This is a genomic window from Arthrobacter sp. Y3225209 (assembly GCF_059090685.1).
Window position 1 is genome coordinate 1 of sequence record NZ_JBNHFW010000019.1, and the last position, 57,671, is coordinate 57,671.

At 63.9% G+C, this 57,671-nt stretch carries 48 protein-coding genes and 2 tRNA genes (1 of these 50 running past the window's edge); 38 read left to right on the forward strand and 12 right to left on the reverse strand.

Annotated elements, in window-relative coordinates; all coding sequences use genetic code 11:
* Positions 1-216 precede the first annotated feature (216 nt).
* From AC5RVB_RS11315 to thiL, 7 genes are all read left to right on the forward strand, one after another.
* Positions 217-990 carry a fumarylacetoacetate hydrolase family protein gene (locus tag AC5RVB_RS11315; protein WP_227927595.1) on the forward strand — a complete coding sequence of 258 codons (774 nt, stop codon included), beginning with the start codon at positions 217-219 and terminating at the stop codon, positions 988-990.
* Positions 990-1,601, forward strand: coding sequence for a hypothetical protein (locus tag AC5RVB_RS11320; RefSeq protein WP_494142721.1), 612 nt, complete (start codon positions 990-992; stop codon positions 1,599-1,601). Before AC5RVB_RS11315 ends, AC5RVB_RS11320 begins: the two co-directional genes overlap by 1 nt.
* Before the next feature lie 40 nt (positions 1,602-1,641).
* A complete protein-coding gene (gltX, locus tag AC5RVB_RS11325; protein WP_494142722.1) occupies positions 1,642-3,159 on the forward strand; it encodes a glutamate--tRNA ligase in 1,518 nt (505 codons plus the stop codon).
* A 10-nt stretch (positions 3,160-3,169) separates the two neighbouring features.
* Positions 3,170-3,895 carry an HAD family hydrolase gene (locus AC5RVB_RS11330; RefSeq protein WP_494142723.1) on the forward strand — a complete coding sequence of 242 codons (726 nt, stop codon included), beginning with the start codon at positions 3,170-3,172 and terminating at the stop codon, positions 3,893-3,895.
* A 135-nt stretch (positions 3,896-4,030) separates the two neighbouring features.
* Positions 4,031-4,102: transfer RNA gene (locus AC5RVB_RS11335), tRNA-Gln, on the forward strand.
* 158 nt (positions 4,103-4,260) lie between these two features.
* Positions 4,261-4,336: transfer RNA gene (locus tag AC5RVB_RS11340), tRNA-Glu, on the forward strand.
* 98 nt (positions 4,337-4,434) lie between these two features.
* Entirely contained in the window at positions 4,435-5,448 is a 1,014-nt protein-coding gene (gene thiL / locus AC5RVB_RS11345; protein ID WP_227927599.1) for a thiamine-phosphate kinase, read from the forward strand.
* A 28-nt stretch (positions 5,449-5,476) separates the two neighbouring features.
* Here the strand turns inward: thiL and AC5RVB_RS11350 are convergent, their stop codons facing one another.
* Entirely contained in the window at positions 5,477-5,899 is a 423-nt protein-coding gene (locus AC5RVB_RS11350) for a potassium channel family protein (RefSeq protein WP_227927600.1), read from the reverse strand.
* A 36-nt stretch (positions 5,900-5,935) separates the two neighbouring features.
* Complete coding sequence (locus tag AC5RVB_RS11355; protein ID WP_227901426.1) at positions 5,936-6,655, reverse strand: IclR family transcriptional regulator; 720 nt, start codon at positions 6,653-6,655, stop codon at positions 5,936-5,938.
* 114 nt (positions 6,656-6,769) lie between these two features.
* Here AC5RVB_RS11355 and leuC point away from each other — a divergent pair, with 114 nt between their 5' ends.
* The 7 genes from leuC (at position 6,770) to AC5RVB_RS11390 (ending at position 14,628) form a co-directional block, all read left to right on the forward strand.
* Positions 6,770-8,227 (forward strand): 3-isopropylmalate dehydratase large subunit, encoded by a 1,458-nt coding sequence (gene leuC / locus AC5RVB_RS11360; protein ID WP_290244855.1) that lies wholly within the window; start codon positions 6,770-6,772, stop codon positions 8,225-8,227.
* An 11-nt stretch (positions 8,228-8,238) separates the two neighbouring features.
* A complete protein-coding gene (gene leuD / locus AC5RVB_RS11365) occupies positions 8,239-8,856 on the forward strand; it encodes a 3-isopropylmalate dehydratase small subunit (RefSeq protein WP_227927602.1) in 618 nt (205 codons plus the stop codon).
* A gap of 249 nt (positions 8,857-9,105) precedes the next feature.
* A complete protein-coding gene (gene murA, locus AC5RVB_RS11370) occupies positions 9,106-10,446 on the forward strand; it encodes a UDP-N-acetylglucosamine 1-carboxyvinyltransferase (RefSeq protein WP_227901429.1) in 1,341 nt (446 codons plus the stop codon).
* Positions 10,447-10,455: 9 nt separating this feature from the next.
* Positions 10,456-11,250, forward strand: coding sequence for a lysophospholipid acyltransferase family protein (locus AC5RVB_RS11375; RefSeq protein ID WP_227927603.1), 795 nt, complete (start codon positions 10,456-10,458; stop codon positions 11,248-11,250).
* Positions 11,247-12,290 carry an NAD(P)H-dependent glycerol-3-phosphate dehydrogenase gene (locus AC5RVB_RS11380; protein ID WP_227901431.1) on the forward strand — a complete coding sequence of 348 codons (1,044 nt, stop codon included), beginning with the start codon at positions 11,247-11,249 and terminating at the stop codon, positions 12,288-12,290. Before AC5RVB_RS11375 ends, AC5RVB_RS11380 begins: the two co-directional genes overlap by 4 nt.
* A complete protein-coding gene (locus AC5RVB_RS11385; protein ID WP_494142724.1) occupies positions 12,287-13,438 on the forward strand; it encodes a D-alanine--D-alanine ligase family protein in 1,152 nt (383 codons plus the stop codon). Before AC5RVB_RS11380 ends, AC5RVB_RS11385 begins: the two co-directional genes overlap by 4 nt.
* A gap of 134 nt (positions 13,439-13,572) precedes the next feature.
* The gene (locus AC5RVB_RS11390) at positions 13,573-14,628 is read left to right on the forward strand and encodes an LCP family protein (RefSeq protein ID WP_494142725.1); all 1,056 of its coding nucleotides are present in this window, start codon (positions 13,573-13,575) and stop codon (positions 14,626-14,628) included.
* A 15-nt stretch (positions 14,629-14,643) separates the two neighbouring features.
* On the opposite strand, the gene AC5RVB_RS11395 is transcribed toward AC5RVB_RS11390, so the two are convergent.
* On the reverse strand, positions 14,644-15,117 hold the full coding sequence (locus AC5RVB_RS11395; protein WP_494142726.1) for a DUF3515 domain-containing protein: 474 nt from the start codon (positions 15,115-15,117) through the stop codon (positions 14,644-14,646).
* 168 nt (positions 15,118-15,285) lie between these two features.
* Here AC5RVB_RS11395 and AC5RVB_RS11400 point away from each other — a divergent pair, with 168 nt between their 5' ends.
* From AC5RVB_RS11400 to AC5RVB_RS11465, 14 genes are all read left to right on the forward strand, one after another.
* Entirely contained in the window at positions 15,286-16,218 is a 933-nt protein-coding gene (locus AC5RVB_RS11400) for an LCP family protein (protein ID WP_494142727.1), read from the forward strand.
* A 431-nt stretch (positions 16,219-16,649) separates the two neighbouring features.
* The gene (locus tag AC5RVB_RS11405; RefSeq protein WP_494142728.1) at positions 16,650-16,826 is read left to right on the forward strand and encodes a hypothetical protein; all 177 of its coding nucleotides are present in this window, start codon (positions 16,650-16,652) and stop codon (positions 16,824-16,826) included.
* 29 nt (positions 16,827-16,855) lie between these two features.
* Complete coding sequence (locus AC5RVB_RS11410; protein ID WP_494142729.1) at positions 16,856-18,562, forward strand: glycosyltransferase family 4 protein; 1,707 nt, start codon at positions 16,856-16,858, stop codon at positions 18,560-18,562.
* 363 nt (positions 18,563-18,925) lie between these two features.
* A complete protein-coding gene (locus AC5RVB_RS11415) occupies positions 18,926-21,187 on the forward strand; it encodes a glycosyltransferase family protein (protein WP_494142730.1) in 2,262 nt (753 codons plus the stop codon).
* Between the two features lie 10 nt (positions 21,188-21,197).
* Complete coding sequence (gene wecC, locus AC5RVB_RS11420) at positions 21,198-22,445, forward strand: UDP-N-acetyl-D-mannosamine dehydrogenase (RefSeq protein ID WP_494142731.1); 1,248 nt, start codon at positions 21,198-21,200, stop codon at positions 22,443-22,445.
* Positions 22,446-22,599: 154 nt separating this feature from the next.
* Complete coding sequence (locus AC5RVB_RS11425; protein ID WP_494142732.1) at positions 22,600-22,728, forward strand: hypothetical protein; 129 nt, start codon at positions 22,600-22,602, stop codon at positions 22,726-22,728.
* 266 nt (positions 22,729-22,994) lie between these two features.
* Positions 22,995-24,182 (forward strand): glycosyltransferase family 4 protein, encoded by a 1,188-nt coding sequence (locus AC5RVB_RS11430; protein WP_494142733.1) that lies wholly within the window; start codon positions 22,995-22,997, stop codon positions 24,180-24,182.
* Positions 24,179-25,096 carry an ABC transporter permease gene (locus AC5RVB_RS11435; protein WP_494142734.1) on the forward strand — a complete coding sequence of 306 codons (918 nt, stop codon included), beginning with the start codon at positions 24,179-24,181 and terminating at the stop codon, positions 25,094-25,096. The genes AC5RVB_RS11430 and AC5RVB_RS11435 overlap by 4 nt, the downstream gene beginning before the upstream one ends.
* Positions 25,089-25,970, forward strand: coding sequence for an ABC transporter ATP-binding protein (locus AC5RVB_RS11440; RefSeq protein ID WP_494142735.1), 882 nt, complete (start codon positions 25,089-25,091; stop codon positions 25,968-25,970). Before AC5RVB_RS11435 ends, AC5RVB_RS11440 begins: the two co-directional genes overlap by 8 nt.
* Positions 25,971-29,153, forward strand: coding sequence for a bifunctional glycosyltransferase/CDP-glycerol:glycerophosphate glycerophosphotransferase (locus AC5RVB_RS11445; RefSeq protein WP_494142736.1), 3,183 nt, complete (start codon positions 25,971-25,973; stop codon positions 29,151-29,153).
* Positions 29,131-31,863 carry a bifunctional glycosyltransferase/CDP-glycerol:glycerophosphate glycerophosphotransferase gene (locus tag AC5RVB_RS11450; protein ID WP_227901452.1) on the forward strand — a complete coding sequence of 911 codons (2,733 nt, stop codon included), beginning with the start codon at positions 29,131-29,133 and terminating at the stop codon, positions 31,861-31,863. Before AC5RVB_RS11445 ends, AC5RVB_RS11450 begins: the two co-directional genes overlap by 23 nt.
* A gap of 194 nt (positions 31,864-32,057) precedes the next feature.
* Positions 32,058-35,342 (forward strand): bifunctional glycosyltransferase/CDP-glycerol:glycerophosphate glycerophosphotransferase, encoded by a 3,285-nt coding sequence (locus AC5RVB_RS11455; RefSeq protein ID WP_494142737.1) that lies wholly within the window; start codon positions 32,058-32,060, stop codon positions 35,340-35,342.
* Positions 35,343-35,511: 169 nt separating this feature from the next.
* Positions 35,512-36,231, forward strand: a complete 720-nt coding sequence (locus tag AC5RVB_RS11460) for a phosphocholine cytidylyltransferase family protein (protein ID WP_290244878.1) — start codon at positions 35,512-35,514, stop codon at positions 36,229-36,231.
* Positions 36,232-36,282: 51 nt separating this feature from the next.
* Positions 36,283-40,029 carry a CDP-glycerol glycerophosphotransferase family protein gene (locus tag AC5RVB_RS11465; protein WP_494142738.1) on the forward strand — a complete coding sequence of 1,249 codons (3,747 nt, stop codon included), beginning with the start codon at positions 36,283-36,285 and terminating at the stop codon, positions 40,027-40,029.
* Here the strand turns inward: AC5RVB_RS11465 and AC5RVB_RS11470 are convergent.
* Together AC5RVB_RS11470 and AC5RVB_RS11475 are read right to left on the reverse strand one after the other, a co-directional pair.
* Positions 40,026-40,892 (reverse strand): acyltransferase, encoded by an 867-nt coding sequence (locus AC5RVB_RS11470; protein WP_227901456.1) that lies wholly within the window; start codon positions 40,890-40,892, stop codon positions 40,026-40,028. The genes AC5RVB_RS11465 and AC5RVB_RS11470 overlap by 4 nt on opposite strands.
* A 129-nt stretch (positions 40,893-41,021) precedes the next feature.
* Entirely contained in the window at positions 41,022-41,453 is a 432-nt protein-coding gene (locus AC5RVB_RS11475) for a hypothetical protein (protein ID WP_494142739.1), read from the reverse strand.
* A gap of 69 nt (positions 41,454-41,522) precedes the next feature.
* Here AC5RVB_RS11475 and AC5RVB_RS11480 point away from each other — a divergent pair, with 69 nt between their 5' ends.
* Positions 41,523-42,566, forward strand: coding sequence for a glycosyltransferase (locus AC5RVB_RS11480; protein WP_494142740.1), 1,044 nt, complete (start codon positions 41,523-41,525; stop codon positions 42,564-42,566).
* A gap of 3 nt (positions 42,567-42,569) precedes the next feature.
* Here AC5RVB_RS11480 and wecB read toward each other — a convergent pair whose 3' ends face one another.
* On the reverse strand, positions 42,570-43,697 hold the full coding sequence (gene wecB / locus AC5RVB_RS11485) for a non-hydrolyzing UDP-N-acetylglucosamine 2-epimerase (RefSeq protein WP_494142741.1): 1,128 nt from the start codon (positions 43,695-43,697) through the stop codon (positions 42,570-42,572).
* A 426-nt stretch (positions 43,698-44,123) separates the two neighbouring features.
* Between wecB and AC5RVB_RS11490 the strand changes: the two genes are divergently transcribed.
* Genes AC5RVB_RS11490 through rsmD form a run of 3 tightly spaced genes read left to right on the forward strand, consistent with a single transcriptional unit; the run spans position 44,124 to position 48,033 of the window.
* Positions 44,124-45,137, forward strand: a complete 1,014-nt coding sequence (locus AC5RVB_RS11490; RefSeq protein WP_290245281.1) for a DAK2 domain-containing protein — start codon at positions 44,124-44,126, stop codon at positions 45,135-45,137.
* Positions 45,127-47,346 (forward strand): ATP-dependent DNA helicase RecG, encoded by a 2,220-nt coding sequence (locus AC5RVB_RS11495; RefSeq protein ID WP_494142742.1) that lies wholly within the window; start codon positions 45,127-45,129, stop codon positions 47,344-47,346. The genes AC5RVB_RS11490 and AC5RVB_RS11495 overlap by 11 nt, the downstream gene beginning before the upstream one ends.
* 60 nt (positions 47,347-47,406) lie before the next feature.
* Entirely contained in the window at positions 47,407-48,033 is a 627-nt protein-coding gene (gene rsmD / locus AC5RVB_RS11500) for a 16S rRNA (guanine(966)-N(2))-methyltransferase RsmD (protein ID WP_227901460.1), read from the forward strand.
* On the opposite strand, the gene AC5RVB_RS11505 is transcribed toward rsmD, so the two are convergent.
* Both AC5RVB_RS11505 and AC5RVB_RS11510 read right to left on the reverse strand, forming a co-directional pair.
* Positions 48,030-48,824: a spermidine synthase gene (locus tag AC5RVB_RS11505; RefSeq protein WP_494142743.1), complete on the reverse strand. Its 795-nt coding sequence runs from the start codon at positions 48,822-48,824 to the stop codon at positions 48,030-48,032. The genes rsmD and AC5RVB_RS11505 overlap by 4 nt on opposite strands.
* A 35-nt stretch (positions 48,825-48,859) precedes the next feature.
* Positions 48,860-50,107: an aminotransferase class I/II-fold pyridoxal phosphate-dependent enzyme gene (locus AC5RVB_RS11510; protein ID WP_494142744.1), complete on the reverse strand. Its 1,248-nt coding sequence runs from the start codon at positions 50,105-50,107 to the stop codon at positions 48,860-48,862.
* A gap of 40 nt (positions 50,108-50,147) precedes the next feature.
* Between AC5RVB_RS11510 and coaD the strand changes: the two genes are divergently transcribed.
* Positions 50,148-50,621, forward strand: coding sequence for a pantetheine-phosphate adenylyltransferase (coaD, locus tag AC5RVB_RS11515; RefSeq protein ID WP_227901462.1), 474 nt, complete (start codon positions 50,148-50,150; stop codon positions 50,619-50,621).
* Here coaD and AC5RVB_RS11520 read toward each other — a convergent pair.
* Positions 50,618-51,199 carry a YdcF family protein gene (locus AC5RVB_RS11520; protein WP_494142745.1) on the reverse strand — a complete coding sequence of 194 codons (582 nt, stop codon included), beginning with the start codon at positions 51,197-51,199 and terminating at the stop codon, positions 50,618-50,620. The two genes, coaD and AC5RVB_RS11520, sit on opposite strands and share 4 nt — an antisense overlap.
* Before the next feature lie 228 nt (positions 51,200-51,427).
* Between AC5RVB_RS11520 and AC5RVB_RS11525 the strand changes: the two genes are divergently transcribed.
* From AC5RVB_RS11525 to AC5RVB_RS11545, 5 genes are all read left to right on the forward strand, one after another.
* Positions 51,428-51,994 carry a YceD family protein gene (locus AC5RVB_RS11525; RefSeq protein WP_227901578.1) on the forward strand — a complete coding sequence of 189 codons (567 nt, stop codon included), beginning with the start codon at positions 51,428-51,430 and terminating at the stop codon, positions 51,992-51,994.
* Between the two features lie 2 nt (positions 51,995-51,996).
* Entirely contained in the window at positions 51,997-52,200 is a 204-nt protein-coding gene (rpmF, locus tag AC5RVB_RS11530) for a 50S ribosomal protein L32 (protein ID WP_146364453.1), read from the forward strand.
* 88 nt (positions 52,201-52,288) lie between these two features.
* On the forward strand, positions 52,289-52,996 hold the full coding sequence (gene rnc / locus AC5RVB_RS11535; RefSeq protein ID WP_227901464.1) for a ribonuclease III: 708 nt from the start codon (positions 52,289-52,291) through the stop codon (positions 52,994-52,996).
* A gap of 11 nt (positions 52,997-53,007) precedes the next feature.
* The gene (gene mutM, locus AC5RVB_RS11540; protein WP_494142746.1) at positions 53,008-53,988 is read left to right on the forward strand and encodes a bifunctional DNA-formamidopyrimidine glycosylase/DNA-(apurinic or apyrimidinic site) lyase; all 981 of its coding nucleotides are present in this window, start codon (positions 53,008-53,010) and stop codon (positions 53,986-53,988) included.
* 263 nt (positions 53,989-54,251) lie between these two features.
* Entirely contained in the window at positions 54,252-55,718 is a 1,467-nt protein-coding gene (locus AC5RVB_RS11545) for an HNH endonuclease (RefSeq protein ID WP_494142747.1), read from the forward strand.
* 47 nt (positions 55,719-55,765) lie between these two features.
* Here the strand turns inward: AC5RVB_RS11545 and AC5RVB_RS11550 are convergent, their stop codons facing one another.
* The 3 genes in view from AC5RVB_RS11550 to AC5RVB_RS11560 are tightly spaced (at most 10 nt apart) and all read right to left on the reverse strand, a layout consistent with a single transcriptional unit that may run on beyond the window.
* On the reverse strand, positions 55,766-56,584 hold the full coding sequence (locus AC5RVB_RS11550) for a serine hydrolase domain-containing protein (protein ID WP_494142748.1): 819 nt from the start codon (positions 56,582-56,584) through the stop codon (positions 55,766-55,768).
* A 10-nt stretch (positions 56,585-56,594) separates the two neighbouring features.
* The gene (locus tag AC5RVB_RS11555; protein ID WP_494142749.1) at positions 56,595-57,668 is read right to left on the reverse strand and encodes an NAD-dependent epimerase/dehydratase family protein; all 1,074 of its coding nucleotides are present in this window, start codon (positions 57,666-57,668) and stop codon (positions 56,595-56,597) included.
* Positions 57,665-57,671, reverse strand: partial view of an alpha/beta fold hydrolase gene (locus AC5RVB_RS11560; RefSeq protein WP_494142750.1) — the end only. Its footprint extends 2,693 nt past the window's final position; only the last 7 of its 2,700 coding nucleotides appear in the window; its start codon lies beyond the right edge, outside the window — the gene reads right to left on this strand; its stop codon occupies positions 57,665-57,667. The genes AC5RVB_RS11555 and AC5RVB_RS11560 overlap by 4 nt, the downstream gene beginning before the upstream one ends.

A 57,671-nucleotide genomic window follows, 5' to 3' on the forward strand; every position in this document is an offset into this window, starting at 1 on the left:
TGCATCCGGGAGGATGTGGGAGAGTAGGTCACCGCCGGACAAATTGTGAAGGGTGAGGCCCGTACCAGTGTTGGTACGGGCCTCACCTGTTTAACCCACACCAGGGATGCCGGCGGCCCTGGTGCGCAAAATCACGAATGCCTTCTCTGCTGGAGGGGTCCTGTGTGCGTGGCCGTACCTGCATGCGGGCGCAGTTTCTCCACTAGGCTTAGAAGCATGCGTATTGCTCGATTTGTACAGGACAGTGACCCCGCCTACGGCGTGGTTGGCGGAGAAGAAGGCAACGAAGAAATTGCCGTGATCAAGGGAGACCCGTTCTTTTCGGGTGTCCAGCTAACGGGGGAGCGGCACAAGCTCGAGGACGTACGTCTGCTGGCGCCGATTATTCCGCGCAGCAAGGTGGTGGGTATCGGCCGCAACTATGCCGACCACGCTGCGGAGATGGGCAACGACGTCCCTCCCGCGCCGCTGATGTTCCTCAAGCCCAACACCTCGGTCATCGGACCCAACGATCCCGTGGTGCTGCCCTCGTTCTCGGATGAGGTGTCCTATGAAGCCGAGCTCGCCGTCGTCATCGGCCGTATCTGCAAGGACGTCCCGGTCGAACGCGTGAACGAAGTGATTTTCGGCTACACGTGCGCCAATGATCTGACGGCACGCGACGCCCAGCGGACCGACGACCAGTGGGCACGCGCCAAGGGCTTTGATACCTCCTGCCCGCTGGGTCCGTGGATTGAAACCGAACTGGACCCGGAGAACACCGAGGTCCGCGGTTACCTGGACGGCGAGCTGGTGCAGGACGGCAATACGAGTTCGATGATCTGGGGCGTCAAGGAGCTGGTCTCCTACGTCTCCCAGGCCTTCACCCTGCTGCCCGGCGACGTTATTCTCACGGGCACGCCGGCCGGTGTCGGAATCATCAGCGACGGACAGCGCTTTGAGGTCGACATTGAAGGAATCGGCCGGCTGGTAAACACCGTCCGCAGCTGATGCGTCGCGGAGCGGGCAGGGACCGGCATCGGCTTGATGCCGGAGCAACGCCGGCTGCCCTGATATGGTCGGCCGCGCTCCTGGCCGCTCCGTTCCTCAGCTTTGCGCCGGCGCAGGCGCTGCCCTGGGGGCTCGGGGCTGCCCTGATGTTGGGAGTCTTTCCACCGGTCCTGGTGGCATACCTACAAAAGCGCAATGACCTGCGCCGGTTCGGTCCGTCGTCGCTGCCTCCGGTAGTGCTGGGCGCGGCCGCGCTGGGCTTTATGCTCCAGCGGCTCATTCTGTGGCTGGACGGGCCGCTGGCGCTTTCCGCAGCCGTGTTTGCGCTGCTGGCGGCCGCTATGGTGCTGCTGGTGGCCAACGCATTCACCACCTGGTCATGGCTGGATGTCACGCTCGGTGCCGGCATCGTCATGTTCGGGTCGCTGGCCGCGCTGCTCTTCACAGGGCCGGTGGGGACAGCGCTGGCTGCTGCCGTGGTCCTTATACTGCTCGTCGTGATCCTGCGGCGCGCGCGGGCAGGATCTCCGCTGCAGCACCTTGCCGGGGCAGCCGCCGGCACCGCGGCGGGCGGCGGTATCTTCCTTTGGCTCCTCGCCTACGCACGTTAGGCCATGCGTAGAGGCAGAAGAGACTAAACTGGGAAGCATCATGACTAATGCGCCCACACCCTTAGCTGACCTGCCCACCGTTACCGATGCCACGCCCGTGCGCGTGCGTTTCTGCCCGTCCCCCACGGGCACCCCGCACGTCGGCCTGATCCGGACTGCCCTGTTCAATTGGGCCTACGCCAAGCACACCAAGGGCACCATGGTGTTCCGCATCGAAGACACGGATACCGCCCGTGACAGCGAGGAAAGCTACCTCCAGCTCCTCGACGCGCTGAAGTGGCTCGGCATCACCTGGGATGAAGGCGTGGAAGTGGGCGGCCCGCACGAGCCGTACCGCCAGTCCCAGCGGGGTGAGATCTACCAGGACGTTATTGCCAAGCTGCGCGACGCCGGCTACGTCTACGAGTCCTACTCCACGCCGGAGGAGATCGAGGCGCGCCACCGTGCAGCGGGCCGCGATATCAAGCTCGGCTATGACAACTATGACCGCGATCTGACGCCCGAGCAGATCGAAGCCTTCAAAGCCGAAGGCCGTTCCCCGGTGCTGCGCGTGCGGATGCCGGACGAGGACATTACCTTCACTGACTTGGTGCGCGGCGACATCACGTTCAAGGCCGGCACGGTTCCCGACTTTGTGGTGGTCCGCGCCAACGGTGCCCCGCTCTACACCCTCGTGAACCCGGTGGACGATGCCCTGATGGGGATCACCCACGTGCTGCGCGGCGAGGACCTGCTGTCCTCCACGCCCCGCCAGATTGCCCTCTACCGGGCACTGATCGACGTCGGCGTTGCCGAATACATGCCGCTGTTCGGGCACCTGCCCTACGTGATGGGCGCCGGCAATAAGAAGCTGTCCAAGCGCGATCCGGAGTCCAGCCTCTTCCTGCACCGCGAACGCGGTTTTATCCCCGAAGGCCTGCTGAACTACCTGTCCCTGCTGGGCTGGTCGCTGTCCGCGGATGAGGATATCTTCACCGTGCAGCAGCTGGTGGAAAACTTCGACATCCACGACGTGCTGGCCAACCCGGCGCGGTTCGATTTGAAGAAGGCCGAAGCCATCAACGGCACACACGTGCGGATGCTCGAGGCCGAAGACTTCCGCAACCGGCTGGTCCCGTACCTGCAGCACGCCGGCCTGGTGGGGGAGACGCTGACCGCCCGGGAAGAGGAAATCCTCACCGAAGCCGCCCCGCTGGTCCAGGAAAGGATCACGCTGCTCGGCGAGGCTCCGGACATGCTCGGGTTCCTCTTCAAGGCCGACGACGCCGTTGACGTTGCCGACGACGCGCGCAAGGGACTTCCGGCTAACCTGGCCGAGGTGCTAGATGCGGCACTGACCGCTCTGGACGCAGTGGAGGAGTGGACCGCGGAAAACATCCAGGCGGCACTGCGCCAGGCTCTGGTGGAAGAGATGGGCATCAAGCCGCGGCTGGCCTTCGGACCTGTGCGTACTGCCATTTCCGGACGCCGCATTTCACCGCCGCTGTTCGAGTCCATGGTCATCCTTGGCCGGGACTCCTCCTTGGCCCGGATTCGTTCCTTCCGCGCCGCCGCGTAGGGACATGAGGATGGCCAGGTCTGTCGACGCGGTGCTGTTCGACATTGATGAAACACTGGTGGACCTGCAGGCTGCCATGGGCACCACGCTCCAGGCAGTCAGTGCGGAAGACCTGGCACATTTCACGGCGGCGGATTGGGACGCGTATACTTCCCTGTTCGCCGCCGACCCGCAAGGTCACTACGACGCTTACCTTGCCGGGCACCTGAGCTTCGCCGACCAGCGGGTGCTGCGGCTGCAGCATGCCCGCGAACGGGCTGGATTGGCACCGCTGGACAGCGATGCCGCGAGGGCCTGGAACGATGCCTATGAGCAGATGCTTCCCCGTCATTTCTGCGCTTTTGATGACGTGGTTCCGCTGCTGGACGCATTGGATGAACGGGGCATCGCCTATGGGGCGGTCAGTAACAACGTCCACGATTACCAGCGTGCCAAGCTGGACGCCGCCGGACTGGAGCGGATCCGGGTGCTGGTTGGCATTGACACCGTCGGAGCCGCCAAACCGGACCCGGCTATCTTTCACGAGGGCGCGCGGCTCGTCGGCAGCCTGCCGGCACGTACGGCATATGTCGGGGACAATCTGGTCGTGGACGCGGTCGGCGCGCACGATGCCGGCCTAACGGGCGTCTGGCTGGACCGCGCGGACAACCCCTCACCGGTGCGAAGTGACAACACGGCCGTCCCCGCCGGGGTGTACACGGTTGGCACGCTGATGGAGGTTCTTGGCCTGCTCTGACAGGTGCCCCGGATCGGACAAGGAGCCGGTTTTGTACTTGCTCCGAAAGCCGTGTATAGTAATAACTCGTGCTGAGGGGTTGAACCCCAAAGGAACGCCGCGGGGAAACCCGCAAGAGCGTAGCTTGAAGCACATTGGGATATGGTGTAATTGGCAACACAACGGTTTCTGGTACCGTCATTCTAGGTTCGAGTCCTGGTATCCCAGCGGTAACCAATACGCGGCAAATGCCCGATTGGTGTCCATCTGAAGAATGTGAAATACTCTTCAGGCCGGTTCTTCGAAACCGGCAAAGGAAGTGCACAGGCTCACTCCCGTCCGATGTATCAAAGACGGACGCGTGGAGTGCTTGGAGCACTGTACCCGGCCCCATCGTATAGCGGCCTAGTACGTCGCCCTCTCACGGCGATAACGCGGGTTCGAATCCCGCTGGGGTCACCATCAGCCGGTTCCGGACAACATGTCCGGGGCCGGCTTTTTCGTTAAGCCGCCATGGTAATTTCAAAGACCAACCCCGGCGGAAACCAAAGGAAGAGCCCGTGCCGTCTGACATCCTGACCGTGGAGCAGCTCGATGAGAAAGCACTGCTGGAACGGATCTTCCCCAGGCTCGGTCCCACCACCGCCCTCATTGGTCCCGGCGATGACGCCGCGGTGATCGCCGCCCCCGACGGTCGTACGGTGATCTCCATCGACACCCTGGTTCAGGATGCGGATTTCCGCCTGCTGTGGCCCTCGGGCTACCGTACCGGCGGATACACAGTCGGCTGGAAATGCGCAGCCCAGAATCTCTCCGACATCAATGCCATGGGTGCTGTGCCCACTTCCCTCGTGGTCAGCCTGACCCTGCCCGGAAGCACTGAGGTCGCGTGGGTGGAGGACCTGGCCAGCGGCCTCGCAGGGGCAGTGACGTCCTTGATGTTCGATACCGGGCGGTGCTCGGTTGTGGGCGGAGACCTCGGCCGCGGCAGCCAGATTGTTGTCACCGCAGCCGTGACCGGTGACCTCGAAGGGCGGGCACCCGTCCTTCGCTCCGGAGCGAGGCCCGGCGACGTCCTGGCCTTTACCGGAGCGTTGGGGGCCGCAGCCGGTGGGCTGGCGGTGCTGGAGAGCAGTCTGGACTATTCAACCGTCCGGGAAGAGCCGGACCAGCTTCTTGCCACCCTGGTCGCGTCCCAGAACCGGCCGCATCCGCCGATACACCTGGGCCCGCGGGCGGCGGCGGCGGGCGCAACGGCGATGCTGGACGTTTCCGACGGGCTGGTGCGGGACGCCGGCCGAATAGCCCTGGCATCGGGCGTCGGAATCGACCTGGACGCGGAGTACGTCCGTACCCGTGCCGAACTGCTCGCCCCCGCAGCAGCGCGGCTGGGAGCCGATCCATTGGACTGGGTGCTGGGCGGGGGAGAGGATCATGGCCTGCTGGCCACATTCCCGCCCGGTGCCGTGCTGCCCAAGGGATTTGTCCGGATGGGCATTGTGCAGGACGGCGGCGGTGTAACGGTAGGCGGCGTGGCTCCACAGACCACGGGCTGGGACCACTTCGCCGGATGATCCTTCCGGGCCAAACTGATCCAGCCGGTCAGCGCAGGATATGCCGCTCCCGGATACGTCGGGCCAGGGATTCCAGCTCGTCCCGGGACAGGTCCGGGAGGTGCTCAAGCTCATCCACGAGATCGTTCAGCGAGGTTCGGGAGCGGATTCGGAGCAGTTCATTGTAGAAGCCCACAATGATGCCGGTCAGCAGGGCGACCACCAGGATGCCGTAGAGCGCCACCACTACGGTTATCAGCCGGCCGGCAAAGGTGACCGCTACGTAGTCTCCGAATCCGATGGTGGTAAATGAACTGAAGAGGTACCAGAGGCTGTCCCCAAAATCCGGAATGCCGGGCTCGAACCGGGGCAGCAGCAAGGCCGCGGTACCAAGGGCAATCAGGAAGCCGTAGAGCACGTAATCCGCGTTGGTCACCCGGACAATGTTCCACAGCACGCGCATCCGCTTCATGGTGCCTCCCGTGCATTGGAGGCTCCCAGAATAGGCCTAGTCCGCGTTCTTGCGCAGCGCCTCCGTGAGCTGGGCGCCGGCCTTGGCTACCACTTCGGCGTGGATACGTCCGGGCTGGCGGGTCAGGCGTTCGATCGGGCCGGAAATCGACACGGCGGCGATCACCCGGCCGGACGGTCCACGCACGGGAGCCGAAACCGAGGCGACGCCGGGTTCGCGTTCGCCCAGGCTCTGGGCCCACCCGCGGCGACGCACGCCGGCCAGCACGGTGGGGGTGAAACGGGCATTGTGCAGCCCTTCCAGCAGGCGGTCGTGGTCCTCCCACGCCAGCAGGCACTGGGCGGCCGAGCCGGCCTTCATGGAGAGCTGGGTGCCCACGGGGATGGTGTCACGCAAACCGATGGGCCGCTCCGCTGAGGCCACACACACCCGCCATTCACCCTGCCGGCGGAATACCTGCGAGCTTTCACCGGTGATATCACGCAGCTGCAGTAATACGGGCCCTGCGGAGGCGATGAGCCGGTCCTCTCCGGCGGCGGAGGCCAGCTCCACGAGGCGTCCGCCCAGGACAAACCGGCCCTGGATATCGCGTCCCACCAGACGGTGGTGGACCAGCGCCAATGCCAGCCGGTGCACGGTGGGGCGGGCAAGCCCGGTGGCAGACACCAGCTGTGCAAGGGTGGTCGGCCCCGCTTCAAGTGCATCCAGCACCATTGCCGCCTTGTCGATAACGCCTACCCCGCTTGCAGTGTCCATACACTGATACTGCCGTCTCACTATCTGAGATGCAAGTTGAAAAGCTGGACCGCCGGCTCCGTGGGCTGGTTCCCTTAAGGAACGCAGCACAAGATCTCAACGAGGGGTACCGGCATGGCTGAGCATGTAGCAGGCAGGACGCTTGCACAGAAAGTCTGGGATGAGCACGTAGTGCACAAGGGTGAGGACGGCGCCCCCGACCTTCTGTACATAGACCTGCACCTTATCCATGAGGTGACCTCCCCGCAGGCCTTTGAAGGGCTGCGACTGGCCGGCAGGGGGCTGCGCCGCCCGGACCTGACCATCGCCACCGAGGACCACAACACCCCCACGCTGGCCATCGACAAGCCGATCGCAGACCCGGTGAGCCGCACGCAGATTGAAACGCTGCGGGCCAACTGCGCCGAGTTCGGAGTCCGGCTGCATCCCCTCGGCGACGCCGAGCAGGGCATTGTGCACGTAGTCGGCCCCCAGCTGGGCCTGACGCAGCCCGGGCTGACGGTGGTCTGCGGAGACTCGCACACCTCCACGCACGGAGCCTTCGGCGCTCTGGCAATGGGCATTGGAACCTCTGAAGTGGAACACGTCATGGCCACCCAGACACTGTCCCTGAAGCCGTTCAAGACCATGGCCATCAACGTGGAGGGGACTCTGCGTCCCGGGGTGACCTCGAAGGACATCATCCTTGCCGTGATCGCCAAGATCGGCACCGGCGGCGGCCAGGGCTACGTGCTGGAATACCGCGGCTCTGCTATCCGCTCGCTGTCCATGGAAGCACGGATGACCATCTGCAACATGTCCATCGAGGCCGGTGCCCGCGCCGGTATGGTGGCGCCGGATGACACCACCTTCGCCTACCTCAAGGGACGTCCGCACGCACCGCAGGGCCGGGACTGGGACGCCGCCGTCGAGCACTGGAGGTCCCTGGCAACGGATGAAGACGCACAGTTCGACGCTGAGGTGTTCCTGAACGCCGATGAGCTGGAGCCCTTCGTCACGTGGGGAACAAACCCGGGCCAGGGCGTCTCACTCTCCGACGCCGTGCCTGCCCCGGAGGACTTCGCGGATGAAAACGCACGTGCCGCCGCCGAACGGGCCCTGACCTACATGGACCTGGCCGCCGGTACGCCCATGAAGGAGATCCGGGTGGACACTGTGTTCCTGGGGTCCTGCACCAACAGCCGCATTGAGGACCTTCGGATTGCCGCCGACATTATCCGCGGCCGGCAGAAGGACCCGGATATCCGCATGATGGTGGTGCCCGGCTCGGCACGGGTGCGGCTGGAGGCTGAGGCCGAAGGGCTGGACCGCGTGTTCAAGGAATTCGGCGCGGAATGGCGTTTCGCCGGGTGCTCCATGTGCCTGGGCATGAACCCGGATCAGCTGGAGCCGGGGGAGCGCTGCGCCTCCACGTCCAACCGGAACTTTGAAGGCCGTCAGGGCAAGGGCGGGCGGACCCACCTGGTCTCGCCGGTGGTGGCAGCCGCCACGGCCGTCCGCGGAACCCTCAGCTCGCCCTCTGACCTGGACCCGCTGCCGGGTGCCGCCGTCGACGCCGTCAGCGCTGCATAGGAGAACCTGTTATGGAAAAGATCACCACACACACCGGCATAGGTGTTCCGCTGCGCCAGAGCAACGTGGACACGGACCAGATCATCCCCGCCGTCTACCTCAAGCGGATCACCCGGACAGGCTTCGAAGACGCCCTCTTTGCCGGCTGGCGGAAGAACGAGGAATTCATCCTCAACCAGGAGCCCTACAGCCGCGGCTCGGTGCTGGTGGCCGGACCGGATTTCGGTACCGGCTCCTCCCGCGAGCATGCCGTATGGGCTTTGAAGGACTACGGGTTCCGCGCCGTCCTCTCCTCCCGGTTCGCCGATATCTTCCGCGGCAACTCCGGCAAACAGGGCCTGGTGGCCGCCCAAGTGGCCCAGGATGACATTGAGCTCATTTGGAAGGTGCTGGAGGAGGCGCCGGGCACGGAAGTCACCGTTGACCTGCAGGCCCGCACCGTGGTCTGCGGCAGCGTCAACGCGCCGTTCGACATTGACGAGTACACGCGCTGGCGGCTGCTCGAAGGCCTGGACGACATCGCGCTGACCCTGCGGCATGAGTCGGAAATCACCAGCTTCGAAGCGCAGCGCCCGTCCTACAAGCCGACCACGCTTCCTGCCCTTTACCAGGGCGTTTTTCCCGGCTAACTGTTCAGCAGGGTACTGCTGATTTGCGCCCCGCCCGGTTTCGTGGGCGTCCCCGGATCTCGATACAATCGATAGGCCCCGCGACGGCGGGGCCTATCTGCTTTCCACTCCGCCAGCCATGACCGGAATCACCCCGGCACGGCCCCCGTCGGGGAGCGGAGTCATTTCAGTAAGTAGGCGCTTCCTCCTATGCTTGGTTGCAGTCTCTTATTGCGTTCGGGGCCAATCTAGTTAAGAAATCAGGTGTTCATGGGTAGCGTCCTTACGATCCGAGGCGGGGTTCCTCTCTCCGGAAAGGTGCCGGTCCGCGGGGCGAAGAATCTTGTCCCCAAGGCGATGGTTGCCGCCCTGCTCGGCAACGGCCCTTCCCTGCTGCGCAACGTTCCGGAAATCAAGGACGTCGAGGTTGTCACATCGCTGCTGAAGCTGCACGGCGTGGAGGTCTCCAAGGACCCCGTCACCGGTGACCTCACCATGGATCCGAAGAACGCCAAGACGGCGGCATCCAAGGACATCGACGCCCACGCCGGGGACTCCCGTATTCCGATCCTGCTCTGCGGACCCCTGATGCACAGCTTGGGCGAGGCATTCATCCCGGACCTGGGCGGCTGCAAAATCGGCGACCGCCCCATTGACTATCACCTGCAGATGCTCCGCAACTTCGGTGCCGTGGTGGAAAAGCGCCCCGGCGGCATTTCCATCTCCGCGCCCAAGGGCCTGACCGGTGCCAAACTGGAACTGCCCTACCCGAGCGTCGGCGCCACCGAACAGGTTCTCCTGACGGCCGTGAAGGCTGTGGGAATCACCGAGCTGCGCGGCGCAGCCGTGGAGCCGGAAATCCTTGACCTGATCGCCATCCTGCAGAAGATGGGCGCCATCATCTCCGTGCAGACGGACAGGGTCATCCGCATTGAAGGTGTCGCAGAGCTGACGGGGTACAACCACCGTGCCCTTCCCGACCGCAACGAGGCCGCGTCCTGGGCCTCGGCGGCCCTGGTCACCAAGGGAGACATCTACGTAGAAGGCGCGGACCAGAAGGACCTCACCGCGTTCCTGAACACCTACCGGAAGATCGGCGGGGCGTTCGACGTCGACGACGGCGGCATCCGCTTCTACCACCCCGGCGGCGCGCTGAACCCGCTGGTGCTGGAAACCGACGTCCACCCGGGCTTTATGACCGACTGGCAGCAGCCGCTTGTCGTGGCGCTGACCCAGGCGGAGGGCGTCTCCATCGTGCACGAGACTGTGTACGAGAACCGCTTCGGCTTCACCGACGCCCTGGTCCGCATGGGTGCCAATATCCAGGTGCACCGTGAATGCCTGGGCAGCGTCCCATGCCGTTTCGGGCAGCGGAACTTCCTGCACTCGGCGGTCATCGCAGGCTCCGTGCAGCTGCGCGGTGCGGAAATCGACATCCCGGACCTGCGCGGCGGCTTCAGCCACCTGATCGCCGCGCTGGCAGCCGAGGGCACGTCCCGTGTCACCGGGATCGAGCTGATCAACCGCGGCTACGAACACTTCCAGGGCAAGCTGGAGGGACTCGGCGCTGACTTTGACGTGGCTTCCGGCGTATCCGCCGGACTCCGGTAGCCTGACGCCATGAAGGAATCGAGAAGGTCACGGGTGGTCTTCGCGCTGCTCGCCGGGACCCTGCGCCCGGTGTTTAATGTCTTCCTCAGGAAGCAGTGGCACGGCGCGGAGAACCTTCCCAAGGACACCGGGTTTATTGTCTGCCCGAACCATGTGACTGAAATCGATCCGGTGGTGGTGGGGCATTTCCTCTACAACCAGGGCCACCCGCCGCACTTCCTGGCCAAGGCATCGTTGTTCAAGGTCCCCGTGCTGGGCCCGGCGCTCTCGTCCACGAACCAGGTTCCGGTGGAACGCGTGACCGCTGGTGCAGCCGGGTCCCTGGATGCTGCCCGCGAGGCTCTGGCAGCCGGGCGCGCCCTGGTGATCTACCCCGAAGGCACCCTGACCCGAGATCCGGATCTCTGGCCCATGAAAGGCCGGACCGGTGCGGCGCGGCTTGCCCTCACCACCGGGGTACCGGTAATCCCCATCGCCCATTGGGGAGACCAGGAACTGCTCCCGCGCTATGCCAAGCGTCCCTCACTCTTCCCGCGTAAACACGTACAGCTGGTGGTGGGCGAGCCGGTGGACCTGTCCGACTTCGCGGACCAGCCGCTGAGTAAGGCCGTCCTGGACGCAGCCACCGACCGGATCATGTCGGACCTGACCGACATGGTCTCCAAACTTCGCGGAGCCGAGCCGCCCAAGGCCCGCTGGGACCCGGTGGCAAACGGCCAGCGGCAGATCGGCCGGTCCTTCGAGACCGGCGGCAACGTCTCCGGCACACCAACCACACACATCAAACCGGAGGCTCCAAAGTGACCGCCCGCAGTGAACACCCCGCCGTTGTCGCCGTCCTGGGCGCAGGAAGCTGGGGTACGGCTTTCGCCAAGATTGCCGCAGATTCCGGTGCCCGCCGCGGCACTGACGTACGGCTGTGGGCCCGCCGCCCCGAAGTGGCCCAGGACATCAACGGACGCCACCGAAACACCCAGTACCTGAAGGACACCGTCCTTCCGGAGAACCTGCGTGCCTCTACCGATCTGGCGGAGGTGCTCACCGGCGCCGATCTGGTGGTCCTAGCCGTCCCGGCACAGTCCCTGCGTGCCCAGCTGCGGGACGTTGCCGGCCTGATTCCGGATGACGCCGTCGTTGTATCCCTGATGAAGGGGCTGGAGCGGGGCACCGATGCCCGGATGAGCCAGGTAATCGCCGAGGAACTCGGTATGCCGGCTGACCGGATTGCGGTGGTTTCAGGCCCCAACCTGGCCATGGAAATCGCCCGTCAGGAGCCCACCGCGTCAGTGGTGGCCTGCACCGACCTGGACACCGCCGGATGGATTGCCGAAGCCTGCACCGCCCCCTACTTCCGGCCGTACACCAACACCGACGTCGTGGGAACTGAGATCGGCGGAATCGTCAAGAACGTGATCGCCCTGGCCGTGGGTATCTGCGACGGCAAAAAGATGGGCGACAACACCAAGGCGTCGGTGATGACGCGGGGGCTGGCCGAGACCACGCGGCTGGCACTGGCACTGGGCGGCAGCGCTGAAACCATGTCCGGCCTGGCCGGCATGGGTGACCTGATTGCCACCTGCTCGTCGCCGCTCTCCCGTAACCACACTGCGGGGACCCTGCTGGCCCAGGGCCTGAGCCTCGCCGAGGTCAACGCGTCCATGACGCAGACCGCAGAAGGCATCAAATCAGCCCAGGCCGTCCTGGACCGGGCTACGCAGCTGGGCGTCTACATGCCCATTACCGAAAACGTAGTCGCCGTACTGCAGGGCGCAATTACTGTGGATGAACTGGGCCCGCGGCTGCTGGCCCGCGAACTGAAATCCGAAGGTGTGTCCGCCCAGTGAGTGTTGAATTCCCATCTGCTGCCGCTCCGGCCGGCGCTTCAAACCGGCCGCGCGTAGCCGTGCTCTTCGGCGGCCGCTCCAGCGAACACTCGGTCAGCTGCGTGACTGCAGCGGGAGTGCTGCAGGCCATCGATACCGCCAAGTACGACGTCGTTCCCATCGGCATCGCCAAAAACGGGCAGTGGAGCCTCGTCTCGGCTGATCCGGCGCAGTGGTCCCTGCGCTCCGCAACCCTGCCTGAAGTTCCTGCGTCCGAGGAATCGGTGGTGCTCTCATCCCAGGACAACAGCCGTGAACTGGTGGCCCACGCCCCCGGCAGCCTGCCGCGCAGCCTGGGTCGGATCGACGTTGTGCTGCCGCTGCTGCATGGACCGTTCGGCGAGGACGGCACCCTGCAGGGACTGCTCGAAATGGCTGACGTGCGGTACGTGGGAGCCGGCGTGCTGGCCTCCGCGGTGGGGATGGACAAGCACTACATGAAGGTTGTCTTTGAATCGGCCGGCCTGGCGGTGGGACCCTACGAAGTCATCACCGACCGGCAGTGGCTGCGGGATCCGCAGGCCTGTCTTGACCGTGCAGGCTCTCTGGCCTTCCCGCTGTTCGTGAAGCCGGCCCGGGCGGGATCCTCCATGGGCATCACGCGGGTGACGGATCCGGCGCAGCTGCCGGCGGCCATTGAAACCGCCCGCCTGCACGATCCCAAAGTTGTCGTAGAAGCCGGGATAGTCGGCCGCGAAATCGAGGTTGCTGTCCTCCAGGGCCGCGGGACGGAAGATCCGCGCACCAGCCAGCCCGGTGAGATCGCCGTTCAGGACGGCGGACACGAGTGGTATGACTTCGAAGCCAAGTACGTTGACGGGACTGCGGCGGAGCTGAGCTGCCCGGCCGATCTGCCGCCGGACATTTCTGCACAGGTCCGCCGGCTGGCCGGAGTCGCCTTCGACGCCGTGGGTGGCGAAGGACTCTCCCGCGTGGACTTCTTCTATACCCCGGGCGGTGAGCTGATCATCAACGAGATCAACACCATGCCCGGGTTCACTCCCATCAGCATGTATCCGCAGATGTGGGCCAAATCCGGGCTGCCGTACACCGAGCTGATCGACGAACTTATTTCGCTGGCACTTGATCGGCCCACCGGGCTGCGCTAAGACCGGCTCCGGAGCGCGTAGGGCTCCGGTCTTTTAGGGTATTCCTCCCGCTGCAGGTTCCTCTGTCCGGCAGTCCCCGCATGGTTACACTCAGGCCTCTAGGACTGACCGCGGACATGATGCGAGGACCGGACATGATGCAAGGACCCGGCATGCGCAAGCGCCTTTCACCGGAAACCACGCCGGCGCCTCCGGAACACGGGCGCCGGCGGATGGGCCTGCGAAGGAAGCGTATCCGCAATACCGCCCTGGCAATGCTGGGTGTGGTGCTGGCCGTAGCTGTCGCCGCCGGAGGATTCCTCTGGTACCTGGGCACTGCCTACGATGAGGGCAGGACCACCATCGCCGGGGCGCTTCCGGTGGATAAACCACCCCGGACAGAAGCCGCAGAGAACGCCCGGAACATTCTCCTGATGGGCAGCGAAACGCGGAACCCGGCCAGCGGGGATGCCACACCGGACATGATGATGCTGCTGCATCTTCCCGGGGACCGCAGCGGTGTCTACGTGCTTTCGATCCTGCCCTACGCCGTGGTGGATGTGCCCGGACATGGCAGCCAGCCGATCGACTCGACCATGAGGCTCGGCGGCGTTTCCCTGACCGTGGAGACGGTGCAGAACCTGTTCAACGTTCCCATCGACCACGTCGCCGTCGTCGACTTCGAGGGCTTCCGCGGCCTGACCAACGCCCTGGGCGGGGTCACATTACATAACGATGCGCCCTTCCACTCCGACGGTCCCGAGGGGGAGTTCTTCGCGGCGGGGCGGATTACGGTTCAGGGGGAGTCGGCGCTGAACTATGTCCGCACCCGGCACACCTTCACCGGGGACAGCGATTCACGCCGGATGAGGAACGAGCAGGCCCTGCTTGCCGGTATCCTTTCCGGACTCCTGGACCGCGGGCAGGTACCCAGCCCGGTGATGATAGGCAATGTGGTCAATGAAATTTCGCCGTACCTCAGCGTGGATGAAGAGTTCGATTCGAGGACGGCAGGGGCACTGGCATTCAGCCTCAGGGAGATCCGGCCCGCGGACATACACATGTACACGCTTCCCGTCCAAGGCGGGGGAGTCTCGGCAGCCGGACTGCCGGCGGCGGTCCCGGACGCCGCGGCAGTAGCGGACATCACTGCGGCTCTTGCGGCGGATAATCTGGCGGACTACCTGCCGGCGGGAGCTCCCGCCGGCTAACCGCGATTCCCGGAACTAACTGCCTTCCAGGTCCAAAGTGTCTTCGGGGCTGAGGCATTCCCTGGTGGGCTCAATATTGGATACTGCGTTCTGCAGCTGAACCAGCACCGTGGACGAGGCTACTTCGTTCGGGTTGAAAATCACTTCGACGGCGGGATCCCGGCCGTAGGTGGTGGCGGTCCACGTTTCTTCGCCTTCGCGCAGGAGCCAGTCCACGCCGTTCACCGTGGCACACTGGTCCGTTGTGGGACCCGGCACGGCAACTCCGCAGCGCAGGATGGCCTTGGACGGGTTGCCCCATGCCGCAGTTGCCTGGCTGTCAGTGTCCCTGAGCTCGTACCCGGCCATTTCCCCGGGCAAGGCAACCATCACGGCAGCACACTCCGGGTTTGCCGCGTCCGGTGCGGAATCGACATCGGCTACCGGAGCGCAGCCCGTCGCCACAGCCGCAACGAGCAAGGACACGGCGGGGAGTGCAGAGAACTTCATGAACCAAGGATATCCGGCGTGCCGCGCGCGGCAGGAATCCGGAAGGGGCAGCCCATATGGGTAGACTGCAAGCGCCGACCAATCTAAGGATCCCCTTTGACCGAGTACTCCCTTTATACAGAGACACAACCAGCGAAACGTCACCGGGTACGGACCGTAATCCTCGTTGTGGCAAGTGTGCTCCTCATAGCAGTGCTGACTGCCGGAGGCTACCTCTGGAACCTGGGACGGACTTTCGATGCCGGCAAACAAACTATCGTTGATGCGCTTCCTGCCGACCGGCCGGACAGATCGGAAGCGGCCAAGGATTCGCAAAACATCCTGCTGATCGGCAGTGACAGTAGGGATCCGGCTAATGATGATGCGCGGTCAGACACGTTGATGCTCTTGCACATCCCGGGGGACCGCCATGGAATCTACGTCACGTCCATCATGCGTGACACGTGGGTGGATATCCCCGGGTACGGTGAGCACAAGATCAATGCCGCATCATCATTCGGTGGTGTCCAACTCACGGTGGCCACCGTGCAGTCCCTTTTCGATGTCCCGATTGACCACGTCGCTGTCATTGACTTTGAAGGCTTCAAAGGCCTCACTGAAGCCATGGGCGGCATTTCAGTGAATAACGAAGTGGCCTTCCGATCGGATGGAGTAGAAGGGGAATATTTCGACTCAGGACCCATCCGGATCGAGGGCGATTCGGCCCTCAAATATGTCCGTGAACGATATGCCTTTTCGGACGGGGATTATCAGCGGGTGAAAAACCAGCAGGCTTTCCTCTCCGGTCTTATTTCCGGTGTCCTGGCCAAGGACACCCTGTCGAATCCAGTCAGGGTGAACAACATCGTGAGTGGGATTTCCCCTTATCTACGCGTCGACGAGGAACTTGATGCTGCCGCCGTCGGAAGCCTGGGACTGAGCCTGCGCAGCGTCCGCTCTGCCGACGTACATATGTTTACGTTGCCCAACGCGGGAATTGGCACCTCGGCGGACGGACAATCGATTATCGTTCCCGACACCGATGCCATTGCTGACATAGCGGCCGCTCTGGATGCAGATGATATGGCAGGATACCTGGAGACCATCGAGAAGCGGAACTAAAAACCATGGGAACGCGCAGGGATGGTGTTGCGGCAGTAGGGGCGGCGGTGATCATCACCGGTCTCCTTGCAGCTGGCCCGGCTTCGGCAACGGGGTCGGAGGAACCTCGCTCCGACACTGGGACACTTTCTCTGGAAACGCCGGACGATGGCGGCCAACAGCCGGCCTATCCCCCTTCCGTGACCAAGCCTGTACCCCAGCCTGCCCAGCCTCCGGCTCAGCAGCCGGCCCCAAATCCAGGTAACGTCGAACCCGCTCCAGTGATCCCGTCGGCTCCACCGGAGCAGTCTCCAGCGCCCCGGGGAACAGATCACGCCACCGGGTACCAACTAGATACCTTGACCGGTTACCTTATTCGGGCACAAGACGTGACCGCCTTCGTGCGTGGAGAGGCAGGTCTGATCTTAGAGGAATCAGGTGCCGGTGATGTAGTGGAGTCCTCCACTGAAGCGATCGCCCAGCTGTGGATGGAACTCCACGGCGACCGGAACTGGGTCCTTACAGGCACGTCCGGACGGGACTGGGTCCGGGACAACGCTGACGTGGATGCACTGGCAGTGGCTTATGCAGATCTGCTGCGGAGCGTGGCGGGCCGGCCCCGAGCATGAAGTTTCTATCAGCGGCTCGTAATACCTTCTTGACGGTAGGCGCCGTGCTTGAGCATCTGGGCGATGACCCGGTGGTTCTGGCGCTGCAGATATCCCGGCGAATACCCGTCCGTCTGCTGGATCCGATGGGACGAAGCGTGGACCGGTTGGCGGCAGGGACCCTGCTGGGACCGCTGGCCGCCGTCGTGCGGGGTGAAAAGGCAACCGCAGAACGCAGACTTACCGCAGCGTTATCCGCAGGGATTACGGGCCGGCGGGCCCTGCATCTGGCGGACGTGGCCACTGCTGCCGGCCTCGGGGACCTGGCTGACCGGTTCATTGCCGAGGTGCAACCCGGCACTCGTGGTTTGCCCGGCACCGTGGCGCGCCGCCGATGGTATGAGGGCGACATGACCGGTGCCGTGGAGGTCCTCCAGCCCGGCAGCGCCGCAGAGCGCCGCCAGCAGCGCAGGCTCGCGTCGGAACTCGCCGTTTTTGACGGATGGCAGCCGATCCTGAATCCGGTGAAGGGCTACGTCTCCAACCCCGAGACGGTACTGCACGTTCTCACAAACAGCCTTCCGCACACTGGAAGCGGCTACGCCCAGCGCACGCACTCAATCCTGAAGGCGCAGTCCGAGCGCGGCTGGACGGTCCATGCGGTCACCCGGCCGGGGTACCCGGTGCAAGTGGGCAAGCTGCTGGCTCGGGACAGCGACAGCATTGACGGGGTCACCTATCACCGGATGCTGCCAGCCCGCCTGCCCTTTGGCCTGCAGCAACGGCTGCAGCAGCAGGCAGAACTTACGCTCGCACTGGCACTCAAAGTGAGGCCGGCCGTGCTGCATACCACCACGCATTTCGTCAACGGACTGGTGACGGCCGCCGTTGCCGAGGCTCTCGGCATTCCGTGGATATACGAGGTCCGCGGACAGCTCGCTGATACATGGGCCTCGACCCGCCGCGAGGAAGCGCGCAGCAGCGAGCGGTATCGGCTCTTTCGAGCCTCTGAGGCCCGAGTGATGGCAGCGGCCGATATGGTGCCCACACTCGGCACGGTCATGGCCAGGGAACTCGGGGAAAGCGGGCTGGATCCGAAACGCATCCGGCTCCTCCCCAACGCCGTGGGGGAGAGCTACCTCGAAGAACCGCTGCCAGCAACTGCCGCCCGGCGCCGCCTTGGCCTCGATGCCGACACCGAATTGATCGGAACGGTCAGCAGTCTCGTTGACTATGAAGGGCTCGATGACCTCATTACTGCCTTCGCGCGTATTGCTGGAGAGCTGCCCAACCTCAACTGCCTCATTGTCGGCGACGGCGCAGCCGAACCTCGGTTGCGGGCGCTGACACGGGATCTGGGTCTGACCGGCCGCGTCGTATTCACCGGCCGGGTGCCCCGGGAGCAGGCACATCTGTACCATCAGGCACTCGACGTTTTTGTGGTGCCTCGGAAGGATTTGATCGTGACACGAGCGGTAACTCCGCTTAAGCCGGTGGAAGCTATGGCGTGCGGACGGCCGGTGATAGCCAGTGCCCTGCCTGCGCTTGAGGAACTGGTCCAGCACAAGGTCACCGGCCTCCTGGTGAGCGCGTCTGATCCCCTGAGCCTAGCGGAGGGGATCAGAACACTGATGATCGATCCCTCACTGCGCGGGCACTTGGGGCGCCGCGGCCGACGGCATGTGTTGGGTGCCCGTACCTGGGAATCCGTAGCCGAGTCCACGGAGGAAATGTACAAAGAAGTCGGAGCCCGATAATGACCCAGGCTTCCGCCGACATCGAGGCCGGCAAAAAGACCGTCACTGTCTCGGTTGACCTGCGCAAAGTATCCCGGGTCGGAGCCAGGCCTCCATTGCGGGACTATCTGGTTCCGCTGTGGGACTACCTGCACTTTATGACATATGGCGCCCAGGCCAGGGTGCAGACCGGCAACAGCGGTGACCGGCTCGGCACCGCCCGGCTATTGCTGAATCCACTCCTCATCGGGCTGCCTCGGGGCCGGGCTGATTCTGGCGCGCCGATGGTGGCCAAGGTGAATGGCCTGGTCCACATCAATGCGATGGAACAACAGCGTGAAGCCATTGGGCTCATGGCCTCAACGGCTCCGGGAAAGCACGCTGATGAATCTTCTGTGCGGAAAACTCCAGCCTACGGCCGCGGCCGTCTACGCCTCATCACCGCCCACAATGCTCGGGGCTTCTGCTGCATTGGTGCCGGAGCTGTCCGGAACGCAGAACACCATGCTCGGATGCCTGGCACTTGGCATGAACCATGCGCCGAGCGGGGCCAAATGTGGGGCGAGCCTTGAACTCTCTGGACTTGAGGAGCGCACCCGGGTTATCTGGCTGGATAAGGGCGATCTGCTCTTTGACGGAGATCCCGCCGTGGCGCTTGCCTGGTACCGGCGGTATACCAAGGAACTGGCCAACAAGGACCGCTTCGCAGCCGCTGGCTCCGGGACGGAGGAAGTCGGACGCATGAGCAGACTGATACAGGAAGCCAGAGCCGCTGCGTGGCATTTCCGGCGGAACGGCTTCGAAGGGCTCCGGGAAAACCAGCGACGGCTCCGTGGTGAAAAGAACCGCTATAGCGGCGCCGTCACGGGCGCGCAGCCGCTGAAGCCCGGCCGTTTCCGTAAACGCCTGCGGTTTGACACGTATGAGCCGGAGCAGGTTGACCCGCGGCGCGCAGACCTCACGGTTGGGGTAATCCTCGATGAGTTCTCGCTGGCAGCGCTGCAGTTTGAATGGAACCAGGTGGCCCTCTCGCGTGCAGGCTGGCGTCGGGAACTCGCTGAGGCTCAGCCGGACCTGATTTTCGTAGAGTCGGCCTGGGCCGGAAACGGCGGCCAGTGGCGATCTCAACTTGCCGGCGAATCCGGTCCCAAAGCCGACTTTGTCAAGCTGATGGAGGCCTGCCGGTCCCTGGGAATTCCCACGGTGTTTTGGAATAAGGAGGATCCGCCGCATTATTCGGATTTCCTGGAGACGGCGCGGCTCTTCGACTGGGTTTATACCAGCGATTCCGGACGCGTTGAGTCCTACATCAGGGATTTGGGCCACGAACGCATTGGCGTCCTCCAGTTTGCGGCGCAGCCGGTCCTGCATAATCCCGTGCGTCCGCGCCAGGGCTGGCATAACCGCGATGTGGCTTTCGCCGGGATGTACTTCGCCCACAAGTACCCGGAACGCCGGGCACAGATGGACGTGCTGCTGGGTGGTGCCCATGACGCCGGTGTGGAAAAGGGAATCGGGTTGGACATCTTCTCCCGGCACGCGGGCCAGAATCCGAACTATCGCTTCCCTGAACCGTTCAGCAGGCACGTCGCCGGTTCACTGGCCTACAACCAGATGCTCACGGCCTATAAGGGTTACAAGGCCTTCCTGAACGTAAACTCCGTTGTTGATTCGCCGAGCATGTGCGCCCGGAGGATCTTTGAAATCACGGCTGCAGGGACATCCGTGGTGAGCACCCCGAGCCTGGCGCTGTCCACGCAATGGGAACCCGGGGAACAGTTCATTGTCACGTCGCGGGAGGAGACCAAGGAAACCCTTCTCGCCATAACCCGGAATCCGCAGCTTTCTGAACGCCAACTGCATGTGGCCCAGCGGCGGATCTGGTCCGTCCATACATATGCTCACCGGGTTGAATCCGTGCTTGGGGATGCATTGCCTGCTGCAACCCGTCCCGTTGCACTTCCGTCCGTGTCGCTGCTTGTGTCGACCATCCGGCCCGACCGTCTGGAAGCCCTTTTCCGCACGGCGGGTGCGCTGCAGGGCCCAAAAATTGAACTGGTGCTGTGTACCCATGGCTTTGAATCGGACGATGTAGAGGTCAAGCGTCTCAGTCTCCGCTACGGACTGGAAGACGTTGTTGTCCTTACGCGTCCGCGCAGTGAGTCCCTGGGAGAGTGCCTCAACGCCTGTGTGGCCTCCGCCAGCGGTCAGGTGCTCACCAAGATGGACGACGATGATTTCTATGCGCCCAATTACCTCCACGATCTGGTCCACGCCCTGGCTTATTCGCGAGCCGACGTCGTAGGGAAACAGGCCCACTACATGTACGTTGCGGGTCACGACGCGACGCTGCTTCGATTCGCCGACCGTGAGCACAGATTGACTGCTTCGGTGATGGGGCCGACGATCACCGCGCGTCGGGAAGTATTTGAATCTGTACCATTCTCTGCCCTGAACCGTGGTGAGGATACCCGGTTCCTGAACGACATACGGGCGGACGGAGGCCGGATTTATGCTTCCGACCGTTTCAACTACGCACAGTTCCGTGGCCTGAACAACCACACGTGGAAAATTTCCGATACCGCTTTGCTGGCATCGGGTGACATCCAGTTCTTTGGCAAACCCGATGAACACATCGCACTGTAGGGGAAACAACGTGAAGGACATAAAGAACGTCGCAGTAATCGGTCTCGGATACATCGGCTTGCCCACCGCGGCAGTGCTTGCTGCCAACGGTCTGAACGTTATCGGTGTAGACACTAGGGAAGCCAACGTTGAAGCCATCAACCGTGGGGAAGTCCCGTTTGTTGAGCCCGACCTCGGTATGCATGTCGCGGGCGCCGTCAGCCAGGGAATGCTGAAGGCAACAACAGACACCCCGGTGGCAGATGCGTACATCGTGGCTGTTCCGACGCCGTTTAATGCTGACAGGACTGCAGATCTGTCCTATATCGAAGCCGCGGCTCGGGGTATAGCGCCGCAGCTCTCCGGTGATGAACTCATCATTCTGGAGTCGACCTCTCCTCCCGGAGCCACGCGACACCTGGGCGAGTACCTTGTGGCACTTCGCCCGGACCTGTCTCTGGACCCGGAATCCGGGTTGCCGCTCATCCATGTTGCCCACTGCCCTGAGCGCGTACTTCCGGGCCGTGTGATGATCGAGCTCGTCACCAACGACCGCATCATCGGCGGTCTTACACCGGTGGCAGCCGAGTGGGCCAGGGATCTGTACAGCGCTTTCTGCAGGGGAGGTATGCACCTCACCGATGCGACGACGGCTGAAATGGCCAAACTGGTGGAGAACTCCTACCGGGACGTGAATATCGCGTTCGCAAATGAACTCTCGGTAATCAGTGACAAACTGAACATCGATGTCTGGGAACTGATCGAGCTCGCGAACCACCATCCGCGTGTGAATATTCTGCAGCCAGGACCGGGTGTCGGCGGCCACTGCATCGCCGTGGACCCGTGGTTCATCGTGTCGAGTGCCCCGGAGGAAGCCAAGCTGATCCGCCAGGCGCGCGAAACCAACGATGCCAAACCGCTCTGGGTCCTGGACCGGGTTGAGCAGCTCAGCGCAGGGGAGCCAGCACCGAAGATCGCCGCACTGGGCCTGGCCTTTAAGGCCAACATTGATGACCTGCGTGAATCACCCGCAGTTTCCATCGTTGCCGACCTCAGCACCAGAATGCCTGCCGCAACAATCGGTGTAGTGGAGCCGCACATCGCGGAACTGCCCCGGAGGCTTGCGGATTGCGGCAACATAACACTGGAATCCGCCGAGGACGCTATCGGAGACGCGGACATCGTACTCCTGCTTGTAGATCATGATGCCTTCAAAGCGCTCGACCGCGCCCTGCTCAAAGGCCGCGACGTCATCGATACCCGCGGCATCTGGCGCTAGCCCTTTCACGTACATGCCCCGCTAAACAAAGCCAAAAGACGATGACGCACGCAGACGAACGGCAGGCCTTTCCCCGGCCGAACAAGCCAGGCAGCAGCGATATTCAACCGATACCGATGCGTTTATTGCCGACTACGAACGTGTACTGGCTCAAATGAAGCAGGACGCCGGGGAACTGCTGCCGCTGGGCAGCGAGTTTCAGGATGTGCGCCTCGAGCTTGAGCAAATCCGTGCCGAACTGCAGGCCTTCAAATGGAAGCCCAGCGGTTACGGAAAGCCCTGACTACTCTGCGGGCATCATCGACGCTGCGGGCAGGACCGGCGATAACCGCTCCCGGCCGCTCCGTGTTTTCGCGCCGGGACGGGCATACTACCTGCGGCCGCGGGCGCGGCTACCTGAACCGTTGCGGAGGCTACTTGCGCCCACTAAAAGCCGCGGACACTTACGGTCCAAAACCCATAAATCCACGCGTACAGTGGCCCCGATCGCGCCGTTGTGGACTGGCACAACCGCATTCTTCAGGGGGGATGATCATGCGGCTTTTATTGATGACGCATTCCTATGCACCTGAGCACACACCGCCTCAGCGCCGCTGGACACAGTTCAATCGGTATTTCAGCAGCTTGGGCTGGGACGTGGACGTCATCACCCCGGTAGCGCATGAACCACACGGCCGGCGGACCCTGGACAGACGGCTCGCAGGGCGTGCCTTCCGGCGGGACATCGGCAGTTCCGGCGAGCAGATCCTCAGGGTGCCGTATCTGTGGCATCCGGTAACACGCTGGGGGCGGCTGGCCGACCATTGCTTCAGCGCCGCCGCGTCCGTGGCGGCCGGCACGATCAGCAGGCGTCCCGACGTCGTCGTCGTGACAGTGCCGAGTCTGCCGCTGCTGGCCGCCGGGTATCTGGTGTCCCGCCTGCGGCGGGCGCCGCTCGTGGTGGACATGCGTGATGCGTGGCCTGATATTGCCCGGGACGCGAGAATTGTCCGCGGCGCCGGCCGGGGGCTCACCGAACGCGTCGTGTCCGGCTGCCAGGCGCGGGCTGCTCTCGTAGTCACGGTGACCTACGGCTTTGCCGAAATTCTCCGCAACCGCGGACTTCGCAACGTCGAGACGGTAACCAATGGAATCGATACCACTGTGCGCCGTCTGCTGCCCCCGCCGCGGGCAGACCGCGAGCACTTGAACGTTCTTTACCTTGGAAACCATGGCGAGAGCCAGCGGCTTGAGCTGATGATTCACGCCGCGGCCCTGGCCCGTGACTACGTGCACCTGACCATGGTGGGGCACGGTGTGGAGCGACGACACCTGATTGCCCTGGCACAACGGCTGGAGGTGCCTGTCACCTTCCACGAGCCGGTCCAGGGCCCGGCGGTTTCGGAGTTTTACCTCGACGCAGACACCTGCGTGGTTTCCCTGCGTGAAGATTGGAAGTCCTTTGACGCGACCATTCCTTCCAAGACCTATGAAGTTCTCGCCGTCGGCCGCCACATCACAGCTGTGGTGAGAGGCGAAGCCCGCCGGGTCATCGAGGAATCCGGTGCCGGAGATGTTGTGGACCCAGACCCGGAGGCTATTGCCGCCCTGTGGAAGGAACTGCACGCAGACCGGACCAGATTGGCCACTGGCGCCTCTGGCAGGGACTGGCTTCACTCACACGCGGATCTGGACGGGTTGTCGCAGACCTACTCCCATCTGCTGCGTGCGCTGACACCACACGGCGGAGCCGCATGAGCGGGGAACACGGCCACGCGGACAGTTCGCTGGCGACAGTGCCTCCCGCGGAAAACCCGCCCCGGGTCCGGCCGGTGACACTGACCACCCGCAGGCTGCACCGGGTGGGGGCTCGGCCCGGGTATGCCGAGTACCTCTACCGGATCTGGACCTACCGGCGCTTTATTGCCTATGACGCCAGGTCCCGCGCCCTGAACGGCAACCGCAGGGACCGGCTGGGCAGTGCCTGGCTGATCCTCAACCCCATCCTCAACGGCCTGACCTACTACCTGATCTTCGGCCTGTTCCTGCGGACAGGAGCCGGCATAGAGAACTTTCTCGGGTACCTGATCATCGGTATCTTCCTTTTCCAGTTCAGCGCACGCTCAATCACCAACAGCGGGCGGTCCATCCAACAGAACCGCAATGTTGTCCAGGCCTTCAGCTTTCCCCGGGCCGCACTGCCATTGGCGGCGAATCTGCGCGAACTCATAGCGGCCATTCCCGTCCTGACCGTCATGCTGCTGCTGGTCCTGCTTCTTCCGCCCACCGAGGACGTCACCTGGAAATGGCTATTGATTTTTCCTGCCGTTGCCCTCCAATGGACCTTCAACCTGGGCATAGGGCTGATCCTCGCCCGGATTATCTCCAAAACGAACGACGTGGTTCATCTGCTCGGATTCGCCCTTCGCGCCTGGATGTACGCGAGCGCAGTCTTTTATTCATATGAGCGTTTCATCGACCACCCGGTGCTGTTGCAGGTGGTGCAGCTGAATCCGCTTTTTAAGGTCCTGGATATCGTGCGCGACTGCCTGCTCTACAATCAGCTGCCGTCCTGGCAGTCGTGGGCCGTTCTGGGTGGCTGGGCTGCGGGAACCCTCATTGTGGGCAGCATCTTCTTTTGGCGCGCAGAGGAGACATACGGCCGTGGATGACCTTATCTCCGAAGCTGATCTGTGCGTCGCAGTGGACGGTGTGAGTATGCAATACCGCGTACCCTCCAGCGAGCGCAGCCCGGAGCGCCCGCGGCACATCAGCGGGCAGATCCGCCGGGCGGCCGGCAAACAGCAGCTGGTAACCGTACGTGCCCTGAACTCCTTTTCCATGCTTGCAGGGAAAGGCGAGTCCATCGGCATCGTAGGACGTAACGGATCCGGAAAAAGCACCCTCCTAAAGCTCATCAGTGGACAGGTGCCGCCGGACAGCGGTGCCGTATATGCCTCCAGCACTCCCGTGCTGCTGGGAGTGAATGCGGCGCTGGTGCCGGAGCTGTCAGGGGATCACAACGTGGTGCTCGGCTGCCTCGCGATGGGGCTGACCGAGGAGCAGATAGCCCAACGTTTTGACTCGATCGTGGAACTGTCCGGCCTGGAAAAGGCGATTCACCTGCCGATGCGTTCCTATTCCAGCGGTATGGCCTCCAGACTGAGGTTCGCCATCGCCGCCAGCATTGACCCCGAGATACTGCTGATCGACGAGGCGCTGAACACCGGCGATGCGCAGTTCACCGACCGCAGCCGCCGGCGCATGGATGAACTGCGTGCCAACGCAGGCTGCGTCTTCCTGGTGAGCCACAGCCTGAAGACCATCACCGGCATGTGTACCCGTGTGCTGTGGCTGGACCAGGGGGATCTGCTGATGGATGCAGCGCCGGATGACGCGGTCAAGGCGTACAGGGAGTTCACCAAGGCGCTCGCAGATGAAAACAACCAACGCGCAGCCGCACTCCGTCAGGAAGCCCTGGACTCCCTGACCGTCGCCCGGGTTCTCGAGCCCCCGGCCGGCAGGCGCGGGAGAGGAAAGCACTAGATGATCACTTTGCAGGGATTCCGTACCGCTCTTCGGCCCCCGGGTCCTGACGGAGGCCTGCGTGCCCTTGCCCGCTCCCTGCACCCCGCGCTGAACGCAACCCTGCGCCGGATGGCCACGCCCGGACCCCGGGACGCCGACCTGCTGAGCGTCATCATTCCCATGCACAATGTCGCACCGTACCTCGACCGGTGCCTCCGCAGCATCATCAGCCAAACCTACCGGCGGCTCGAGATCATCCTGGTGGATGACGGGTCAACGGATGCAACTGCGGCAATCGCTGCCGGGTATGCACGGTATGACCGGCGCATCCGGATGCTTCGCCAGCCGCACCGGGGAAACGGAGAGGCCCGCAACACGGCTATCGCAGCAGCCCGCGGCCGGTTCCTCACCTTCGCAGACGCCGACGACGTTGTTCCCCCAGGAGCGTATGCAGCTATGGTGCAGAACCTGCTCAGGACGGGCTCGGACTTTTGTGTGGGCTCCTACGGCAGGATCCGGGGCAGCAAACGGAGCCCGGTCCGTCTTGCCGATGGTCTGCACGCCCGGCCCCGATTGGGGACCACGCTGGCGGAGTGTCCCCGGATACTGGATGACGTCTTTTTGTGGAACAAGGTTTTTGTGCGCGACTTCTGGGCCCGGGAGGTAGGCCGGATCCCGGAGGGGGTGCGGTATGAGGACCAGGAAACCACTGCCAGGGCATATCTCCGCGCTGCTTCATTCGACGTCCTCACCGAGGGCGTGTACTGGTGGCGGATTCGTGAAGACGGCTCCTCACTGACCCAGGGCAAGCACCGGACGGAGGACCTGAGGGACCGGTTGGCGGTGACCCGCTCCGTAGCCGCCCTGCTGCACACCGAAGCGCCCTCCTTTGTGCTGGCCCATTGGTACGGCCGCCTGTTGGGAGTTGATCTGATCCCGTACATAGAACAGATCCCCGACGCACCTGACGAGTACTGGCAGATGCTCAGCTCCGGGATCAGGGAGTACCTGGCCGCCGGAGAAGAGTTTCTCTCCGGTACTGACCCGCAGTCCCGCGTTCTGCTGCACCTGACGGCCGGCGGGCACCGGGACGACGTTCGCCGGGCCGTCATCGACAGGATCAATAACGGCACGGCCAGTCCGCTGCATTTTGATGCCGGGCGGATCTTCGCGCAGCCGTTGCTCGTGCATGCCGTGAACGCGCCAATAGACCGGGAGCTGCTCGAGGTTATGCCGGCGCAACTGGAGCCGGTGGCCGCCCTTGATGCCCCGCTGCCTGCCACCGGGGAAACGGCAACGGTTCACGGCTTCGCCTACCTGCGCAACGTGGACCTGCGTACCACCCCACTCGGCCTGACGATCGAGGTTGCTGTGAGCGGCGGAGTACCCCGGCAGGAGGTTCCGGTCCGGAGGTTTTCAAACCCGCAGATCGACCTTCTCTCCGGAGACCGGAACTGCAGCTACGCTGCCTCGGCTTTCTCGGTAGAGCTCGGTCTGCCGCTTCCTCAGGAGCTGACAATCCGGCTGGAGGTGGACGGGCATCGCACTGAATGCACCGTTCCGGTTCCGGCTCCGGACAGCGGACCAGGCGACGGAGCCGACGGCGGACCAGGCGACGCTCCCCGCCCCGCTCCCGTGAGCGGGAAGCGGGCTCCTCTGGTCACGCGGTTCAGCGTCCATACCCGGGAAGGGGCGGATGAACTGCGGTTCGAGGTAGCCAAGGCGCCGCCGGGTGTCGCGTTTGCGCTGGTAACCGCCCGGCATCGGCTTCCTGCCAAGGTGCAGGCGATGCCGGGCGGGAGTCTGCTGCTGCGGGTACCCCTGACCGTGGAGTCCTGGGATGCCAAACTGTCCGCACCGCCGTCGGGGTCCTATACGCTGCGCTGGAATTCGGCAGGCCGGGCCGCAGGACCGGGAGACCCGGCCGTCCCGGCAGGAGAATCAGCGCTGCGGGGCCTCACACCGATACTGCTCCCGGCCTGCCGCGTCCGCGGCACGCGAACCGATTCAGGGGCCATGGCGGTCACCCTCGGAGCTCCCCTCACCGATGATGAGGCCGGAACATTCCACCAGTACCGGTTGCGGCGTGCCGCGTTCACCTGCCCGAAGCCGGCATCACACGGCATGTTTTTTGAAAGTTTCGGAGGGAAAAGCTGCACCGACAGCCCCCGGGCGATCTCGGATTACCTGGCAGAACAGGGCTTCGACGAGCCGATCTACTGGTCCGTAGCGGACCGCTCCGTACCGGTGCCCGCCTATGCTGTGCCGTTGCTGCAGGGGACGGCGGACTGGTATGACAAGCTCTCAACCACGTCCCGGCTGGTCAACAACAACAACTTTCCCTGGTATTTCCGTAAGTCACCGGGGCAGTTCTATCTGCAAACCTGGCACGGAAAGCCGCTGAAAAAGATCGGGCGGGACATCCCGCAGCGCCTGCTTGCCCTGTCCTATCGGGACCTGATGGAACGCGAGGCGCAGTGGTGGGACCTGCTCCTGGCACCGGATGAGAGGACCGGCTCCATACTGTGCCGGGCACTCGGATATACGGGAGAGGTCCTTGCTTCCGGCTACCCCCGCAACGAGGCATTGCTCGGCACGGATACCCGGGTGCGAACCCGGGAGCTGTTGGGAATCCGCCCCGGGCAGAAGACCATCCTGTACGCACCCACATGGAGGGACGCAGCGCGTGACGGCACGGGGCGTCCTGTCTGGGCCGGCTTTCTCGAGGTGCAGGAAGCGAGCCGGCTTCTCGGGCCGGACTACGTGTTCCTCATCAGGGGCCACCATAACGTCGCTGCCCAACGCCGGATCGAGGACCATCCGCGCGCACTGGACGTTACTGACTATCCGGAAGTGAATGACCTGTACCACGCTGCGGACGCCTTGGTCACTGACTACTCATCGACGCTTTTTGACTACGAGCTGCTCGGGCGGCCCACGTTCATCCTGGCACCGGATCTGGAGGAGTTCAGCCGCTTGAGGGGTCTGTATCTGGACCCTGCATCGGACCTCGCCCACATCCCGTTGGTGACGACGACGGCGGACCTGGCCGATGCACTGCGGCACGGTCTTACCGTGCGGCCCCGGGCAGGCGAAGCAGCCCCCCTTGTGCCCGGTGAAAGCACAAAGTCCGCCGCCGATGCGCTGCTGGCCCATGTTCCGGCAGGAGTCCAACCAAATGACTGGAGACAAGATGGCTAAGGGCCGGTTCTCCCTTGTAATAGCGCTGTACAACGCTGCCGAATACCTGCCGGCCTTCCTGGAATCCCTGCGGACCCAGACCTATCCGCTCCGGGACCTGGACATAGTGGTGGTCGACGACGGTTCCACGGATGACTCGGCGGATCTGGTGGAGCGCTGGCGGGGAAACCACCACGCGGGACTGCGGCTGATCCGCCAGGACAATGCCGGCCCCGGAGCAGCCCGAAATGCGGGGCTGCGGCGGGCGGAAAACGAGTGGGTGACCTTCTGTGACCCGGATGATGTTTTTCATCCCGGATACTTCTCAGCGGTCGCGGATTTCCTCTCAGGCGACGTGAACGGCTCCGCCCAGCTGCTGGCGACCCGGCTCGTGCAGTTCCGCGACGGCACAGCGGCAGTGAATCACTCCCACCCCCTGGGCAGGAAATTCCGCCTTGGCAACGTCCTGGTGAACCTGGACGCAAACCCGGAGTATATCCAGCTCCACGGGCCTACCGCCTTCCTGAAGCGGGCCGCCCTGCAGGAACACGGGCTGTGGTTTGACGAGCGGATCCGCCCCAAGTTCGAGGATTCGAACCTTATTGGGCGTTATCTCGCCGCCGTGGAGGCCCCTGTCCTCGGCATAGTGGCCAGCGCCAGGTATTTGTACCGCCGCAACCGGCGCAACGGGGCGTCACTGGTGAAAGGCGCCTGGGGGGATCCCCGTGCGTACAACGAGCTTCCCCGGTACGGCTACCTCGGCATGCTCTCCGACATCCGGGAGCGGCTTGGACGGGTGCCGCACTGGGCCCAGTACATGGTGCTCTATGACCTGGTGTGGCTGTACGTCGATGACAAGCGGATGCACAGCCAGACCGCCGGCGCCACGCCGGAACAACGGGAGAGCATTCACCAGCTGCTCGAACAGATCATTGAGCTGATCGACGAGGACGTTATCCGGACGTTCAGCGTGGTCAGCCAGGGCTGGATTTTCCACAACATCCTGCTCAGCTATTACAAGAAGGACCACAACCTGCTCATCCAGGAATGGGAGCGGGATGAGCACCGCGGTACGGTGCGTTTCTCCTACCTGTTTCAGGGCACCTGTCCCGAGGAGAAAATCTACCTGCGGGGTGCCCCCGTTGTTCCGGTGGCGGCCAAAACCCGGGAGCACCGGGTGGTGGGAAAAACCCTTATTAGGGAACGGATTCTGGTCCTTCCCGACGACGGCGTTCCCGACATTGTCCTGGACGGCACCCCTGCGCAAATCACCTCGGACCGGGGCGTTCCGCTGCAGGAAGGGCGCGTACCCGAACAGCAACCCGGTTTTCAGCTCCGACCACCGGCGGTGCCGGTTAAGGGCGGACAGTGGTACGGAAAAGGTGTGTGGTCCGCTGTTGGCATTCAGGTTGGCAGGTTCCGGGCCAACCGCATCCTCCGCAGAGCCCTCACCGGCGCGGGCCCGCTGGAGGAAATACGGGACAGCGCCGTGCGTTTGCTCAAGCGGGCACGGAGGCGCCGAAGCGCAGCCGTGCGTGCAAAGGCGGACCATCGGCTGGTGGAGCGTGCCGGACGGGAACCAGCGGTATCCAGGTACAAGGATGCATGGCTGCTCATGGACCGTGTAGACCGCGCCGACGATAACGCGGAACATCTCTACCGGTATCTTCTTCGCGAACGCCCGGATATCAATGCCTGGTTTGTCCTTAACCGGACCAGCCGCGACTGGGACCGGCTGGCAGCAGATGGCTTCCGGCTGGTCGCGTACGGCTCCGATGAACTGGTCCTTCTGGCACTCAACGCGTCTTTCCGGATCTCATCCCACCTGAACGCCAACATTGAATACCCGGTGAGTAGGCGGCGCTACGGGGCGGGCAAAAGCCGGTTTGTTTTTCTGCAGCACGGGGTCATCAAGGATGACATGTCCAGCTGGCTGAACCTGAAGAACATATCCCTCATGATCACGGCTACGCATGCCGAACATGAATCCATCGCCGGTGACGGCAGCCTCTATAAACTCACGCCCCACGAGGTGAAGCTCATCGGCTTTCCTCGCCATGACAGCCTGCGGAGGGCAGCCGACGCCGTTCCGCTGCAGCGCCGCCGCCGGATCCTGGTGGCACCGACCTGGCGGGAATACCTGCGGGACGAACTGGCCGTAGCGGATTCCGCGGCCGGGCGGGTGGAACGGTTTGAACAAAGCGAGTTTGGACGGAACTGGCTGCAGATGCTGCGCTCGCCGAAGCTACGGACGCTGTGCCTGGAGCAGGGGTATGAGGTGGTGTTCCTCCCACACCCCGAACTTGAGTCCATGGTTCCCCTCCTGAACCTTCCGCCCCATGTCCGCGCAGCCGCCTATTCCGAGATCCGTGTGCAGGATCAGCTCGTACAGGCCCACACCTTGGTGACCGACCATTCTTCCCTGGCATTCGACGCCGCCTATGCCGGGACGAAGCTCGTCTACTTCCAGTTCGACGGCGACGAAATCTTCGGCGGCGGGCATGTGTACCGGAAGGGGTACTTTGATTACGGCCGCGATGGTTTGGGACCGGTGGTAACCCGGGCCGGGGACGTCGTGGAGGAACTTATCCGGGCTGACGGGTTGCCCCGGGAAGCACGGTTTGAAGACCGCGTGCGGGGAAGCTTCCCGCACTGGGATTCACGCTCCTCCGCCCGTACCACATCCGCCATCGAAGACCTGTGGCTGTCTGTTTCAGCCGGGACCGAATAGCCGTGGTCAGGGCCGGAGCGCGGGTACATCGACTGGTTGCCGGGATGCGGCGGCGCGGTAAGGCCCTGGTATCGCCGAACAGCTCACCCCAGGGGTCGGTGCCCGCACTGCTGAGTGTGGTCCTGCTTCCCGGTGGAAGTGAGCCTGAAACAGCCGCAACGCTGACGGCCCTCCTCGCCCAGAAGTACCGGCCAATGGAGTTGCTGGTTGCTGCGGCCGGGGGCCGCCGCGGGGAGGCACTGAGACAGGCCGCAGGGACGGACCCGAGGGTGCGGATGGTGGCTCCCGGAAAGGACGGACAGCTGCAGGCCTGCCTCCGGGCAGCGGGCGGAAACGTTGTGGTCCTGGTCGAACCCGGCGCCCGGCCGGACGCCGGCCTGTACGGCGGCATGGTTGCCGCACTCGCGACGTCGGAAGCAGGTTTTGTCTCGGCGGCGCCCCGAAGCACGTCCGGGCCCGGGAGGGCGGCGGCGTTGCTGCAGGCATCCGGCCGAACGGGACTGCGCCTGACCGAAGTCCCGTCCGCCGTCGCCGATTCGGCCCTTTGGAACAAGGCCTACCGCCGAACCTGCCTGGATCGGATCACAGCCGATCTTCCGGCCAACGCCTCGCCCGTGGACATAGCCGTCAGGGGTTACCTGCGTGCCGATTCCTTCGACTATCTCGGGATCCCCGGCGGACGCGGGCCCAAAGCGCCGGCTGCGTCGGCTGCCCAGTTGGGTGAGGACCTGGCCGCCTGCATCCGCATTGCGCCTCTGCTGGCCACCGAGGCGGCGGGGGAGTGCCGCGGCTTTTGGTACGCTGCGGGACTCGGTTCCCGATGGCGGACTTACCTCAGGGACGTTCCTCGCTCCGGGCCTGAACACTGGCAGCTTGTCCGGCAGGCAGCAGCATTGCTGACTGCAACCAGCGGAGGGCTTGACCGGTTCCGGCTCCATGACCGTGTGCTCGCAGCGCTCGCAGCAGCGGGCGACCGTGCCGGCATCGACATCGTCCTTGCAGAATTGCAGGACCAGGGGCCAGGCTACCGCGTTCTGGCTGACGACGGCGCCTATTACGCCGTCCCCACCTACCGGCCACTGCTTAACGAACGGGTGGAACCCGGCATGTTTCGTCTGCGCGCGGCTGATCTGCAGCTGCGCTCCCTGCTGCGCGGTTTTCGCTGGGACGGGGATGTCCTGGAACTGAGCGGGGCGGCATATGTCGAGGGACTGGACACCCGGATCTACCCTGCGCTGATCCGCGCCGAACTTGTGGACCGCTCCACTGATCAGCGATATCCGCTTACTGTGCTGCCGTGTGCGGATTCCGCGATCGATGAAAAAGCCGGGGACCGCTTCAACACCTACGCCGGCGCCGGATTCTCCATCCGGCTGGACACCGGTGACCTGCTTCGTTCAACGGAGCCAGGCGGCGGCCGGGAGTGGTACCTGGGAATCTCGATGGATGTCGGCGGGATTCACATCGCGGACCGGCTGCAGGGAACAGACGAGGACCTGGTGCCGCGCCGGCTTCCATTGGGCCCGGCGGTGGGGGAGCGCCGCATTGCCGGGCTCATGGACGCGGTGCACGGCCTCCGACTGGCCGCTGTTTCCTACCGGTTTCTGGTCGATGATGTGCGTGCGGAAGGCGAGACGCTGCGGGTACATTTCGCCGGAGCGATGCCGGAACGGGTACACCTGCAGCTGCCGGACGGTGGACGGGCCGGGGGCAGGCGATGCCCGGATCAGCCGGGAACCTTTGTTGTGGAGCTGGCAGGCATTCAAACGGGGCCGAAAGCCCGGGAATCCATCTTCCCGCTCCGCGCCGGTGCCGGTTCCGGCCAGTTCCAATATGCGGGCTGGACAGGAACCGACGAGGAGCTGGAATCCCGGAGGTCAGCGGACGGCTTCCAGCTCCGGACCACAGGTTACGGATTCCTTTCCGTCATTCGGCCGGCTGCCCGCACCGCCGTGACCGGCTGGACTCTGTGCCGGAGCGGTGAGCGTTTAAGCATCAGCGGCTACTGGCTGGACAGCCATAAGGACGGAACCGGGGAAATCGTCCTGGCGGGACCCCACGAACTGATCCGGCCGCAACATGTGGACACCAGCGAGAACGGGCACTTCCTGGCCGAATATGACCTCCGTCGGGACCTCTGGGGGGCCGGAAAAGCGTGGCCGGAGAGCGGCACGTATCGCCTGGTTTCGCAGTCCGGAGATGGCGGCACGCCGGGGCCGGTTTCCGTAACCGCGGGTTTGGCGCAGAAACTCCCCATGGACGCATCACGGAGTTCTGTCCGCGTGGCTGTTCCGGCGGGCGGAGCCGGTGAACCGTTCCGCCTCCGAATACTGCCTCCGCTCGGTCCGGAGGAACGCGGACTCTATAACCGCCAACGCCTCGTCGAGTCCTATGCGGCGACCACTGCGCCGTTGGTCAGCGCCGTTTTCTTCGAAAGTTTTGCCGGCACAGCAGCCACGGACAATGTTCGAGCCGTCTGCCGGGAAATTGCCGCCAGATACCCGGAGCTGCGGCGGTACTGGTCCGTTGCGGACTCGTCGGTCATTGTCCCGGCAGGTTGCACGCCCCTCATCCGGTTCTCCAAAGAGTGGTTCCGGATGCTGGCGACGGCGCAGTATCTCATCAACAACAACACCTTTCCGGTCTTCTTCCGCAAACGTCCGGGGCAGATCTACGCACAGACGTGGCATGGAACGCCCTTGAAACGGATCGGCTTCGACACACCCGCAACCAGGGTGACTCCTTCGTACCGGCGCACGCTGGAACGTGAGCCCCAGAGCTGGGACGTGCTGCTTGCCCAAAGTCCCTACGCCGCGCAGACCCTGGCGTCGGCATTCAGGTACCCCGGACCAGTCATTACAGCGGGTTACCCGCGCAACGATCCGCTGCTGCACAAGGATGCCCCGGCCCGACGAATGGCGATCCGCAGCAGCCTCGGTATTCCCGCGTCCAGTAAGGTCCTGCTGTACGCACCGACCTGGCGGGATACGGCACGGACCCGCGGAGGCAAATTCGCCGTGGTCAATCACCTGGACATTCCCGAACTGGGGGAGAGGCTTGGCCGCGACTACGCGTTTCTGTTCCGGGGACATCACAATGTCGCTGCCCAGCGCGGCACCAATACCGGCGGGGCACTGGACGTCACGGCTTACCCCGAGATCACGGACCTATACCTCGCTGCCGACCTGCTGGTCACTGACTATTCCTCGGTGATGTTCGATTTCGCCGTGACCGGCAAGCCCATCTATCTGCTCGCACCGGACCTGGACGAATACCGCGATGTCATCCGGGGCTTCTACTTCGATGTCACGGCGGAAAGACCAGGCCCCCTGGCCAGCACCTCCGCCGAACTCGCCTCACACATCGCATCCCGGCCGGCGCGGGGCTACCCGGACTTTACGCGCCGGTATGCCCCCCTGGACGACGGGCAGGCGACCTCCCGGTTTGTGGACAGTATCTTCGGCAATCGGTCCTGCTGAGCGTGCGCCAAAACTACGTAAATGCCGGCACCACAGTTACTCTTGCGCATTCCCGTTGCACATGTATTCTTCCCACCGGGGGGCCGCAGAGGGGCCATACGGCGGTATAGCTGTCAGTTTTGGAACGGCATTCCCTTCGATATCTTCCCAAGGGACAGGACAACCAAAAATGACTGTGCAAACCGTAATTCTCGCAGCAGGCATGGGAACCAGATTGGCACGCCCCCATCCCAAGTCGTTAACGGAATTAAACGACGGCCGAACAATCATGAGGCAACAGGTCGAGAACCTCCAGGGTGCATTTGGTGAACAGCTGCGTCTGACCATTGTTGTCGGTTACAAAATGGATGAAATCATGAACCATGTCCCCGATGCATCGTTTGTTTACAACGAGGCATTTGCGCGCACGAATACCTCAAAAAGCCTGCTCAAGGCATTACGCAGTTCAGTCGAAGGTTGCGGCGTCCTATGGATGAATGGCGACGTCGTCTTTGAGCCCGGGATGTTGGAATACCTTTATAACCTGGTTGCCGATGACAGATCGTTTATAGCCGTGGATACATCATCGGTCTCCGAAGAAGAGGTCAAGTACACAATCGACGAGCACGGCTTCATTAACAGTCTGTCCAAGAGGGTCGAGAACGGACTGGGCGAAGCCATCGGCATCAACTATGTTTCCTCCGCCGACAAGCACTCGCTGATCAGCCGGCTGGGGCTCGTCCCGGATGACGAGTACTTCGAACGGGGAATCGAGCTGGCCATCGCCGAAGACGGCGCCCGGTATCTGCCGGCGGACATCAGCAGCTTCTATGCCGTGGAAGTTGATTTTGCCGAGGACCTCGTACGGGCCAACGAGCGCATAGCCATTGCGAAATCCGTCCCGGCCTAGGCGCTCCCGGGGTTGGGGCAGAGGCATCGTGGGACTTCGAGTGGGGGAAAGATGATTGGGTGGCAGGCGGTCTACGCGCACGCTTTAAACCTGGAAAAGAAGAATGACTGGACCGGGGCGGCCGACGCGTACACCCGCCTGATGCAGGGCGGTGAAGAGAACAACCCGAAAGTGGTGTTTAGGCTGGGGCATGCCTTGTTCCGGTTGGAGCGGCTCGACGAAGCACTTCCGCATCTCCAGCGGGCAGTGGATCTGAACCCCGGAAACGCGTCCTGGCACTACCGGCTGGGGTTTGTCCTGGAGAAGCAAAAAAAATACGGCGATGCACTCCGGCAGTACCGGGCAGCACTCGGACTGGAGCCCGGCCAGCCGGGATGGATACACCGCGCTGAATCATGCGAAGCGGCCATTACGAAACTGCGGGTCGACGCCGTGGTTGAAAGCCGCGGGCCAACCTGGCAGTTGACCGAGGCGCTGGAAGACGGGCTGGAAGCCCATGCGACGGACCACAACTGGGCCGAGCGGCTGGGGGATGCGTATTTCCGCATGGGCCGGTATGCGCTGGCCGGCGGGGCCTATGCCCGCTGTACGGGTTTGAAACCCGAGGACTCGAATCTGCACTTCAAAGAAGGCTGGGCCTGGCAGCTTGCCGGAAACCAGCCCGAATCCGACAGCGCATTTCAGCGTGCCGTGTCCCGTGACAAGCGGCTTGGGGCCAGGGACTTCGGCATCGGAGTCTTCTTCGAAGCAAGAGGGCGGTGGAAACTGGCCGCAGAAGCGTACGCCAGGACGCTGCGCGACAAACGGAGTTCAGTGGAGCTGCACTATCGCCTGGGTGTGGCCCGGCAAAAAGCCTATGACTGGGCCGGCGCCGCGGAAGTGCTCCTCGCAGGAACCCGGATCAGTCCACTGACCGCCAAATTGTTCTGGCGCCTTGGTCTGTCCTACGAGCGGCTGGGGGATCTGCAGGCCGCCGAAGCCGCCTACGCCACCGTGCTGGGCAGCCCCTCAGCGGGCAGCCGGTACTGGAAATACCGGCTGGGCCATGTGCTGCGTCTCCAGGGAAAGTACCGGGAAGCATGTGTTGCCTACTTCCTCGCCCACAAAGACGGTCCTGTCCCACAGCCTTCACCGGTACAGGCAGATCCATACCTGGCGCGGGCTTTGGAACGGGACCTGGGACAGCTAAGGGCCACACAATCCGCTGAACTTCTCTACGACTTTGGCCAGCGGGCCGAAAGCCTGGGATGCAACTTTGTAGCGGCGGAGGCGTATCTCGCCACTGTCCAACGAACAACCGACTACTCTCCGGAGCGGTATTTCCGGCTGGGCTGTGCCCTGATGCTCACCGGCAGTTACCAGGACGCGTGTGCGGCGTTTGCCGAGACGAGGCAGTTCAAGCGGGCCCACGCCGTGGACACGGGGCAGTACATGAAACACAAGCACCACAAGCAGGGCATGGCGTACACGGAATACATGGAAACCCTCACGGTTGACACCCGCACCATCATGTACGAGAGCATGCACGGGGCTGCAGTTGCAGGGAATCCGCTGCAGATCTACCGGACGGTCATCCGCGATCCCCGGTTTAATGGTTTCACCCATGTTTGGGTGCTGAACCGGGAGGAAGCGGTACCGGAGGAACTCAAGGGCCGCGTTGATGTCGTTTATGTCCCGAGGAACAGTGACCTTTATCTGCGCTACCTGGCAAGTGCGGGCTACCTGATCAACGACAATACTTTCCCTCCGTACTTCATTCGCCGACCGGAACAGAAATACCTCAATACGTGGCACGGTACGCCGCTCAAGACCCTGGGCCGGGATATCCGGAACGGGTTCATGGATCATAAGAACGCCGCCCGCAATTTCCTGCACGCCACGCACATGATCGCGCCGAACGAATTTACGGCCGATTGCCTGATTGAGAAGTACGACGTGGCCGGACTGTACAGTGGACGTCTCGCGGTAACCGGCTATCCGCGGATAGACGCCACTCTCACAGCAGACAGCGCACGGCGGCGGGCGCTCAGGGCCAAGCTGCGGATACCCGCCGACAAGAAGGTCGTGTTGTATGCCCCCACCTGGCGGGGGGACCTCGGCTCGGGCAGGCTCGACAACGCCCGTCTGCTCGCGGATGTCCAGGCGCTCGGGTCCGGCAACTGGCATTTCCTCTACCGTGGGCACACCATGACGGGTGATCAGGCCAGCGGGGATGCCCTGGAGCGGCATACGGTTCCTGCCGCCGTCGACACGAACGACCTCCTTGCCATTGTTGACGTCCTGGTCACGGACTATTCGAGTATTTTCTTCGATTTCATACCCACGGGGCGGCCCATCGTCTACTACGCGCACGACCGGGACGAGTATGAAGCGGAACGCGGACTCTACTTCGATCTCGAAACACTGCCGGGCAGCATCTGCTACGACGCTGAAGCACTGATGGACCGGGTTGCCGCCGGACTGGAGGGCGAAAATATAGCCGAAGACACCGAGCGGCGGGATGCAGCAATGCGGAGATTCTGCCCGTTGGAGGACGGGAAAGCGTCGGGCCGGGCTGTCGAGTTCTTCTTTTTCGGTGCGTCCGGTTGTGAGGTTCCCGTGAAACAGGACGGTAAACGGAATGTCCTGCTGTTCCAGGGCTCGTTCCTGCCCAACGGCATCACCACCTCCTATCTGAACCTCGTCTCGCATATCGACCGCACTGAGAACAACGTCTACGTCGTCGTTGACCCGGAGGCGCTGGGCTCCAAGGCCGAGCGCCTGGAAAAATTCGCTCAGAACCCGGAGCATGTACGGGTACTGGCCCGAGTGGGAACCCACGTCCTCACGCCCGAGGAGCGATGGGTGGTTGACAAGATGAACACCCAGCATGCCGTGGACACGCCGGAAATGTGGAGCATCATTGACCGGGCATTCGCCCGCGAATTCCGTCGTGTCTTCGGGGACGCGGCCTTCGACTCCGTCATCTGTTTTGAGGGCTACGCGAGGTTCTGGGTCGCCCTGCTTGGCAGCGCTCCACTCGAACGGGCCAGGAAATCCGTCTATCTGCATAATGACATGCACAAAGAGTGGAAAAACCGGTTCGAGTACCTTGAGGCCAACTTCCGGCTCTACCGAAAGTTCGACTCGCTGATATCCGTAACCAAGAGCGTTTCCGAAGAAAACCGTCAGCGGCTTTCGGAAGACTTTCACCTCAGTCCGGAGTCCTTTACCTACTGCAACAACCTCGTCAATCCGGAGGAAACAGTGCGCATGGCGGCCGAACCGCTCGACCATGACATTGCCGAGTGGGTAGAGGAAGGTGACACCCTGTTTGTCACCCTGGGACGGCTCTCCCCGGAAAAGGGCCATGCGAAACTCATCCGGGCTTTCGCCGGCGTGGCCGCCGACTATCCGAAGGCAAAGCTCGCCATTCTGGGGGATGGTCCGTTGGAGGAAGGGCTCCAGCAGCTCATTGTCCAACTGGGCCTTGGCGCTCAGGTTATGCTCGCCGGCCGACGGGCAAACCCCTTCGCCATCCTGAAGAATGCCGACTGCTTTGTTTTTTCATCGGACTACGAGGGACAGGGCCTGGTGGTCCTGGAGGCACTGATCCTGGACCGTCCGGTGATATCCACGGACGTGGTGGGACCGCGAAGCGTCCTCGAAGACGGGCACGGACTCCTTGTGGAGAACAGTGCGGAGGGCCTGGCGGACGGATTCCGGCGGTACTTCCGCGGAGAGGTGCCCCACCATCCCTTTGACTACGAGGTCTACCAAAAAGACGCCCTGGCGAAGTTTGCCGCCGTTGCTCTTTAGGCTCCCGGGTGGGAATCCAGTTGCCTTGAAGCTTCGTCCTGCCTTATCACGGGGACAATTCTGGCTGCTGTGCAGTAGCGATCCGACCACCGGTGTGCAGCGGACTCGGAGGCAAACGAGACGGCAAACGTCGCGCCGTTGCTCTCATAAAGTGCCACAAAGGGTACGTCGGGTTCCTGATCCTCTGTCTTGTCCCAGTAAGCGGACTTGGCGACGGTGCTTGCATCAGGTTTGTAAAAGGGCCTCGTCCGTGAAAGATGGGGCCGCTCCCACGCCACATTGCGTTTGATCACCCGCGCGGGTACGCCGGCGGCGACACTGTTATTGGGCACCGGACCCGTGACCAGGGAGCCGAATCCGATGACGCTTCCGTCGGCAACGCGCGCGCCACCGAGCAGGACAGCACGTTTGGCGACCCACACGTGGTTGCCTATGGTGATGTCCCTGGACCAGTTGACCCGCCGGTCCGTGATGACATCGAAGATGGCATGCCCGTCATCGGCGCGGATCTCGTTGTCACTTGCCAGCATGACGTCATCTCCGATGACAACCGATGTTCCTTCGACAGCCGAAATCACGCACGTGTTGGTGGTTGTCAGCTCTTTCCCCAGGATGACTCGGGAGTCCTGTCCGATGCGGATAAAAGCCGAGAATGTGCCAAAGCTGTTGCCCGCCATGTCAAGAACGCCGTTGTCGCAATCGAAGACCACATTGAGCTTGCCCAATAGCACGCCTGACCTGACGCGGAAGCTGTTCCCCGACCCGCTAAATTCAATCCGGACGTTCGGGATCGCGCGGCCATCATAAATAATCCGATTCCCGTTCTCATCGCTGTACTTCGCCAGCGTATTCAGGATCACCATGACGCCGAGCCTATATTCGCCGTTGGTCCCGTCAATACGTAATGACACTCCAAGGGCACGGCGGCAGGTAATTCACTTTTATGCTGTCCACATGGCCGCAAAGAGCCTGTGCTTCACGAACAAACTGCACTAGTCTTCGGACGTATGGAAGCGCAAAAAAATATGCCGGTAGACCACGTTTTCGTAGCGATGTTTGGCGGTCTTCCGGGCAAACCCACCGGCCTGGCAATGTCTGTTCTGCGGCGGGCGGAGGCCTTTGCGCAGGCCGGTGTCAGCTCCCGCATTCTTATTGATGCATTCTCCCTGGATTTCGACAGGCAGATACACGAGTTGAAACGGCGGGAGCGGATTGGTCACGGCATTTCCGTTCGGTATATGTACCACGATCTTGCCGGCGACCAGGTATGCGACGAGGGCATTGATTACGTCAGCCCCCTGGGCGGTGAGGGGTGGGCTTATGCGTCTCCAGAGGGTAAACCGAATGTCCTGATCGGGAAGTTCCAGGGTCAGTACCGGCACAGGGTCACATTGCGTGAGGACCGGGTGCTCTTTATTGACCATCTGAATGCCGGAACGTGGGAGATACGGGAATGGTATGACTGGTCCGGGGCTGTGTGCAGGATCGAGAGAATGGGTGCCTCCGAAAAGCCGGGGATAGTGCAGTACCTGGGCAGGGACGGAAACTGCTACCTGGAAGAGTCACGCGACGAAGCGACGCAGCGCGTCCTGGGCTGGGAGCTTTATCCACGAACCGAACGACGTGTTTTGTGCAGCGACCTGGTCGAGGTATTCCGTTACTGGATGCAGTCCTTTGTGCTGACCGGTGAAACCAAGCCGATCATCATCTCTGAATACGGTGTACGGCGAAAGGCCCTCAACACGTTGGAGGACGAGAACAACGCCCGTGTCATCTACACGCTGCACAACAACCACTTCGCACCACCGCACCGGTACGGCAGTGCGGTCCGCCCGGACATGGCAGACCTGGTGAAGAACCTGCGGGACTGCCGGGATGTTGTGGTGCTGACAACAGAACAGCGGGAGGATATCTGGAAGCAATTCGGATGGATGCCTTCCATCCACGTAATCCCTCACTTCGCTCCGGCCGTATCCAGGCTCGGTGAGCGTGACCCCAAGCGGGTAGTGATGGTGGGGCGGTTCCACAAAATCAAGGGGCAGTTGGCCGCTATCCGGGCCTTCCGGCGTGTAGTTGATGCGGTTCCGGACGCCACGCTGGTTTTTTACGGACGAGGAGGCGAGGAGGGCGAAATGCGCCGGCTGATCGCCTCCATGGGCTTGGACGGCTCCGTCTCCATCGCGGGGTTTTCAGCCGATGCGGAGGAGGTTTTCCTCGGTGCGGCCATGTCTATTGTGGCGTCAGACTATGAGGGTTTCTGCCTGTCGCTGGCGGAAAGCATGGTGGCAGGCTGCGTCCCGGTCTCGTACGACATCAAATACGGGCCCCGCGAAATGATCACCAATGGCCTCAACGGGTTCCTGGTGGAAGCGGGCAACGAAGCCGAGCTGGCCGACGCCTTGATTCTGGGGCTCTCGAATAAGACCAGGATGGACAGTATGTCCGAGGAGGCGAAACGGATTGGAGAGAAACTGAACACCGGCAGGTTCATCCGCGAATGGACGGCGGTTCTGGAGCGCTCGGCGGGCGGTGCGTAGTCCTCAGGACCGGATGGCGTAGGGCCGGTCCGCGGTCAGAAGTTTTTCCATGGCATCAACACACCGGCGGGCGGCATGTCCGTCCCCGTACGGGTTGACCGCTCCGAGCCCTGCCGACAGGCGACTGGCGTCATGCAGCAGCAGGTCAACCTCGCTGACGATGCTGTCCTCGTTGGTGCCGACAAGTTTCGCCACGCCGGCCTCCAATACCTCGGGCCGTTCCGTGGCGTCCCGCATCACGAGGACGGGAGTTCCGAGGCTGGCTGCCTCTTCCTGCACCCCGCCGGAGTCCGTGAGGACAACGTTTGCCAGACAGAGCAGCCGGGTGAATTCCCCGTATTCGAGCGGTTCCGTGATGTGGACGTTGGGGAGCCTGTCCACATAGGGCAACACTGCAGACCGGACGGCCGGATTGCTGTGAATCGGCAGGACAATCGTCAAATCCGGCTCGGCTGAGGCAATACGTGCCAGCGCCCGGCCAATGCGGTGCATCGCTTCGCCCTGGTTCTCGCGCCGGTGGGTGGTGACCAATAGCATTTTTCGCCCGCCGGAGGCCAGTTCCTGCAGCCGTGTATCAGCGAATCGGATCTCTCTGTCCATAGCGGAATACAGAGCATCCACAACGGTGTTCCCAGTTACCACAATGTTTTCCGGCCTGACTTTCTCCGCCAGCAGGTTGTCCCTGCTGGTTTCCGTGGGTGCCAGATGGAGGCTCGAGATCTGAGTGGTGATTTTCCGGTTTCCTTCTTCGGGAAACGGTGCATGTAGATTGCCGCTTCGAAGCCCGGCCTCCACGTGGACAACCGGGATGGTGTGGTAGAAAGCAGCCATGGCTGCCGCGGTTGAGGTAGTTGTGTCGCCCTGGACCACAACGGCATCGGGACGGTTGACGCTGAAAAGCTTGTCGAGGCCGTTTATGGTGCGGGTGAGAATGGCGTTGAGGGACTGACCCGGCTCAAAGATATCGAGATCATGGTCGGGCACGATGTCGAACAACGCGTTCACCTGGTCCAGCATTGACCGGTGCTGCCCGGTCACCGTGATGAAGCACTCCAAGGTGTTGGACTTTTTCAGCTCGGCAATGATCGGGGCCATCTTGATAGCCTCCGGGCGGGTGCCGTAGATAGGCATAATAACTGGCAAGGGAACCCCCAATTTGAACCTGGAACGGTTTAGCTTAGGGCCGAAAAACGCTGATGACAGCAGAAATCTAATGGTTGGTCTGCGTGAAAAACGGTTCTTATTACTTGAGAACCGCGTGCCGGTTACCCGAGTAAGCGGACTGCGTGCGGAAGGCCCGGCCACACCTGCCGCCATACCTGCCGGCATTCCGCCAGGTGTACGGCGGCGCCCAACCCGCCGCTACGAAGCGTCCGTTTCCTCCCGAACCGGCGGCAAATCGTTATCGGCTTCTGTCAGTGCCCTGCGGTAGGCTTCCTAATGACATAAACGGTTAGCGGCAAGGACGGCGGGAACCGGACGGGATGGCCCAGATGAGCCCCATAAGCAGGAATCGGGATTACTTTGCAGACTAAGATCACCGCCAACGCGCAAGCGCTGAAGCGATGGTTGAGCAACGCAGAGGTGTCCCTGGGCAACCACAGCGACCGCCTCAATGCCATCAACATCTTCCCGGTGGCCGACGGCGACACCGGTACCAACCTGTACCTGACCCTGTGTGCGGCTACGGAAGCAGCGGCCGAGGCCGACACCGCTGACATCGGTGAACTTCTGGGCCTAGCAGGCCGCGCCGCGATGGAATCCGCCCGTGGAAACTCGGGCACCCTCTTCTCCGTCTTCCTCACCTCCATGGCCGAGCCCCTCGCCGGCGCCGTCCGGCTCTCCGCACCGCTGCTGGGCGCCGCCCTGCAGCGTGCCCAGCTGCGGTCCTGGTCCGTGCTCAGCGACCCGGTTCCGGGCACCATGCTTTCGGTCCTTGAAGCAGCCGCACACGCCGCCTCGGACAGTGAAGCCGCTATCACCGGAGATGACAGCAACGCAGGGCTGGCCCTGACCCTGCGCGCCATGATGGATGCCGCGCTGGCCGCCGTCGTGGATACCGAAAACCAGCTCGATGCGCTGACCGAAGCACGGGTGGTGGATGCCGGCGGCGTCGGCTTCCTGCTCATCCTGGATGCCCTGCGCGCGGCGGCACTGGGGGAGGAGCTGCAGGAGGAACTCCTGGACGGGCTGCACGGCTACGACGTCCAGGCCCCGCACATCCACGCGCACATGCCCCGCATGGAAGGCGTGGAAGTGATGTGCACCATCAACCTCAGCCCGCTGGATGCCGCCACCCTGAGGCTTCAGCTGGACGAGATGGGGGACTCGGTGATCATGAGCGCCGTCAGCCCCGTGGAGGACGGCTACCGCTGGCGGGTGCACGTGCACACGCCGGACGCCGGCGCCACCATTGACCTGCTGCGCCAGCTCGGTGAACCCATGAACCTGTCCATCACCGAGCTTTCGGCTGACGGGCACGAGACCCGGGAACTTCCCGTCATCACGCCTAACCCTGACTTTCCGGTCTTCCCGGGGGCAGGGGAGACCTCCAAGGCACATGGACTCTAGGCTCCCCGGGGAACTCGAATTCCCTCTGGACCGGCGGATCGGCAAGACCACCGCCAAGGCACTGGAAAAGCATCTGGGCCTGAAGACCGTGGGGGACCTGCTCCACCACTTTCCGCGCCGCTACCTGGAACGCGGCGAGCTGACACCCATTGCCGAGATCCCTTTTGATGAAGAAGTCACCCTGATTGCCCGCGTGCAAAGCAACAACCGCCGGCAGATGCGGGCCCGCAAGGGGATGATCGTTGAAGTAGTGGTCACCGATGACACCGACGGCAGCCTGGGGCAGCTTCACCTGACGTTCTTCAATGGGTTCAATGCCGCCAAGGAGCTCGTCGTGGGCAGCCGGGCCATGTTTTCCGGCAAGGTCGGCGCCTACAAGGGGCAGCTGCAGCTGACCAACCCCAGCTATGTCCTGCTGGATGAAGACGCCGTGGATGAAGAGGAAGCCAAACGGCCTATTCCCGTCTACCCGGCCGCCGCCAAGGTCGCCAGCCCCACCATCGCCAAGTCCGTGGCCATGCTGCTGGACACCCTGCAAACCGAACGGCTGCGTGATCCCCTTCCCGCGTCGATCCGGGACCGGGAGCGCCTCCTCGGCCTGACCGAGGCGTATGAGCAGATCCACCGCCCCGCCGAGGTCGCCGACGCCTACAAGGCCCGCCACCGGTTCCGCTACCAGGAGGCGCTGGTCCTGCAGACGGCACTGGCCCGCCGTCGTGCCCTGACTGCGCAGGAGGAGGCAACCGCCAGGCCGGCGGTGCCCGGCGGCCTGCTGGACCGCTTCGATCAGTCCCTGCCGTTCACCCTCACCAGCGGGCAGGCGGAAATCGGCCGGGAGCTGTCTGCGGAACTGGCCGGGGACCATCCGATGAACCGGCTCCTGCAGGGTGAGGTGGGCTCCGGTAAAACACTGGTGGCCCTGCGTGCCATGCTGCAGGTGATCGACGCCGGGGGACAGGCAGCCCTGCTCGCCCCCACCGAGGTCCTGGCGGCGCAGCACTACGAATCAATCAGCGCCATGCTTGGCCCTCTGGGCAGGGGCGGGCAGCTGGACGGGGACCCGGACGGCACCCGGGTGACACTGCTGACCGGATCCATGAACACCGCCGGCCGCCGTGCCGCCATGTTGGATGCCGCCAGCGGAGCCGCCGGCATCATCATCGGCACACACGCACTGCTGTCCGAGCATGTCAGTTTCGCTGATCTTGGCCTGGTGGTGGTGGATGAACAGCACCGGTTCGGCGTGGAGCAGCGTGACGTGCTGCGCACCAAGGGGCACAGCACCCCGCACCTGCTGGTCATGACCGCCACCCCCATTCCGCGGACGGTCGCCATGACCGTCTTCGGCGATCTGGAGGTCTCCACGCTCACCGAGCTTCCTGCCGGCCGGGCACCCATCTCCACCTTCGTTGCTCCGCTGGCGGAGAACCCCCAGTGGGAACAGCGGATCTGGGCCCGCGCCCGGGAAGAGATCGACGCCGGCCGACAGGTGTACGTGGTGTGCCCCAAGATCGGTGCCCGGGAAGATGAGCCGGGCAGCGACGTCGCGCTGTTCGATGACGACGGCGGCACCCGGGAGCGGGCGCAGCGCCAGGAGCTGACGTCCGTCACGGAGCTGACCGAATACCTCACCACCGTCCCGGCGCTGGACGGAAAAGTGGTTGCCCCTCTGCACGGCAGGCTGGACCCGGCGGACAAGCACGAGACCATGACCGCGTTCAACCGCGGGGATATCGACGTGCTGGTGTCCACCACCGTCATCGAGGTGGGCGTGGACGTTCCGAACGCCTCGCTGATGGTGATTATGGACGCTGACCGGTTCGGCATTTCCCAGCTGCACCAGCTGCGCGGCCGGGTAGGCCGTGGCGGGCTGCCCGGAACGTGCCTGCTGGTTACCCAGCTGGAACCGGGTCACCCGAGCCGGGAACGGCTTGAGGCGGTGGCCGCCACCACCGACGGCTTTGAACTCTCCCGCAAGGACCTGGAGCTGCGCCGCGAAGGCGACATCCTTGGTGCCAGCCAATCCGGCGGCCGATCCACCCTGAAACTGCTGCGCGCCGTCCAGGATGAAGCCCTCATTGAAAAGGCCCGTGCCGACGCGGTGGCGCTGGTGGCCGAGGATCCGGACCTCCGTGGATATCCGGCCCTGGACGAAGCCATCGAGGCGTACCTGAACCCCGAGGCCGAGGCGTTCCTGGAGCGGGGCTAGCCGGCGCCCCGGGCGCCCTCCGGTTCCGGCCCGCCCCCCGGCGGCGGATAAGGTGAAAGCATGAGCCGCATTATTGCCGGAGCCGCCGGCGGAACCACCCTGTACAGCGTTCCCGGGGACGGAACCCGTCCCACCACCGACCGGGTGAAGGAAGCACTGTTCTCCCGGCTCGAGTCCTACGACATCCTCCAGGACGCCAGAGTGCTGGACCTGTTCGCCGGTTCCGGGGCACTGGGCGTGGAAAGCGCCAGCCGCGGCGCCCGCAGCGTGGATCTGGTGGAGCTGGCTGACAAGGCCGCCGCCACCTGCCGCAGCAACGCGGACTTGGTTTCCAAGCTCCTGGGCCATTCCCGCGTGAACGTGCACCGGGCCAAAGCCGAGACCTACCTGATGCGGGTGCCGGCGGACGTCCGCTGGGACCTGGTGTTCATCGACCCGCCGTACGCGCTCACCGAAAGTGAACTCGACGCCGTGCTGACCCCGCTGGCCGGCCACCTGGCCGAGGGGGCCGTGGTGGTGCTGGAACGGTCCACGCGTTCACCGGAACCGGTCTGGCCGGCCGGGCTGGAGCGCTTCAGCGAGAAGAAATACGGCGAAACCACGCTCTGGTTCGCCGAGCCGGCCCAGGGTGCGGACGCCGAAGCGGACGCCGACGCCGAAGCGGAAGCCCGGCCGGAGCAGGCCTAGGCCCCGGACGCGAAGACGTCCAGTTCCTCCCCGGTGAGCACCGCCGCCGGGTGGGGTCCGGCCGCCAGCAGGCTCCGGGACCATTCCTCCGGCCACCCGAACGGTGTTGCGGCCAGCACAATGTTGCCCGGATACCTGCCGGTGAACATGTCGGCCGGGCCCAGTGCGGCAACGTCGCCGTTGCTGCAGCCTGCCGCTGCCAGGCCGGCCAGAAGCTCGCGGATCTGCCGGCGGGCGAAGGCCAGCGGCGGATCATCGCCCACGTTCACCAGCAGCACGCCGTCGGGGGAGAGCAGGCGTGCCAGCTCTGCGTAGAACTCCGCCGTTGTCAGGTGTCCCGGCGCGTCGGCGCCGGCGAAGATGTCCAGGACGACGGCGTCGAACTGCCGGCGGGCAAAGCGGTCCAGGGACTCCCGGGCATCCCCGATGACGGTTTCCAGATGGGTGCCTTCGGGCAGGGGCAGATGCGCCAGGACAAAATCAAGCAGTTCGCGTTCGAGTTCAACGGCTACCTGCTCGGAGCCGGGTCTTGTGGCCTGCAGGTACCGGGTCAGGGTCAGTGCCCCCGCGCCCAGATGCAGTGCCCGCAGCGGCTGTCCGGGCTCTGCGGCCAGATCCAGCACGTTGCCCATCCGCCGCAGGTATTCGTAGAAGATCTCCTCCGGCCGGGCCAGATCCACGTGGGACTGCTCCGCTCCGCCGATGCTCAGCACAAAGGCGCCGGGGGTGAATCCGTCCTCAGTGATGGCGGCGTGCGCACCGATGCCGCGCAGCAGCCGTGACGCGGTCACACTGCCCCGCCCGGAGCCGCCGCGTCCTGACGTTTTCACAGCACACCGCCCAGTCCGGCGAGGCGTTCGGATGCCAGTTCCAGGACCTCGGTCTTCTTGCAGAAGGCGAACCGCAGCAGCGAGCGGGTGCGCCGCGCGCCGTCGTCGTGGCAGAACACGGCCACGGGTATGGCCGCCACCCCGATCAGTTCCGGCAGCCGGCGGGCCAGGGACGTGGCATCGGTGATGCCCAGTGCGGAGGTATCCGCCGTGACGAAGTACGTGCCCTGTGAGGGCAGCACGGCCATACCCGCAGCCTGCAGGCCGGAGCTGAGCAGGTCCCGTTTGGCCTGCAGGGTGGCAGCGGCGCCGGTGAAGTACTCATCCGGAAGCTCCAGGCCGATGGCGACGGCGGACTGGAAGGGTGTGCCCGAGGTGTAGCTGAGGAAGGTCTTGACGGTCCGCACCGCTGCCACCAGATCCGCCGGACCGGTCACCCAGCCGATCTTCCAGCCGGTCACGGAGAAGGTCTTGCCGGCGGAGGAGATGGTCAGTGTCCGCTCCGCGGCCCCCGGCAGCGTGGCTACGGGGATGTGCTTTGCGGCGTCGAAGGTCAGGTGTTCATAAACCTCGTCAGTGACAATCACGGCGTTGTGCCGGGCGGCCAGATCGACTATCTGCTGCAGGACCCGCCGCGGAAACACCGTCCCGGTGGGGTTGTGCGGATTATTGACCAGGACCACCCGTGTGCGGTCGGTGAAGGCCGCCTCCAGGGCGCCGTCGGCGGGCAGGAAATCCGGTGCCTGAAGGGCAACCGTGGTGTGTGTGGCACCGCTGAGGCCGATCACCGCGCCGTAGGAATCGTAGAACGGCTCAAAGGTCAGCACCTCGTCGCCGGGGCCGGTGAACGCCAGCAGGGTGGAGGCAATGGCTTCGGTGGCGCCGGTGCTGGCGATCACCTCGGTGTCCGGGTCAAGGTCCAGGCCGTAGAACCGCTTCTGGTGTGCCGCCACCGCGTTGCGGAGCACCGGAAGACCCTGGCCGGGGGCGTACTGGTTGGCGCCGCCTGCAATGGCAGCCCGGGCGGCGTCGAGCATTTCCGCGGGGCCGTCCTCGTCGGGGAAACCCTGGCCGAGGTTAATCGCCCCGTGACGTCCGGCCAGGGCGGTGATTTCCTCGAAAATGGTCACGCCCAGGTTGCCGTCCGGAGCCAGGAGATTGGCACCGGCGGCGGTGCGCTGCCAGGGGGCGGGGCCCGGAGCCTGCCGGGAGCGGAGCAGGGACGCGGCTGGTGAAGAACTCATCCACCAAGTATTACCCCGCCGCACCCGGTAGATTCGACTTATGCGACGCGCTGTATGCCCCGGTTCCTTTGATCCCATCCACAACGGCCATGTGGAGGTGATTGCCCGTGCCGCGAGTCTTTTCGACGAAGTGATCGTGGCGGTGTCCACCAACTATGCGAAGAAATACCGTTTCTCCGCCGAAGAGCGCCTGGAACTGGCGTCGGAAACCCTGGGCTCGCTGCGCGGAGTATCAGTTGTTCCGATGGGGGAAGGCCTGCTGGCTGAGTTCTGCCGCGAATACGGTGCCAACGCCATTGTGAAGGGCCTGCGGTCCGTCCAGGACTACCAGTACGAACTGCCGATGGCCGTGATGAACCGGCACCTCACCGGCGTCGAAACCGTGTTCCTGCCGGCCGAGGGCAGCTACACCCACCTCTCCTCCTCCCTGATCAAGGAAGTGGCCGGGCTGGGCGGCGATATCTCGGAGTACGTGCCGGGAACCGTGCTGAAGCGGCTGCTGACTCCGCGCTAGACCGGATTGGCGCAGGCCGGGCGGATAAAGCCCGCAGCGATTCCGCCGGTTTCCTCCACGAAACGGCCCATCCAGTTGGTTAGGCCAATATCCGGCTGCGATGCCACCAAAGTGATGTCCACCGAACTGCACTGTTCCAGGTTCAGACCGGCACGGGCAACGTGATAGCTGGAGGTCACCACAATGATGTTCCTCCATCCGTTGTCCCTGGCCAGCCGTGCCACAGCCCGGGCCTCGCCGCGGGTGGTCATGGGCTCCGGGGAAAAGCACATTACCCGCGGGTTCACGTTGTGCGTGCAGATATAGTCGGTCCGCGCATTCCCCGGCGTATGGGTGGCGGACAGCGCCAGCACCGGTGCACGGTCCCCGCTCAGCAGGCCCAGTCCCACGGGCAGCCGCTCGCTGCTGGCGCCGGCCAGGACAACGACGGCGTCGGCCCGGGGAGGCTCGTCGGAAGCGGCCGACGGAAACACAAACAGGTTTACAGCCACCAGCAGCCAGACGAACCCCACGCAGAGGGCCGCCGTCGTCAGCTGTATAAGGACGCGGCGGCGCAGGAGCCGGTGGAGGGAAGGCACGTACCAACCCTAGGCGACGGTGGCCCGGCAGGCCTGCAGGACGTCCGGTTAGCGCCACGGCCGGGGACGGGTAAACTGGTCTCGGAACACCGTGCATGCACGCGTTCTTCGGCTGCCTGCCAGCCGCAGTTTGAGAGATACCGGCAAGTCAGGCTAAGATGATATGTCGGTCTATGTTCTACAGGAGTTCTCATTAGCGAATTTTCGCGGTCCAATCCGGATTCTCCCCTGGCTATCAACGTCAGGGACCTCGGGCGCAGCCCGGGAACGATGCGGACCATGCATGAACATGTACCGGCACCGAAAGACTTCGGTGTTGCGCTTATCGGCGTTCCGGAAGGATCCGACCTCGAGCTTGATCTGAGGTTGGAGGCCGTGCACGAAGGGATTTTGGTGTCCGGCGACGTAATCGCTCCCGTAAGGGGCGAATGCGGCCGCTGCCTGAAGCCACTCGCGTACGACCAAGAAGTCGATGTGCAGGAACTCTTCTACTACGAGGACGCTGAGTCCTTCGAAGAAGAAGAGGAAGAAGAGCAACGCCGGATCGAGCGAGATGTCATCGATCTTGAACCGGTATTGCGGGACGCCGTGGTTCTTACCATGCCGTTCCAGCCGGTGTGCCGGGAAGACTGCGAAGGCCTTTGCTCCGAATGCGGAGCGCGCCTTGAAGAGGATCCGGGTCACCACCATGAAGTCATGGATCCTCGCTGGGCAGCCCTCGCCGGGCTGACCGGCACCGCCGCAGAAGATACTGCGGCACCAAGTACAGAGTCAGACGAGAGAGAAGAGAGTTAGTCGTGGCTGTTCCGAAGCGGAAAATGTCCCGCGCGAATACACGTGCACGCCGGTCCCAGTGGAAGGCGACCGCGCCCAACCTGGTGAAGACCGTGGAGAACGGCCGCGTCACCTATAGCCTGCCGCACCAGGCCAAGGTCGTAACCGACTCCGCCGGCACCGCGCTGTTCCTTGAATACAAGGGCCGCAAGGTCGCGGACGTCTAAGACCAGTGTTCGGGTCCGCTATGTACACCCCTAGGGATGTTGCTGCAGGCGGGTCCGTGAATACTGCTTTTCGGGTTGTATCCAAAAAGTGAAGAATACTGAAGAGCTTATGAAGCGTCTCGGTGTCGATATCGACGCCGGGACGCTTCGTCTTGCACTCACGCACCGTTCCTATGCCTATGAGCAGGGCGGCATCCCCACGAACGAACGCCTGGAATTCCTGGGCGATTCAATTCTGGGGTTCTCGGTAACCGATGCGCTCTACCGGGATAATCCTGATCTCTCCGAAGGTGAACTGGCCAAGCGCCGCTCCGCCGTCGTGAGTACCCGCGCCCTCGCCGGTATTGCCCGCGAATTGGGGCTGGGGGAGTACATCCTGCTGGGGCAGGGTGAAAAACTGACCAACGGCCGGGACAAGTCCTCCATCCTGGCAGACACCACGGAGGCCGTAATCGGCGCCGTGTACCTGGACCACGGCATTGAAACCGCCCGGCAGATGGTGATGCGCCTGATTGGCCCGCTGCTGGCCGACGCCGACGCCCTCGGCGCCGGCACGGACTGGAAGACCAGCATCCAGGAAATAGCCGCCAGCCGGAAAATGGGCGAGATTGAGTACCGGGTCTCCGGCTCAGGCCCCGACCATTCGCGCAGCTTTGTGGCTGTGCTCCACATTGGGGACAAGCCGTACGGCTCCGGGACCGGACACTCCAAGAAGGAAGCCGAGCAGGAAGCTGCCGCTGCCTCCTGGAAGATGATCAACGCCAAAAAGACCGACGCCGCGGCTGCCGGTTCCTAAAGGCCCCGGCTGTGCCAGAGCTCCCCGAAGTCGAGGTGGTCCGCCGCGGACTCGCATCATGGGTCCGCGGGCGCACCATCACCGGTGTCCGGATCCTGGATCCGCGTTCCGTGCGGCGCCATGCCGCCGGCCCCGAGGACCTCGCCGGCAACCTTGAAGGCGCAGTTGTCACCGACGTCGTCCGCCGCGGCAAGTTCCTGTGGCTGCCGCTGGTGGAGGAATCCGCCGTCGCCGGCCCCGGGAACGACGACGGCGTCCCGCACCTGGCGCTGATGGCGCACCTCGGGATGAGCGGGCAGCTGCTGATGGAGGATTCCTCCCTGCCCGATGAAAAGCACCTCAAGGTCCGCTTTACGCTCAGCCCTGCCACTGACGCTGCCGGAACGCCAATGCCCTCGGAGCTGCGGTTTGTGGACCAGCGGATCTTCGGGGGAGTGTTCCTCACCGACCTGGTCCCCACGCCCGACGGTGAACCCGGCGGGCTTTCCGAGACCGGATTGCCTCTGGTGGCTGCGGAGGCGGCGCATATTGCCCGTGATCCGTTGGACCCGGCCTTCTCCTTTGATGATTTCTACCGCCGGCTGCGCTCCCGCCGGACCGGAATCAAGCGTGCCCTGCTGGACCAGGGCCTGATCTCCGGTGTGGGCAACATCTATGCCGACGAATCCCTCTGGGCGGCCCGGATGCACTTTGCCCGGGCCACCGACACGATGCGGCGCGCCGACGCGCTGCGGCTGGTGGAAGCGGTGCGGGACGTGATGACCCGTGCCCTGGCCGCCGGAGGAACCAGCTTTGATTCGCTGTACGTCAATGTCAACGGCGCCTCGGGGTATTTCGCCCGGTCCCTGAACGCCTACGGCCGCGAAGGTGAGCCCTGCCCGAGGTGCGCTGAGCTGGGGCTGAACACCCTGATCCGCCGGGACTCCTTTATGAACCGGTCCTCTTATTCGTGTCCGGTCTGCCAGCCGAAGCCGCGGAACGGGCGCTGGTAGGTTTCACGCCTGTTGCACGAACTGGATCGGGTGACCGTCCAGGTCTTCGATTTTGCCAGATGGCACCCGCCGCGAGTGCTCTTTGGTCTGGTGAGGGCATTCGAGTTACGTCCGCCCGGGGTCGCAATTTCCGGCACACTGTTTCGGCGCGGTACGGCGTCGGTGTTCGGGGTTTGCGCACTCGCTGAAGGCGGGAAAAACGGGTAGCGGAACAGGTACTTTCGCCCTGTTTCGCTGCTCTTTTCACGACTACACTCGAACACATGTTCGAATACTCTTCCCCCCAGGAACACCGGGCGCCGGCCACTGCCGGCAGTGCCGCGGTGTATGGATGGGTGGAGGTATTGGCTGAGTCTGACCCTGCCGGACAGGTAACGCCGGCGCTGGCGGAGGATGCCGAACTCATTGACCGGATCCGGGCGCTCGAGGAGCTAAAAGCCGCCGCATCTGCTGCCCAGGCTCGGGCCGCCGTGGCCTTTGATGCTTCCCAGCGCCGGAAGCAGGCCGCAGCGGGAGTTCCGCGCGAAGATCTGGGCCGCGGTGTTGCGTCACAGATTGCCCTGGCACGTAGGGAGTCGGCCAACCGCGGAGGACGGCTCCTGGGTTTCGCAACGGCACTGGTCTCCGAGATGCCCTGCACTCTGCAGGCCCTTACGAGCGGGACAATCAGCGAATGGCGGGCAACGTTGCTGGTTCGGGAGACAGCATGCCTGACCTTGGAGGACCGGCAACGGGTGGATGAGGAAGTAGCCGGGGACCCCCGTGTGCTTGAGGGACTGGGCGACCGCCAGATTATTGCCCGCGCCAGAAGTGCCGCCTACCGGCTGGATCCGCAGCCGGCGGTTCGGCGGGCTGCCAAGGCCGCCTCCGAGCGGTTCGTCTCCTGCCGCCCGGCTCCGGACACCATGACGTATCTGACCGGTCTGCTTCCTGTGGCCCAGGGCGTTGGCGTATACGCTGCCTTATCGCGCGAAGCGGACCGGCTCCGTGCTGCCGGGGACGCCAGGGGACGGGGTCAGATCATGGCCGACACCCTCGTGGCGCGGATTACCGGAGAGGCGGATGCCAACGGGATGAAGGTCGAGGTGCAGCTGGTGATGTCGGACCGGACGCTGCTTGCCGGGGACTCCGAGCCGGCCATCGTGCCGGGATATGGTCCGGTTCCGGCGCAGTGGGCCAGGGACTTGGTGCGGGGCACGAGCTTGGCCGGGAAGTCCAGCCGCACCAGAAGGGAGCGGGAGACCGCGGGAACCGAGGAGAAACAGGCCGAACGCTGGATTAAGCGGCTTTACGCCGAGCCTGCTACCGGCCAGTTGATTGCGATGGATTCCCGAGCCAGGTTGTTCCCCGAGTCCTTGGCACGGTTTGTTGCTGCCCGCGACCAGACCTGCCGGATGCCGTGGTGCGGGGCGCCGATCCGGCATACGGACCATATCCGGCCGCATAAGCGAGGCGGTCCGACCAGTGCTGCTAACGGGCAGGGACTCTGCGAGACGTGCAACCAAGCAAAGGAAGCACCTGACTGGAAGACCCGAGTAGCTGACGAGCCGGGATCGCACACCGTCCTTGGATCCCACACCATCCTTGGGTCCCACACCGTCGAGACCACCACGCCAACCGGGCACACTTACCGGTCCACCGCGCCACCGCTGCCCGGAAGCGGCGGCGGAGAGCATCAGCCCACCGGGACCCTCGAAGTGGGAATCACCGATCTCGTATGGGCGGCATAGGACTGAATCACCGGCACCGGCACCGACGCCGACGCCTACACCGGAGCCTAGCGCCCGGCGAGTTCCGCGAGGACCGCATCCGTGAACGGAGGCCAGGCCTCTGCTGCCCACGGACCGAAGTCCCGGTTGGTGAGGCACACGGCAGCAGCCTGCGCGTCCGGGTCAACCCACAGGAACGTTCCCGACTGACCGAAGTGGCCAAAGGTTTTGGGGGAGCTGTTGGCCCCCGTCCAGTGCGGCGACTTGTGATCACGGATTTCGAATCCCAGTCCCCAGTCATTCTCCTTTTGCCGGCCAAAACCCGGAAGCACTCCGGTCAGACCCGGGAAGACCACCTGGCTGGCCTCCTCCAGCCTGCCTGGATCGGTCAGGACGGGCGACTGCAGTTCGGCCGCAAACCGGCTCAGGTCCGCGACAGTAGAAACCGCCCCGGCAGCCGGGGAGCCCTCCAACGCAGTGGCGGCCATGCCCAGGGGAACCAGCAGCCCTTCGCGCATGTACTCGGCGAAGGCGATGCCGGTAGCTTTTTCCAGCTTTTCACCGAGCACTTCAAAGCCCGCGTTGGAATACAGCCGCCGCGTGCCCGGCGTGTAACGGACCGTGCGCTCGCCAAAGTCGTAGCCGCCGGAATGGGCCAGCAGGTGCCGAACCGTGGACCCTTCCGGCCCGGCAGGCTGGTCAAGCTCCAGCGCCCCCTCGTCCAGGGCAATGAGCACGGTGTAGGCGCTGAGCAGTTTGGTGACGGAAGCCAGCGGAAAGCGGCGGTCCTGGTCGCCGGCGGTTCCCAGCACCTCACCGTCAGCGGACACCACAGCGGCAGCGGCGGTATCCACCGGCCAGGAATCGATCGTCTGCAGGCTGTTCACAACACTCATCCTAGGAGTTGGGGGCGCGGCCGCCGTAGTGCTCGGCCAGCCGGGCCATGCCGTCTTCGATGGACACCTCGGGAGTCCAGTCCAGGACGGCGCGTGTCTCGCTCTGATCGAACCAGTGCGAGGTGGAAAGCTGTTCGGCGAGGAAACGGGTCATCGGCGGCTCGTCATGGACCAGCCCGCGCTTTCCCGCAGCCAGCCAGGCACGCTCGATCACGCTTCCGGCCTTCCGGGCAATCCTGCCGGGCACACTCCACCCCGGAGCTTTCACACCCGCAGCGGCACAGATACCGGCAATCAGTTCACCCACCGGACGGGGCTGCCCGTTGGTCACCACAAGGGCCTTGCCCTGGGCCGCGTCCATCCGGTCGAGCCCGCGGACAATAGCAGCGGCGGCGTTGTCGACATAGGTGGTATCGATCAGGGCGGCTCCGGCGTCGAGCAGGGGAAGGCGTCCGGACCTGGCACGGTCAATCACCCGCTCCACCAGCTGGGTGTCGCCGGGACCCCAGGCAATATGGGGCCGGATGGCTGTGACCCGGAAATCGGGGGAATTGGATGCCAGGGCCAGCAGCTCTGCCTCGGCCTTGGACGCAGCGTAGAAGCCCCGGGCACGTGCCGGATCGGCAGTGCCCGCCCCGGCACCGGCAATCGGTTCGCCGAAGTGCGCTACCGAGGGCGAGGAAACAAAAACGACGTCGCGTACCCCGGCAGCGCGGGCAGCCTTGAGAAGAATCTGGGTCCCCAGGATGTTGGTGTCCTCGAACTCGTGCCACTCGCCGGTGAAGGACACCTTGGCAGCAAGGTGGATGACGGCGTCCATACCTTCCACGGCGCGGGCCGCGGCGTCAGGATCCGAGACCGAGCCGGCCACGAAATCGGTGCCATCCAGACCCGGACGGCGCTGGAAGGTCCGGACCTTGTGCCCCTGGGCGGCCAGCAGGTCGGCCACGGCACCGCCGAGCAGACCGCTGGCGCCCGTCACCAGGACGTTGCGGGGGACGAAATCGCTTGGTGCAGGTTCGCGGGGTGCAGGTTCGCTGGGCGCAGATACGCCGGGAGCAGAGCTGTTGGTCATCGC

Coding starts and splice junctions, on each gene's coding strand:
- AC5RVB_RS11315 (WP_227927595.1), top strand. CDS start 217: ATGCGTATTGCTCGATTTGTACAGGACAGTGACCCCGCCTACGGCGTG.
- AC5RVB_RS11320 (WP_494142721.1), top strand. CDS start 990: ATGCGTCGCGGAGCGGGCAGGGACCGGCATCGGCTTGATGCCGGAGCA.
- gltX (WP_494142722.1), top strand. CDS start 1,642: ATGACTAATGCGCCCACACCCTTAGCTGACCTGCCCACCGTTACCGAT.
- AC5RVB_RS11330 (WP_494142723.1), top strand. CDS start 3,170: ATGGCCAGGTCTGTCGACGCGGTGCTGTTCGACATTGATGAAACACTG.
- AC5RVB_RS11350 (WP_227927600.1), bottom strand. CDS start 5,899: ATGAAGCGGATGCGCGTGCTGTGGAACATTGTCCGGGTGACCAACGCG.
- AC5RVB_RS11355 (WP_227901426.1), bottom strand. CDS start 6,655: ATGGACACTGCAAGCGGGGTAGGCGTTATCGACAAGGCGGCAATGGTG.
- leuC (WP_290244855.1), top strand. CDS start 6,770: ATGGCTGAGCATGTAGCAGGCAGGACGCTTGCACAGAAAGTCTGGGAT.
- leuD (WP_227927602.1), top strand. CDS start 8,239: ATGGAAAAGATCACCACACACACCGGCATAGGTGTTCCGCTGCGCCAG.
- murA (WP_227901429.1), top strand. CDS start 9,106: ATGGGTAGCGTCCTTACGATCCGAGGCGGGGTTCCTCTCTCCGGAAAG.
- AC5RVB_RS11375 (WP_227927603.1), top strand. CDS start 10,456: ATGAAGGAATCGAGAAGGTCACGGGTGGTCTTCGCGCTGCTCGCCGGG.
- AC5RVB_RS11390 (WP_494142725.1), top strand. CDS start 13,573: ATGATGCAAGGACCCGGCATGCGCAAGCGCCTTTCACCGGAAACCACG.
- AC5RVB_RS11395 (WP_494142726.1), bottom strand. CDS start 15,117: ATGAAGTTCTCTGCACTCCCCGCCGTGTCCTTGCTCGTTGCGGCTGTG.
- AC5RVB_RS11415 (WP_494142730.1), top strand. CDS start 18,926: ATGAATCTTCTGTGCGGAAAACTCCAGCCTACGGCCGCGGCCGTCTAC.
- AC5RVB_RS11425 (WP_494142732.1), top strand. CDS start 22,600: ATGAAGCAGGACGCCGGGGAACTGCTGCCGCTGGGCAGCGAGTTTCAG.
- AC5RVB_RS11430 (WP_494142733.1), top strand. CDS start 22,995: ATGACGCATTCCTATGCACCTGAGCACACACCGCCTCAGCGCCGCTGG.
- AC5RVB_RS11435 (WP_494142734.1), top strand. CDS start 24,179: ATGAGCGGGGAACACGGCCACGCGGACAGTTCGCTGGCGACAGTGCCT.
- AC5RVB_RS11445 (WP_494142736.1), top strand. CDS start 25,971: ATGATCACTTTGCAGGGATTCCGTACCGCTCTTCGGCCCCCGGGTCCT.
- AC5RVB_RS11450 (WP_227901452.1), top strand. CDS start 29,131: ATGACTGGAGACAAGATGGCTAAGGGCCGGTTCTCCCTTGTAATAGCG.
- AC5RVB_RS11455 (WP_494142737.1), top strand. CDS start 32,058: ATGGAGTTGCTGGTTGCTGCGGCCGGGGGCCGCCGCGGGGAGGCACTG.
- AC5RVB_RS11460 (WP_290244878.1), top strand. CDS start 35,512: ATGACTGTGCAAACCGTAATTCTCGCAGCAGGCATGGGAACCAGATTG.
- AC5RVB_RS11465 (WP_494142738.1), top strand. CDS start 36,283: ATGATTGGGTGGCAGGCGGTCTACGCGCACGCTTTAAACCTGGAAAAG.
- AC5RVB_RS11470 (WP_227901456.1), bottom strand. CDS start 40,892: ATGGTGATCCTGAATACGCTGGCGAAGTACAGCGATGAGAACGGGAAT.
- AC5RVB_RS11475 (WP_494142739.1), bottom strand. CDS start 41,453: ATGGTCAATAAAGAGCACCCGGTCCTCACGCAATGTGACCCTGTGCCG.
- AC5RVB_RS11480 (WP_494142740.1), top strand. CDS start 41,523: ATGGGTGCCTCCGAAAAGCCGGGGATAGTGCAGTACCTGGGCAGGGAC.
- wecB (WP_494142741.1), bottom strand. CDS start 43,697: ATGCCTATCTACGGCACCCGCCCGGAGGCTATCAAGATGGCCCCGATC.
- AC5RVB_RS11495 (WP_494142742.1), top strand. CDS start 45,127: ATGGACTCTAGGCTCCCCGGGGAACTCGAATTCCCTCTGGACCGGCGG.
- rsmD (WP_227901460.1), top strand. CDS start 47,407: ATGAGCCGCATTATTGCCGGAGCCGCCGGCGGAACCACCCTGTACAGC.
- AC5RVB_RS11510 (WP_494142744.1), bottom strand. CDS start 50,107: ATGAGTTCTTCACCAGCCGCGTCCCTGCTCCGCTCCCGGCAGGCTCCG.
- coaD (WP_227901462.1), top strand. CDS start 50,148: ATGCGACGCGCTGTATGCCCCGGTTCCTTTGATCCCATCCACAACGGC.
- AC5RVB_RS11545 (WP_494142747.1), top strand. CDS start 54,252: ATGTTCGAATACTCTTCCCCCCAGGAACACCGGGCGCCGGCCACTGCC.
- AC5RVB_RS11555 (WP_494142749.1), bottom strand. CDS start 57,668: ATGACCAACAGCTCTGCTCCCGGCGTATCTGCGCCCAGCGAACCTGCA.